This window comes from Lysinibacillus sp. FW301-JW8 (genome assembly GCF_058788755.1).
In genome coordinates, this window is record NZ_JBYTBB010000004.1 from 1 (window position 1) to 57,671 (window position 57,671).

64 protein-coding genes (1 of these 64 running past the window's edge) are annotated in these 57,671 nt (G+C 37.9%); 57 read left to right on the forward strand and 7 right to left on the reverse strand.

Features of this window, described 5'->3' with window-relative positions:
- Positions 1-114 precede the first annotated feature (114 nt).
- From AC3WOM_RS02530 to floT, 9 genes are all read left to right on the forward strand, one after another.
- Positions 115-1,431 carry a ParB N-terminal domain-containing protein gene (locus tag AC3WOM_RS02530; RefSeq protein WP_492444781.1) on the forward strand — a complete coding sequence of 439 codons (1,317 nt, stop codon included), beginning with the start codon at positions 115-117 and terminating at the stop codon, positions 1,429-1,431.
- 10 nt (positions 1,432-1,441) lie between these two features.
- The gene (locus tag AC3WOM_RS02535) at positions 1,442-2,431 is read left to right on the forward strand and encodes a phage lytic cycle repressor MrpR family protein (protein WP_492444782.1); all 990 of its coding nucleotides are present in this window, start codon (positions 1,442-1,444) and stop codon (positions 2,429-2,431) included.
- Positions 2,432-2,595: 164 nt separating this feature from the next.
- Positions 2,596-3,057: a hypothetical protein gene (locus AC3WOM_RS02540; protein ID WP_427546034.1), complete on the forward strand. Its 462-nt coding sequence runs from the start codon at positions 2,596-2,598 to the stop codon at positions 3,055-3,057.
- A gap of 38 nt (positions 3,058-3,095) precedes the next feature.
- Positions 3,096-3,272, forward strand: coding sequence for a hypothetical protein (locus tag AC3WOM_RS02545; protein WP_427546032.1), 177 nt, complete (start codon positions 3,096-3,098; stop codon positions 3,270-3,272).
- 60 nt (positions 3,273-3,332) lie between these two features.
- The gene (locus AC3WOM_RS02550; protein ID WP_427546030.1) at positions 3,333-3,626 is read left to right on the forward strand and encodes a hypothetical protein; all 294 of its coding nucleotides are present in this window, start codon (positions 3,333-3,335) and stop codon (positions 3,624-3,626) included.
- A gap of 42 nt (positions 3,627-3,668) precedes the next feature.
- Positions 3,669-3,851, forward strand: a complete 183-nt coding sequence (locus AC3WOM_RS02555; RefSeq protein WP_427546028.1) for a hypothetical protein — start codon at positions 3,669-3,671, stop codon at positions 3,849-3,851.
- 75 nt (positions 3,852-3,926) lie between these two features.
- Positions 3,927-4,520, forward strand: coding sequence for a 3D domain-containing protein (locus tag AC3WOM_RS02560; protein WP_492444785.1), 594 nt, complete (start codon positions 3,927-3,929; stop codon positions 4,518-4,520).
- Positions 4,521-4,661: 141 nt separating this feature from the next.
- The gene (locus tag AC3WOM_RS02565; protein WP_492444786.1) at positions 4,662-5,192 is read left to right on the forward strand and encodes an NfeD family membrane protein; all 531 of its coding nucleotides are present in this window, start codon (positions 4,662-4,664) and stop codon (positions 5,190-5,192) included.
- 15 nt (positions 5,193-5,207) lie between these two features.
- On the forward strand, positions 5,208-6,764 hold the full coding sequence (gene floT, locus AC3WOM_RS02570) for a flotillin lipid rafts scaffold protein FloT (RefSeq protein WP_427546022.1): 1,557 nt from the start codon (positions 5,208-5,210) through the stop codon (positions 6,762-6,764).
- A gap of 91 nt (positions 6,765-6,855) precedes the next feature.
- Here the strand turns inward: floT and AC3WOM_RS02575 are convergent, their stop codons facing one another.
- Together AC3WOM_RS02575 and AC3WOM_RS02580 are read right to left on the reverse strand one after the other, a co-directional pair.
- Positions 6,856-7,404, reverse strand: coding sequence for a GNAT family N-acetyltransferase (locus tag AC3WOM_RS02575; protein ID WP_492444916.1), 549 nt, complete (start codon positions 7,402-7,404; stop codon positions 6,856-6,858).
- Between the two features lie 14 nt (positions 7,405-7,418).
- Positions 7,419-8,243 carry a methyl-accepting chemotaxis protein gene (locus AC3WOM_RS02580; protein ID WP_427544504.1) on the reverse strand — a complete coding sequence of 275 codons (825 nt, stop codon included), beginning with the start codon at positions 8,241-8,243 and terminating at the stop codon, positions 7,419-7,421.
- Positions 8,244-8,553: 310 nt separating this feature from the next.
- Between AC3WOM_RS02580 and AC3WOM_RS02585 the strand changes: the two genes are divergently transcribed.
- Positions 8,554-9,759: an MFS transporter gene (locus tag AC3WOM_RS02585; RefSeq protein WP_492444788.1), complete on the forward strand. Its 1,206-nt coding sequence runs from the start codon at positions 8,554-8,556 to the stop codon at positions 9,757-9,759.
- Positions 9,760-9,967: 208 nt separating this feature from the next.
- A complete protein-coding gene (locus AC3WOM_RS02590; RefSeq protein ID WP_492444789.1) occupies positions 9,968-10,642 on the forward strand; it encodes a peptidylprolyl isomerase in 675 nt (224 codons plus the stop codon).
- 155 nt (positions 10,643-10,797) lie between these two features.
- Here AC3WOM_RS02590 and AC3WOM_RS02595 read toward each other — a convergent pair whose 3' ends face one another.
- The 3 genes from AC3WOM_RS02595 to AC3WOM_RS02605 form a co-directional block, all read right to left on the reverse strand.
- The gene (locus AC3WOM_RS02595) at positions 10,798-11,115 is read right to left on the reverse strand and encodes a BRCT domain-containing protein (RefSeq protein ID WP_492444791.1); all 318 of its coding nucleotides are present in this window, start codon (positions 11,113-11,115) and stop codon (positions 10,798-10,800) included.
- A gap of 130 nt (positions 11,116-11,245) precedes the next feature.
- Positions 11,246-12,028 (reverse strand): enoyl-ACP reductase FabI, encoded by a 783-nt coding sequence (gene fabI, locus AC3WOM_RS02600; RefSeq protein ID WP_427544495.1) that lies wholly within the window; start codon positions 12,026-12,028, stop codon positions 11,246-11,248.
- A gap of 257 nt (positions 12,029-12,285) precedes the next feature.
- A complete protein-coding gene (locus AC3WOM_RS02605) occupies positions 12,286-12,534 on the reverse strand; it encodes a ferredoxin (RefSeq protein WP_427544493.1) in 249 nt (82 codons plus the stop codon).
- 107 nt (positions 12,535-12,641) lie between these two features.
- Between AC3WOM_RS02605 and AC3WOM_RS02610 the strand changes: the two genes are divergently transcribed.
- The 8 genes from AC3WOM_RS02610 (at position 12,642) to AC3WOM_RS02645 (ending at position 20,509) form a co-directional block, all read left to right on the forward strand.
- Entirely contained in the window at positions 12,642-13,667 is a 1,026-nt protein-coding gene (locus AC3WOM_RS02610; RefSeq protein ID WP_492444793.1) for a YpbB family protein, read from the forward strand.
- Positions 13,668-15,110 carry a RecQ family ATP-dependent DNA helicase gene (locus AC3WOM_RS02615; RefSeq protein ID WP_492444795.1) on the forward strand — a complete coding sequence of 481 codons (1,443 nt, stop codon included), beginning with the start codon at positions 13,668-13,670 and terminating at the stop codon, positions 15,108-15,110.
- Between the two features lie 85 nt (positions 15,111-15,195).
- Complete coding sequence (locus AC3WOM_RS02620) at positions 15,196-15,966, forward strand: LysM peptidoglycan-binding domain-containing protein (protein ID WP_492444797.1); 771 nt, start codon at positions 15,196-15,198, stop codon at positions 15,964-15,966.
- Between the two features lie 163 nt (positions 15,967-16,129).
- Entirely contained in the window at positions 16,130-16,885 is a 756-nt protein-coding gene (locus tag AC3WOM_RS02625; RefSeq protein ID WP_427544482.1) for a metallophosphoesterase, read from the forward strand.
- A gap of 28 nt (positions 16,886-16,913) precedes the next feature.
- Positions 16,914-17,111 carry a hypothetical protein gene (locus AC3WOM_RS02630; protein WP_427544479.1) on the forward strand — a complete coding sequence of 66 codons (198 nt, stop codon included), beginning with the start codon at positions 16,914-16,916 and terminating at the stop codon, positions 17,109-17,111.
- A 236-nt stretch (positions 17,112-17,347) separates the two neighbouring features.
- The gene (locus AC3WOM_RS02635) at positions 17,348-18,313 is read left to right on the forward strand and encodes a YpdA family putative bacillithiol disulfide reductase (RefSeq protein ID WP_492444800.1); all 966 of its coding nucleotides are present in this window, start codon (positions 17,348-17,350) and stop codon (positions 18,311-18,313) included.
- Positions 18,314-18,402: 89 nt separating this feature from the next.
- Positions 18,403-18,963, forward strand: coding sequence for a glycerol-3-phosphate acyltransferase (locus AC3WOM_RS02640; protein ID WP_492444801.1), 561 nt, complete (start codon positions 18,403-18,405; stop codon positions 18,961-18,963).
- 4 nt (positions 18,964-18,967) lie between these two features.
- Positions 18,968-20,509, forward strand: coding sequence for an aminotransferase class V-fold PLP-dependent enzyme (locus AC3WOM_RS02645; RefSeq protein ID WP_492444803.1), 1,542 nt, complete (start codon positions 18,968-18,970; stop codon positions 20,507-20,509).
- Positions 20,510-20,536: 27 nt separating this feature from the next.
- Here the strand turns inward: AC3WOM_RS02645 and AC3WOM_RS02650 are convergent, their stop codons facing one another.
- Complete coding sequence (locus AC3WOM_RS02650) at positions 20,537-21,505, reverse strand: asparaginase (RefSeq protein WP_492444805.1); 969 nt, start codon at positions 21,503-21,505, stop codon at positions 20,537-20,539.
- Positions 21,506-21,842: 337 nt separating this feature from the next.
- Here AC3WOM_RS02650 and prsW point away from each other — a divergent pair, with 337 nt between their 5' ends.
- The 37 genes from prsW (at position 21,843) to AC3WOM_RS02835 (ending at position 56,479) form a co-directional block, all read left to right on the forward strand.
- Positions 21,843-22,517 carry a glutamic-type intramembrane protease PrsW gene (gene prsW, locus AC3WOM_RS02655; protein ID WP_427544465.1) on the forward strand — a complete coding sequence of 225 codons (675 nt, stop codon included), beginning with the start codon at positions 21,843-21,845 and terminating at the stop codon, positions 22,515-22,517.
- Positions 22,518-22,735: 218 nt separating this feature from the next.
- Positions 22,736-23,560 carry a spore cortex-lytic enzyme gene (sleB, locus tag AC3WOM_RS02660; protein WP_427544462.1) on the forward strand — a complete coding sequence of 275 codons (825 nt, stop codon included), beginning with the start codon at positions 22,736-22,738 and terminating at the stop codon, positions 23,558-23,560.
- Positions 23,561-23,575: 15 nt separating this feature from the next.
- The gene (locus AC3WOM_RS02665; protein WP_427544460.1) at positions 23,576-24,859 is read left to right on the forward strand and encodes a PepSY1/2 domain-containing protein; all 1,284 of its coding nucleotides are present in this window, start codon (positions 23,576-23,578) and stop codon (positions 24,857-24,859) included.
- A gap of 84 nt (positions 24,860-24,943) precedes the next feature.
- Entirely contained in the window at positions 24,944-25,603 is a 660-nt protein-coding gene (locus AC3WOM_RS02670; protein ID WP_492444807.1) for a flagellar brake protein, read from the forward strand.
- A gap of 142 nt (positions 25,604-25,745) precedes the next feature.
- On the forward strand, positions 25,746-26,420 hold the full coding sequence (gene cmk / locus AC3WOM_RS02675) for a (d)CMP kinase (RefSeq protein ID WP_492444809.1): 675 nt from the start codon (positions 25,746-25,748) through the stop codon (positions 26,418-26,420).
- A gap of 102 nt (positions 26,421-26,522) precedes the next feature.
- Positions 26,523-27,659, forward strand: a complete 1,137-nt coding sequence (rpsA, locus tag AC3WOM_RS02680) for a 30S ribosomal protein S1 (protein WP_427544452.1) — start codon at positions 26,523-26,525, stop codon at positions 27,657-27,659.
- Between the two features lie 386 nt (positions 27,660-28,045).
- A complete protein-coding gene (gene der / locus AC3WOM_RS02685; protein WP_427544449.1) occupies positions 28,046-29,356 on the forward strand; it encodes a ribosome biogenesis GTPase Der in 1,311 nt (436 codons plus the stop codon).
- Positions 29,357-29,475: 119 nt separating this feature from the next.
- On the forward strand, positions 29,476-30,489 hold the full coding sequence (locus AC3WOM_RS02690; RefSeq protein WP_492444811.1) for an NAD(P)H-dependent glycerol-3-phosphate dehydrogenase: 1,014 nt from the start codon (positions 29,476-29,478) through the stop codon (positions 30,487-30,489).
- A gap of 201 nt (positions 30,490-30,690) precedes the next feature.
- Positions 30,691-30,903, forward strand: a complete 213-nt coding sequence (locus tag AC3WOM_RS02695) for a DUF2768 domain-containing protein (RefSeq protein ID WP_427544444.1) — start codon at positions 30,691-30,693, stop codon at positions 30,901-30,903.
- Positions 30,904-30,925: 22 nt separating this feature from the next.
- Positions 30,926-31,714, forward strand: coding sequence for a YphF family lipoprotein (locus tag AC3WOM_RS02700; RefSeq protein WP_492444813.1), 789 nt, complete (start codon positions 30,926-30,928; stop codon positions 31,712-31,714).
- A gap of 95 nt (positions 31,715-31,809) precedes the next feature.
- The gene (gene spoIVA, locus AC3WOM_RS02705) at positions 31,810-33,288 is read left to right on the forward strand and encodes a stage IV sporulation protein A (RefSeq protein ID WP_427544438.1); all 1,479 of its coding nucleotides are present in this window, start codon (positions 31,810-31,812) and stop codon (positions 33,286-33,288) included.
- Positions 33,289-33,487: 199 nt separating this feature from the next.
- A complete protein-coding gene (locus AC3WOM_RS02710) occupies positions 33,488-33,760 on the forward strand; it encodes an HU family DNA-binding protein (RefSeq protein WP_054770292.1) in 273 nt (90 codons plus the stop codon).
- 329 nt (positions 33,761-34,089) lie between these two features.
- Positions 34,090-34,659, forward strand: coding sequence for a GTP cyclohydrolase I FolE (gene folE, locus AC3WOM_RS02715; protein ID WP_492444815.1), 570 nt, complete (start codon positions 34,090-34,092; stop codon positions 34,657-34,659).
- 63 nt (positions 34,660-34,722) lie between these two features.
- Positions 34,723-34,941, forward strand: a complete 219-nt coding sequence (gene mtrB, locus AC3WOM_RS02720) for a trp RNA-binding attenuation protein MtrB (protein ID WP_008180408.1) — start codon at positions 34,723-34,725, stop codon at positions 34,939-34,941.
- 244 nt (positions 34,942-35,185) lie between these two features.
- Positions 35,186-35,953, forward strand: a complete 768-nt coding sequence (locus tag AC3WOM_RS02725) for a heptaprenyl diphosphate synthase component 1 (RefSeq protein ID WP_492444816.1) — start codon at positions 35,186-35,188, stop codon at positions 35,951-35,953.
- A 15-nt stretch (positions 35,954-35,968) separates the two neighbouring features.
- Complete coding sequence (locus tag AC3WOM_RS02730; protein ID WP_427544431.1) at positions 35,969-36,673, forward strand: demethylmenaquinone methyltransferase; 705 nt, start codon at positions 35,969-35,971, stop codon at positions 36,671-36,673.
- Between the two features lie 19 nt (positions 36,674-36,692).
- A complete protein-coding gene (gene hepT / locus AC3WOM_RS02735) occupies positions 36,693-37,667 on the forward strand; it encodes a heptaprenyl diphosphate synthase component II (protein WP_427544428.1) in 975 nt (324 codons plus the stop codon).
- A gap of 86 nt (positions 37,668-37,753) precedes the next feature.
- The gene (ndk, locus tag AC3WOM_RS02740) at positions 37,754-38,170 is read left to right on the forward strand and encodes a nucleoside-diphosphate kinase (RefSeq protein WP_427544425.1); all 417 of its coding nucleotides are present in this window, start codon (positions 37,754-37,756) and stop codon (positions 38,168-38,170) included.
- Between the two features lie 360 nt (positions 38,171-38,530).
- A complete protein-coding gene (locus AC3WOM_RS02745) occupies positions 38,531-39,679 on the forward strand; it encodes a thiolase family protein (RefSeq protein WP_492444918.1) in 1,149 nt (382 codons plus the stop codon).
- Between the two features lie 15 nt (positions 39,680-39,694).
- Positions 39,695-40,462 (forward strand): 3-hydroxyacyl-CoA dehydrogenase, encoded by a 768-nt coding sequence (locus tag AC3WOM_RS02750; RefSeq protein WP_492444818.1) that lies wholly within the window; start codon positions 39,695-39,697, stop codon positions 40,460-40,462.
- Positions 40,463-40,583: 121 nt separating this feature from the next.
- The gene (locus tag AC3WOM_RS02755) at positions 40,584-42,212 is read left to right on the forward strand and encodes a long-chain fatty acid--CoA ligase (protein ID WP_427544419.1); all 1,629 of its coding nucleotides are present in this window, start codon (positions 40,584-40,586) and stop codon (positions 42,210-42,212) included.
- Between the two features lie 158 nt (positions 42,213-42,370).
- Complete coding sequence (locus AC3WOM_RS02760; protein WP_283871531.1) at positions 42,371-42,601, forward strand: hypothetical protein; 231 nt, start codon at positions 42,371-42,373, stop codon at positions 42,599-42,601.
- Positions 42,602-42,685: 84 nt separating this feature from the next.
- Positions 42,686-43,456, forward strand: coding sequence for a CheR family methyltransferase (locus tag AC3WOM_RS02765; RefSeq protein ID WP_427544416.1), 771 nt, complete (start codon positions 42,686-42,688; stop codon positions 43,454-43,456).
- Between the two features lie 436 nt (positions 43,457-43,892).
- Positions 43,893-45,074, forward strand: coding sequence for a chorismate synthase (aroC, locus tag AC3WOM_RS02770; RefSeq protein WP_427544413.1), 1,182 nt, complete (start codon positions 43,893-43,895; stop codon positions 45,072-45,074).
- Positions 45,075-45,077: 3 nt separating this feature from the next.
- Positions 45,078-46,169 (forward strand): 3-dehydroquinate synthase, encoded by a 1,092-nt coding sequence (gene aroB, locus AC3WOM_RS02775; RefSeq protein WP_427544410.1) that lies wholly within the window; start codon positions 45,078-45,080, stop codon positions 46,167-46,169.
- Positions 46,166-46,534 carry a chorismate mutase gene (gene aroH, locus AC3WOM_RS02780; RefSeq protein ID WP_427544407.1) on the forward strand — a complete coding sequence of 123 codons (369 nt, stop codon included), beginning with the start codon at positions 46,166-46,168 and terminating at the stop codon, positions 46,532-46,534. The genes aroB and aroH overlap by 4 nt, the downstream gene beginning before the upstream one ends.
- A gap of 18 nt (positions 46,535-46,552) precedes the next feature.
- Complete coding sequence (gene hisC / locus AC3WOM_RS02785) at positions 46,553-47,653, forward strand: histidinol-phosphate transaminase (RefSeq protein ID WP_492444821.1); 1,101 nt, start codon at positions 46,553-46,555, stop codon at positions 47,651-47,653.
- Positions 47,650-48,747, forward strand: a complete 1,098-nt coding sequence (locus AC3WOM_RS02790) for a prephenate dehydrogenase (protein WP_427544401.1) — start codon at positions 47,650-47,652, stop codon at positions 48,745-48,747. Before hisC ends, AC3WOM_RS02790 begins: the two co-directional genes overlap by 4 nt.
- A gap of 83 nt (positions 48,748-48,830) precedes the next feature.
- Complete coding sequence (gene aroA / locus AC3WOM_RS02795) at positions 48,831-50,117, forward strand: 3-phosphoshikimate 1-carboxyvinyltransferase (RefSeq protein ID WP_492444823.1); 1,287 nt, start codon at positions 48,831-48,833, stop codon at positions 50,115-50,117.
- 114 nt (positions 50,118-50,231) lie between these two features.
- A complete protein-coding gene (locus AC3WOM_RS02800) occupies positions 50,232-51,482 on the forward strand; it encodes a tetratricopeptide repeat protein (protein ID WP_492444920.1) in 1,251 nt (416 codons plus the stop codon).
- A gap of 14 nt (positions 51,483-51,496) precedes the next feature.
- Positions 51,497-52,054 (forward strand): ReoY family proteolytic degradation factor, encoded by a 558-nt coding sequence (locus AC3WOM_RS02805; protein ID WP_427544396.1) that lies wholly within the window; start codon positions 51,497-51,499, stop codon positions 52,052-52,054.
- Positions 52,055-52,198: 144 nt separating this feature from the next.
- Entirely contained in the window at positions 52,199-52,648 is a 450-nt protein-coding gene (locus AC3WOM_RS02810) for a DUF2487 family protein (RefSeq protein WP_492444825.1), read from the forward strand.
- Positions 52,649-52,802: 154 nt separating this feature from the next.
- The gene (locus tag AC3WOM_RS02815) at positions 52,803-53,309 is read left to right on the forward strand and encodes a Rieske (2Fe-2S) protein (RefSeq protein ID WP_492444827.1); all 507 of its coding nucleotides are present in this window, start codon (positions 52,803-52,805) and stop codon (positions 53,307-53,309) included.
- Between the two features lie 14 nt (positions 53,310-53,323).
- Positions 53,324-53,998 (forward strand): menaquinol-cytochrome c reductase cytochrome b subunit, encoded by a 675-nt coding sequence (qcrB, locus tag AC3WOM_RS02820; protein ID WP_054770303.1) that lies wholly within the window; start codon positions 53,324-53,326, stop codon positions 53,996-53,998.
- A gap of 41 nt (positions 53,999-54,039) precedes the next feature.
- Complete coding sequence (locus AC3WOM_RS02825; RefSeq protein WP_492444829.1) at positions 54,040-54,834, forward strand: c-type cytochrome; 795 nt, start codon at positions 54,040-54,042, stop codon at positions 54,832-54,834.
- A gap of 313 nt (positions 54,835-55,147) precedes the next feature.
- Positions 55,148-55,744: a lipoprotein heptaprenylglyceryl N-acetyltransferase LhaT gene (gene lhaT, locus AC3WOM_RS02830; RefSeq protein ID WP_427544384.1), complete on the forward strand. Its 597-nt coding sequence runs from the start codon at positions 55,148-55,150 to the stop codon at positions 55,742-55,744.
- A gap of 60 nt (positions 55,745-55,804) precedes the next feature.
- Positions 55,805-56,479 carry a zinc metallopeptidase gene (locus AC3WOM_RS02835; RefSeq protein WP_427544507.1) on the forward strand — a complete coding sequence of 225 codons (675 nt, stop codon included), beginning with the start codon at positions 55,805-55,807 and terminating at the stop codon, positions 56,477-56,479.
- 178 nt (positions 56,480-56,657) lie between these two features.
- On the opposite strand, the gene AC3WOM_RS02840 is transcribed toward AC3WOM_RS02835, so the two are convergent.
- On the reverse strand, positions 56,658-57,527 hold the full coding sequence (locus AC3WOM_RS02840; RefSeq protein ID WP_492444831.1) for a YitT family protein: 870 nt from the start codon (positions 57,525-57,527) through the stop codon (positions 56,658-56,660).
- Between the two features lie 114 nt (positions 57,528-57,641).
- Here AC3WOM_RS02840 and AC3WOM_RS02845 point away from each other — a divergent pair, with 114 nt between their 5' ends.
- Positions 57,642-57,671, forward strand: partial view of a nucleotide pyrophosphohydrolase gene (locus AC3WOM_RS02845; RefSeq protein WP_492444832.1) — the 5' portion only. 306 nt of this gene lie beyond the right edge of the window; 30 of the gene's 336 nt are visible here — the first part of the coding sequence; it begins with the start codon at positions 57,642-57,644; the stop codon falls past the right edge of the window.

Here is a 57,671-nt window from a genome sequence, read left to right on the forward strand (position 1 = left end):
CCCTCGTTTTGAAAAAGGGCTATACTTTTTAATTTGTCACCTTGATTTCATTGACATAATAGTATTTCAACAACATGTATTGACTATAGTCAATAGATAAGGGAGTGTGTAGAGGTGAAAGTTGGCAAAACGAAAGAATTATTAATTGAACAAATAAAAGCTAAAATTCCTCTGTTAGTTCAACATAATGGGATTTTAGATGAGATTGCCATACAGCTTAACAAATATAACATAAGCATTGGCAATATTATTGAACTGATAAATGATAGAGATAAACTAATAGAGGCACAGCTGGAGGAATTATTATTACTTGGTGAGCAACTTCATTTAAAGTTTTCAGATAGTGACCAAGACTGGTTCAATGAATGGCTCAATCCTTCAGAAATTAAAGAGCTGAGAATGTACATAAAAGAATCACCTTATGAAGAAATTATCACTTTACCATATACTTTCGAGAACGTTTTAAAAACAGGGCACAATGAGTATGTAGCGATTATCCCCAATTCAATTATTGGTAAACTGTGGATGAGTGGGATCACCATGTATAATCCCAATATTCAGCGACAGGCAAAAAAGAAGAGAGTCAAAAACGAAATAATCGAGGTTATGAATTTAAATCCTAAATCTTTGCGTGAGATTGAAAAACAAACGTTAGAGGGAGATTTAATAACCTCTACTCTACGCTATAATGCTAAAGTTGGCACCGGGGAAGATGGTATTGAATTAATTTATGATGAAAGAGAAAAATCGCTTACATTGCTAGAGGGCACACAAATAGATGTTTTAGATGGTGCGCATCGAACATTCTCTATCTATAATGCCTATATGAAAAAGGTTGGTTTGGAAGGGAATATGATTGTGATTTTTTCAAATATGACGGAGGCACAATGTAAAAGAGTTCAAGTCGATATGGCAAAGGCCAATCCAATTCCTAAACCTAGATTACAGGAACTAGCAAAGGATAAATTAGCTGATGAAGTTGTTATTGAATTAAAGGCAGGTGGGGAATTAAAAGGAAGAATTACCTCCAATTCAAATGTGAAATATTCATATGGAGAAGTTGTTACTTTCTCAGAATTGTCGGATGCCATCGATCATAGCTTCCATCTAGAGAATCGTCTAGAAGTCATAGAGGCTGCGAAGGTGATAAATGACTATATGATATATCTTTTCGCCTATTATAAATCAAATTTATCGGATAAAAGCTCTTTAATGTTTAAGAGTAGAATGTTCATAGGTCATATTGAATTAGCAGCTAGAATGTTTGAGTATAATATTTCATTTGATAATTTACGTCTTTACCTCAATAAAATGGATTTTTCAAAGGATAATCCATTATTGGAGGAAATTGGAATTCTTAAATATGGAAGTATGAGCACGCGTAGCAGAACTAAAATTCAAAAAGTATTTCAACATTTACTAAAAGAATGAGGTGTAAAAAATGATACTTAAAGATAATGTTTTTAATAAAGATATTAAAGAGTGGTATTTAACTTCATTAGATATCCAAGAAAATAGTTTAACTACTTATTTATCATTATTTAATAAAGCAACGATACTCGAAAATCAAAAAAATAAAGATATATTTAATATGAATAAGGTAGAGCTTGAAGAGTTATTTTACAGTTTAAAATCACCTAGTCCACAATCGTTAAGTGCGTCAATTGGTTTCATCATCAGATATATTGAATGGGCAATTGCTAATGGCTATACGAATAATCGTTCACAGCGACTTCCAGGTAGCATTACTATGGAATATTGCAGTACATTTGTCTATAAAGCTTCCATTATCCGTTATACGAGAGAGCAATTATTTAATTATATGAACCTATTTGATGATCAAAGACATGCTGTATTTCTTCTCTGTTTATTTGAGGGAATTAAGGGGGAAGGCTATAGTGAAATCTTAAATCTAAAAATGGCTGATTTAGAAAATAGCAATGGGGTATACTTGGCAAAACTGACGAATAATAAGGGATATAGCAGGATTATTGAAATTTCAGATGAGCTTTATTGGAGGCTAGAAAAATTAGATAAGGTTTCCTCTACCAGTATGCAGCCAAAACAGGGACAAAAATATTTTTCCGATAGTACTTATATTTTTAAGAAGGCAAATGCAAAGAGTGAGGATATCCAATTAAGGGCATCCTTTGGCAATAGAGCATTGGATTTAGCGAAAGAAATTTTTGATAATAATAATTTAATTGCAAGTACAATACAGGCATCAGGAATGATGTGGTATATTTGGGAATTGGTTTGCCAGAATGAGGTAAAAGTCGTCAATAAAGAAATATTCGAGAAGGTTGCAAGTAAATATGATACTGGGTATGTGGATAAAAATAACCAGTATGTTAGTTATTCTATACTTCGGCACAAAATAGACTTAGATTTTATAAATGCAAATTATGGACAGATAATAGTAGACATTTAGAACTGGTTGAATACCAGTTTTTTTATTTACATAAAATACTACATTCTAAATAATTGTAAATATTCTCTAAAAATAAACTTGAAAACGAACAAGTGTTCGTGATAGAATGAAAACAAGCTAATTTTGTATGGAATCGGCCCGTACAATTTTAAAGGGGGATGTAAATGAATGTAAGGGAAACGACGGCAGTATTAGAATTGGTACTTTACAATGATCGTGATATTTCCGAGGAGCTTATGAGAGATTTCTACGGGGGTATAACGAATGTGATTTTAAATGATGAAGGAGGACATGCTCTCGAATGCCAATGTATGGATAGTTCATTAACTAGTTTAATACTTATGGATAAACAGACAGAGGAAGAGGATCAATTAATTAAGAAGGTAGGTGATAGAAAATTTATTTATAAAAGGACATCAAATTGGGAAATCCGTTTTGACAGCTTAATCCAATTAGATGGTGATCAAGAAAATATTTATTGTGTTGTCGAATTCCAACATATTATTTATTTATACAATGGATTTCAACGAAAGTCTATTATTGATAAAACAATCACATCTTTGACAGATCTCAAAGAATACTTAGATATTTACTATCCATCCTATAAAATTCTCGAAAGGATATAGAGAGATTTGGAGGAATCTAAAAAAACGAGGTGTTATGCTTGGACAAGCATTTAATGAAAGAATTAGCATCTGAGATTGTCGAACAATCGAGAGGAAGAATTAGCATGTTAGAGGCTGAAGCACTTGCAATTGTTTCCATCGCTAAGATGAAGAATTTTACATCGACAAACTATAAGGAAAAAGTCATTCAAAAAATAATTAATAACTATGCATAAAGCCTTCTACTAAAAGCTATTTAGATAAATTAATTGGAAAAATGCAAAGGAGAGATAAATGTGGAAAAAATAATTTTAACTGAGATGAAACAGGTCATGAAAGATTTTGGGGAAGTATTTAGTATGATCAACCAAGGAAAAGTATTCGAAAACGAAACGAACGTAAAGGAATGTATAAATAAATGTAAAAAACTGCAATTGGAATTAATAGATTCTATCAGACTAATTGAATTAACATTTATGGAATTACAATCGAAGCGAGATCAAGCATTATTAGCTACTGAGTCAGATAGTGAAACAAAGCTTAGACAGTTAGATGCCCTTTTGTTAGAAATCAATAAAAAAACAACATAGTTGCATCATACTATGAATCATTTAATGAAGGGAATGAGTTAAATGAGTACTGTAAAGAATGAAATTACAAAGGGTTTCAAGGTGGATTGTCTTGCGATGGCATTAGCTTATAAGGAAATGGGGGATTTGAATTTAACGATTGCTAAGGAAATGGATTACCTGGAGTGGGAAGCGATAAAAATCATTGAGTCTTTTTTAGAAAAAATGAATGCACTAGAGATTTGAAAAATTATACATACATACTAAAGATGAAAAATACATATTCAATACTTAAAAATATAATTGGAGTTTAACTAGCTTATGAATGAATATAAAGTTGTGTTAATAGTATTCTTTAGCTTACTCCTTTCATTTTATATGATAGAACAAACAGGAGAAGATATCGTTGATAAGAAAATAGAATTGGAAGCGATTCTTCAAAATACACCAAAAAACATTCATGAGCATGCATTTAAAATGATTCAAAGAGAGGCTGAAAGAATCAGACAGGAAAATCATCAAAGGCAGCTAGAGCAAATTCGAATAAAGCGGGAACAGGAAATTCGAAAAGAGCAATTAAAGCTAAGAAATAGTAGCTTACAAGATCATAAATGGCTAAATTTTCACGCTACTTACTACGGTAAAGATTGCATAGGATGTAGCGGCATTACTGCTACAGGCATTAACGTACAGAAGACCATCTATTTTAAGGATTTACGCATTGTCGCTGTGGACCCTGCCATTATCCCATTAGGAACTATTGTTGAAATTAAAACGCCTAATGAAAAATTTAAGGCCATTGCTGCTGATAAAGGTGGTGCCATCAGAGGATATCGACTTGATATACTAGTGGAATCTGAAGAGATTTCTGTCCAATATGGCAGGCATGACGTGGAATTACGCATAGTGAACTAATACATCATACATTTAATACATATCATGGGGAGCATAATGTTTTATGCTCCTCTTCTTTTGTTAGAAAAATGAGAAAAATTATGAAACTTTTGAATGTGTACATCCGTATAGTAGGTAATACAATGAAAAGGGGTGAACAACTTGACGCTATTTGGCTATTCACTTGAGCAAATCTTTTTAGTGGTATTAATCTTCGCTGGCCTTGCAACGCTATTATTTATGTTTTTTGGTGATGCTGTCGAAGGCATCGGTGAGGGTCTACCGATTTTTAATCCAAGTGTCATTCTATCTTTCATTACGTTGATATCAGCAGCTGGATTTATTTTAGAAAAATTAGCCTTTTTCCCTAGCGTTTGGAATATCTTTGCGGCTGCTATCATCGGAGCAATTTTAAGTGCATTATTTTATTTATTCGTTCTTGTTCCGCTTAGATCAGCGGATGTTTCGTTAGCCTATACGGAAGAATCGCTTGGTGGTCAGCTTGGAAAGGTTATTGTCCCAATTCCAAGCGACGGCTTTGGAGAGGTTGTGATTGAAACAGCAAGTGGCATGATTTCTAAGCGAGCAACTGGCTATGACAATGAGGCAATTGACTATGATACGACAGTACTTGTTGTGGAAGTAAAAGAAGGCACACTTTTTGTGAGATCCTATGAGAAGAAATTTGTCTAAAGGAGAGATATTTATATGTCCATGGAAATTTTAATTGTAATAGGTATAGTAGTTTTTATTTTAATCGCACTTGTGGCACTATATGTGACAAAGTATCGAACAGCGGGTCCTGATGAAGCACTGATTGTAACAGGCAGCTATCTTGGCTCAAAAAATGTACATAAAGATGAGTCAGGAAATCGTATTAAAATAATTCGTGGTGGCGGTACATTTGTATTTCCTATTTTCCAGCAAGCACAGCCATTAAGCTTATTATCTAGTAAGCTGGATGTAACAACACCTGAAGTATATACAGAGCAAGGAGTACCAGTGATGGCTGACGGGACTGCTATCATTAAAATCGGCGGGTCAATTTCTGAAATTGCAACCGCAGCAGAGCAGTTTTTAGGGAAGCAAAAAGATGAGCGTGAAAATGAAGCACGTGAAGTATTAGAAGGGCATTTACGTTCTATTTTAGGCTCAATGACAGTGGAGGAGATTTATAAAAATCGTGATAAATTTTCTCAGGAAGTACAACGTGTTGCATCCCAAGACTTAGCAAAAATGGGTCTGACAATCGTATCCTTTACGATTAAGGATGTACGTGATAAAAATGGCTATTTAGAATCTCTTGGTAAGCCTCGAATTGCCCAGGTTAAGCGTGATGCAGATATCGCAACTGCGGATGCAGATAAAGAGACGCGTATTAAACGTGCTGAGGCATCGAAAGAAGCACAAAAGGCTGAGCTTGAGCGTGCAACTGAAATTGCTGAAGCGGAAAAAGAAAATCAATTAAAAGTAGCTGAATTCCGCCGTGAACAGGATATCGCAAAAGCCCGTGCAGACCAAGCGTATGAGCTGGAAACTGCACGTGCAAAGCAGGAAGTTACCGAGCAGGAAATGCAAATTCGCATTATTGAACGTCAAAAGCAAATTGAATTAGAAGAAAAAGAAATTTTACGTCGTGAGAAGCAATACGATTCAGAAGTGAAGAAAAAGGCAGATGCGGATCGTTACGCTGTTGAGCAAAATGCAGCTGCCGAAAAAATGCGTGAGCTCGCACAGGCTGATGCAGAGAAATACCGTATTGAATCATTAGCACAGGCCGAGGCAGAGAAAATTCGTCTGGACGGTCTTGCAAAAGCGGATGCAGAGCGTGCGAAAGGGGAAACGGATGCAGAAATTATTCGTCTGCGTGGTCTTGCAGAAGCGGAGGCGAAACGTAAAATCGCTGAAGCCTTTGAATACTACGGTCAGGCGGCAGTCTTAGATATGATTGTACGCATGATGCCAGAATATGCGAAGGAGCTTGCAAGTCCTCTTGGTAATATTGATAAGATTACAGTTGTCGATACTGGTGGTGGAGAAGGTGGTGGTGCTAACAAGGTAACTGCCTATGCAACAAACCTTATGTCCACTTTACAAGAATCCTTAAAGGAAACTTCAGGGATTGATGTCAAGGAGCTTATTGAAAGCTATGCAGGTAAGCATACATTACGTCCTGAGCTAGAGCAAATTGCAGCAGGCCTAGAAAAAAAGCAGGCACCAGTTATAGCTGAGCAAGAAGAAGTGAAGGAAACTGTCGAGCAATAATGAGAAAAGAGACCTGATGATTATTGTCATCAGGTCTCTTTTTATGATGTAAGGCTTTGTTATCCTGCTAGAATAAGCTTCTGTCCATGGGTTACATTATGTCCTGCCATTCACTTGCAAGCATTCCATAAACAACATGGTTTACATAATGATCGTAAAGCCATTCTGCAGCACGAATCGTACCTTCCGTTGTGAAACCCAGTCGTTCAGGAATGGTACGACTTTTCGCATTACCCTCAGCAGCACGAATTTCAACTTTATTGAGCTGTAAAACAACAAATGCATATTGTAGTAAAGCCTTAACGGTTTTCGTCATAATCCCATGTCCTTGTGCCCCTTCACTGAGCCAATAGCCGATTGCCGCAATTTTATTACTAGGATTGATGGTATTAAAGCCTGCAATGCCAACAATTTCATCGTGAAAAACGATAACAAACGAATGGCTGGTCTGTGCTTCCAGCCCCTTTATACACCCTTCAATATAGGCTGATGTATCGGCTTCTTCTTTGGTGAAATCCAACCACGGCAGCCATTCACGTAAATAGAGACGGGACTTGTCTGTTAATGCGAAAACATTATTTGTATCTTCTAAGGTAATGGTGCGTAAGTATAAATCTGGATTGATTTTTATAATCAATATCTTTCACCTCGTTGTTATTTTAAGGCATCGTGCATAAAGCTCTTCATTTCACGACTAAGAACAGATAACTCTTCAATAATTTCACTGAAATCCTGAACAAGCTGTGCCTGTTCGTTCGTTGCGTCATTGATTTGTCCCATATTTTGTTTCAAATTTTCAAGATTTCGATTGATATTTCGTAAAGATGCTTCTATGTTTTCAGTGGCGCTGGATGTTTCGAAGGAAAGCTTTCTGACTTCCTGTGCGACAATGTTAAAGCCAGCTCCATGCTGACCAGCACGAGCCGCCTCAATGGATGCATTTAAACCAAGTAAATTCGTTTGGCGGGAGATACTCTTTATTAAATCGGTTACTTCATTTGTTTTCTCAGAATCCTCAAGGGCATGCTGTGCTTGTTTGTTAATTTCTTCGCTTGTGGCAGCCAGCTCCTCAGAATGTGAGGCAATTGTATGTACTTTGTCCTGTAAACTGTTCACGATAGTATCCATTGTGCTCATATAATCTTCGAGTTTAATTTCATTGTCAATTGGCAGTCCAAATGCAAGAGCACCTACGACTTTACCATTTTCACGAATTGGGAATGAAAAAGCATTGATGGCCACACCGTACACATCCTTCGGTATCACGACATCCGCATTTTGACCATTAAAAGCAATGAAAACATTTTGATCGTTTGGATTTACTTTTTGACCATTTTTATAGCCTGAATCTACTCGCTTGCCTGCTAAATATTTCACAACTATTTGACTTTCTTTCTCAACAACAGCTACAATTGCTTCCTCTTTTAATGCAAGGTGGATATACGGTACTGAAAGGGATAAGGCTTCAATAATTTTCATAAAAATTCCTCCAAGTCTGTGCAACGAAAATAGTCTAGTCATCGAAGCTCATTTTGACAATGATTACTAGATGATTACTTTCACTGTAGCACAATAATTGCCAACTCAAAATAGTAAATCTTAATTTTTTATGTAAAAGTCTGCGAAGAAAAATAAAGAAATAGTTTATATAGGAATTGTCAAATAAAATATAACGTAAATAATAAAACTAGAATTGAATTTGTCGATTTTTTGACGGTCTATCGTGTGTTTTAAAGAAAATTGTATTAGAATAATAGTATTATTGGTCGTACGTTAAGGAGCGAAACAAATGGACTTTATTCAAAAGGGGACAAAGGAGTTTCATAAAGCAAATTGGGCTTTATTTTTAGCAGGCTTTATTACCTTCGCTAACCTCTATATTACGCAGCCTTTACTGCCAACGTTTGCAGAGGAGTTTGATGTGTCACCAGCCGTTGCGAGCTTATCGCTATCAGCGACAACCTTTGCACTATCTATTAGTATGATTATTGTTGGCTCATTGTCGGAAGCTTGGGGAAGAAAATCATTAATGACCATTTCGATTTTTGCTGCATCGATCCTTACCTTGGCTCTTGCCTTTTCACCCAATTTTGCAATAATTTTAGTACTACGTGTACTACAGGGAGTCGTTTTTGCGGGTTTGCCAGCCATTGCAATGGCCTATTTAGGAGAGGAGATCAATCCATCTAGTTTGGGTGTGGCCATGGGTTTATACATAAGTGGAAATTCAGTAGGGGGACTTAGTGGACGAATTATTATAGGAACATTAACGGATCTTTATAATTGGCAGGTGGGCATGATTGTCCTGGGGATTATTAGTCTTCTCATCAGCTTGTTATTTGTCTGGATGCTGCCGAATTCCAAGCATTTTACAGCACGCCCTTTGCAAATAAAAGCATTAACGACCTCACTTATTCAGCATTTAAAGGACCCATCTATGCTCTGTTTATTCGGCATTAGCTTTGTTTTAATGGGAAGCTTTGTTACGCTGTATAACTATATAGGCTTTAAACTAATGGCACCTCCCTATAATTTAAGTGCTGCAATTGTTGGGTGGATATTTATTATCTACTTGGTCGGTACATTCAGTTCTGCTTGGTTTGGCGGTTTAGCCGATCGATATGGACGTCAAAAAATGCTGCTATTGTCAATTGCTATTATGCTGATAGGTGCCATTCTTACACTGCATGGCCTCCTGAGTTTGAAGATTATTGGCATTACCATCTTTACATTTGGCTTCTTTGCGGCACACTCAATTGCTAGCGGATGGGTGAGTAAGCGTGCCACTCATGATAAGGCACAAGCATCCTCACTTTATTTATTTTTCTATTATTTCGGCTCTAGTGTTGGAGGAACAGTGGGAGGCGTATTTTGGATGCATTTCGGCTGGATTGGTGTTATTACGATGATTACTGTATTTTTAGCCGTTGCATGCTTACTATCTTTTTTATTAAAGAGAATTATTAAAAAACAACATATAGCAGTGGGTCACTAGAAATTATTGTTATTGTGAGGTGCTATTGTGTTAGAACTTATTATCTTTTTTTTAATAATGCTATTTGCTGCAGGTGTTATTCTATTAATTCAAACGATATTTGCTATGTTTTTGGGTTAAAGCTATGTAAAACAATAATCTATGATTTGTCATAAGCAAACTAATCGGTATAATAAATAGACGAGCTAAAAAGAGGAGTGGAAATTATATGTTTGCACGTTTTAAAGGAATTTATATTGTCTTTGCTTTGCTTACAGTGGCTTTTATTGTGACAGGTTGCGGAACAGCAAAAGAAAAAGAGCAGCCTGTGGAAAATAAGGCACAGGAGCCAGAAGAGAAAGTAGATTATTCTTCCGAAGTGAAGGAAAATCCAATTGTGACAATTACGATGGAAAATGGCGAGAAAATAGTCATTGAATTAGAGCCTTCTATAGCACCCAATACGGTAGCTAATTTTGTTACTTTAGTGAAAAAAGGTTTTTATGATGGTCTTATTTTCCATCGAGTTATTCCTGGTTTTATGATTCAAGGTGGAGATCCTTCGGGTAATGGTACGGGTGGACCAGACTATTCGATAGAAGGTGAGTTTTCTTCTAATGGTTTTACTAACGATTTGAAGCATGAACGAGGTGTTATTTCAATGGCACGTTCGAATGATCCAAATTCTGCGGGATCTCAATTCTTCATTATGGTAGATACAGCATCAAATCTTGATGGTCAATATGCTGCTTTTGGTAAAGTGATTGAAGGGATGGAAACAGTTGATGCGATCGTTGCTGCTGAGCGAGATGGTGCTGACAAGCCATTGGAAGATCAGCGAATGAAAAAGGTGGAAGTGGATACAAAGGGCTTTGATTACCCAGCTCCGAAGGTAGTAAAATAATAGAAGTGACAATCTGTTGCTGGTCAATTGGCAACGAGATAAATTTTTTTTCTCTTAATGATTGTGAACTGAATCAGTAAAAGTGTTTTTATAATGTAAAAGGTGTGTGAAGAAAGTACTTTGCATACCTTTTTTCATTTAAATCAAGGTTCTAATTACATCGAAATAAGCCAAATAAAATCTTCCTCAACAATCATTTGAATGTCTAGGCCGAGTCTGATCAATTGCTCAGCTTTTAATTGTTTTGTACTGAACCCACGACGATTCTTTCCAAGAATAACGAAATCTGTCTCCTTGGTAACAGCACCTTGGACAATCCCTCCATAAGCCCGCACTTTTTTCGAAGCTTCTGCACGTATCATAGTGGAAAGAGCTCCTGTAAAGACGATGTGTTTATTATAAAATGGGTGCATGAAGCATTCAGATGCGTCAGAAAGATAAATGATTTCAGTGTTGTCCTTATTTTTGTCCATGTTGATTCTCCTTAGTGAATGCTAAAGGATTTCACTCCCAATCATCTCATTTTATCCAGCATCTACATTTCGTGCAAATTAAGAAAGGAAGCATGAAAAATCAATTACGATTTTCCATGCTTCTTTGTATTTATCCCATAATATTATAGCCAGCGTCAATGTAAATTGTTTCGCCTGTAACACCACGTGATAGGTGTGAAAGCATCACAATTGTCATATCTGCTACTTCGTCTTGCTGAACATTACGCTTTAATGGAGCGGTTTCTTCGATTTTGTGTAAAATTGTGTTAAAGGATGGAACGCCTTTTGCTGCAAGTGTACGAATTGCTCCAGCTGAAATTGCATTGACACGAATATTATCTTTTCCAATATCTGCTGCAAGATAGCGCATAGAAGCCTCTAGTGCTGCTTTCGCTACGCCCATTACATTGTAGCCATCAAGCACACGCTCTGCTCCTAAATAGCTCATAGTTACAATTGAACCGCCTTCAGTCATATAAGGATGTGCCGCTTTTGCTGCTGAGATAAGGGAATACGCACTAGTATCTTGTGCAAATGCATAGCCATCACGAGTTGTTTCTAAGAAACGGTTGTGTAAATCCTCTGCATTGGCAAATGCTACAGAGTGCACAATACCATGGATAACGCCTACTTTTGAACCAATTTCATCAAAAGCAGCCTTAGTGCTGTCATCGCTGTTCACGTCACATTGCACAATTAGTGAATCAGATTGTCCAATATTTTCTAATTGCTTTTGTAATTTTTTCAATGAACGTTCTTGACGATATGTGAAAATAACATTAGCACCGACATCAAATAAACGTTTGGCAATGCCCCATGCGATACTACGATCGTTCGCTACACCCATTACCACAATATTTTTATCTTTTAATTGTAATAAATTATCCATCATTTATAAGAACTCCTTTATGAAATAATATCTGTTATTAGTACCAACTACTAAAATCTTATCATACATAAAAAATGGTTGCAATAACAAGATGACAGAGGAACGCAATTTTACAAGAAGAGGTACAAAAAAATCATCTCTTTTTTATTTAGAGATGAATCCAATAGCTTGCATTATGATTTTTATATTAATCTAAGGTGTTTTAAAAGTAAGAAGGCACCCAGTTTTGGATGCCTTCAAATTTGCTAATAGCGTTTCATCTATTCGAATTTTAATGCGTCGCCATCAAATGTTTCATCTGCAACTTTAATGGAGTCAGTTGGGCAGCCCTCAAAAGCGTCTTGCATGTCTTCTAATAGATCTTCTGGAACTTCAGCTGTTCCCATGTTATCATCTAAAATAACGAAGGCAATACCTTCATCATCATAATCATAAATGTCTGGTGCTGCGGCTCCGCATGCGCCACAAGCGATGCATGTATCTTTATCAACTATTGTGAATTTAGCCATTATTATTCTCTCCTTTTACAATGTTCCTACAAAGCTTCATACTCATTCTAAAGATGTTTATCTGACATTTCAACATAAATACTATGAAATTGGAGGAATTTGCGTCTATGTTTCATCAAATTCTATTGCAAATCTTTCAAAAGCTCAATAACGAAAGAACAATTTCTGCTGCCTATCATATATTAAGAGGAAAGCGTTCAGGTCAGACTATACAAGACATTGGACTATTTCATCTGCATCCCTACTTTGGATTATTGGCAAAGCTGCCGAGAACAACATTTGATGATGCTGTAAAATTATTTTCGCAATATAGTTGGTTAAATATGCAGGAATCTGGTCACTATTCCCTGAAAAAGCTAGGTTTACAGCGAGCAGAGCAAACGACTGCTTTTTTATTTGATGGATGGCACTATCGAGGAAATGAGCATATTTTTTTTGCAAGATTGTCTTTAATTGTACAAAGTCTCTCCTATCAAAGTGCTGGGGTTCGTTCTTTTTCCCCGATTAGTAGAGATGTAACGATTCAATCATGGGTTCGATCATTTTTACTTAAGCAAAATTATCAGAATGGGCATTTACAGGAGCAATTATTAGCAGAATGCGAAAGAGTGCTTGCAGGATTGTCCTTAGCAGATGCTAATAAACAGCTTGTCCTATATCGACTAAGCGGTCATAATTTACCAGGATGGACGTGGCAGCAACTTGCTAGTGAGCGTAAAGAAACCGTTTTAGATAGTCAATTAGCATTTATTGAGCTTCTACATACATTTTTAAATGAAGTACACCAAAAAAATTATCCTTTGCTTGGTGATATTGCAGAGGGACTAAGAGTGAAGGCGTTAATCACCGATTCTGCACAGCAAACAGCACATTTATATGAGCAGGGCTATTCAATTGAGCAGATTGTGCAAATAAGAAAACTTAAACAAAGTACAATTGAGGATCATCTAGTAGAATTAGCCATGTATGAACCAAACTTTTCGATTGGTTCTTTCGTCTCTTATGAGGAAGCAGAAAAGGTTTGGCAAGCCTCGAAACAATATCAAACAAAGAAATTAAAAACATTACATGAAATAGTTGAAGGTATGAGTTATTTCCAATTAAAACTTATCCTTGCGAAAGGAGAAGTGTAAATGGAGCTTGAACAAGCATTGGCGAAATATTTTGGGTATACAACATTTCGTCCTGGTCAAAAGGAGGTAATTGAAGCGATTCTTCAAAAAAAAGATGTGATCGCTTTATTACCAACTGGAATGGGAAAGTCACTTTGCTATCAATTGTCGGGCTACATTTTACAAAAACCAGTACTTGTTATTTCTCCTTTACTTTCGTTAATGCAGGATCAGGTTGAGGAGCTAAAACGTTTTGGTGAAAAGAGAGTCGTCGCCCTAAACTCTTTTTTAACCTTCACTGAAAAACGATACGCCCTGCATTTTTTAGAGCAATATCGATTTATTTTTACTTCACCAGAAATGCTGCTCCAGACGCAGGTTCAGGAAAAGCTTTCACAAATGAAGCTGGGTCTAATTGTAGTAGACGAAGCACATTGTATTTCGCAATGGGGCTTTGATTTTCGACCAGATTATTTACGGATTAGTCAATGGTTTTCTCAGGTGAATCGCCCCCCAGTTTTAGCCCTGTCAGCAACTGCAACTGATAAGGTTGTAAAGGATATATGTAAAACATTGTCCTTAAATGACCCGTTTGAATTTATGTATGATGTAGATCGCCCTAATATACATTTAGGACGTGTTACCTTTGAGGATAAAGGTGATAAAGCGCAGTGGATATTGCAGCATATCAAAAAGACGGCGGGACCAGGTATAGTATATATATCCTCAAGGAAGCGTGCAGAACAATACTGTGAGGTGCTGATTCAAGCAGGTATACGTACGGCAGCTTATCATGCTGGCTACGGTGCAGAGGATCGTCAGTTTATCCAGCAACAATTTATTGATGGCGAGCTTGATTGGATTGTGGCAACAAATGCTTTTGGTATGGGGATTAATAAACCAGATATTCGGCAGATCATCCATGAAACGATGCCTGCGAATGTAGAAAATTATATGCAGGAAATAGGTCGAGCGGGTCGTGATGGTCAGCCAGCTCTAGCCATTTTACTGTATTGTGAAGGTGACGAGGAGCTTGCGAAATTTGTTGTAACAGGAGATTTACCGTCTTCTGGTCATGTCGAACGCTATCAGGAATTACTAAATCAACGTATTCAGCCATCCCAAATGCTGAAAAATGGTGAGCTAAGTGAAACAGCCTTCCGTGTGCTGGATTATTGGTTACAGCAAGAAAGTATGGAACAAGTAAAGGCACGATTAAATCAATTGGCATTAGAAAAATATAGAGCTGTTGATGAAATGAAAAAAATTTCTCAGACAAAAGACTGCATTCGCGCACAACTAGTCGGGTATTTTGGGCAAAAATTGCAGAAAAAACCGGAAAACTGTTGTGAAAATTGTGGAATCCATTATGATGAAATCAATAAAGTACGCTTGAAGGAAGAAAGGAAAATAGAAATGATGCCATGGGAAGGCCGTTTAAAGCATCTCCTAATGGGATTTTAGGCTACAACTGACGGTCATTTACTTTTTTCGCAAAATTCGTCATAATAGAATGATAGAAAGCGTAGTAAGGTTGGGGGAAGGTCGAATGAGTAAAGAAGATTACCGCGATAAAATTGAAGAGCATCGACAATCATTTGAAGATGAACAAAAGGATCAGCAAACTTTGTCAAGGGTTTCCAGAATGAATAAAAATGGAACTCCTGATAAAAAGCCAAAAAAGACAAAACGCAAAATGCCATTAATGACGATTCTCTTTGTAATCTTTATCCTAATTCCATTTTCAATTTTAATCTATTTTTTAAAATTCTACGAACCAGGCAAAACGATTGAAGAGGCTGAAAAAAATACTCCTGGACAAGTTTTAGAGATTGATAAATCAGGAAATAAAACGGATGCCTCTAGGTCAACTGGCAATAATAAAGAAGATGATAAAGCGAATAAGGAAGCAGAGGATCAATCTAAAAAGGACGCTGAAAAATTAGCAGCTGAGCAAAAAGCTGCTCAGGAAGCAAAGAAGGCTGAGGAGGCTAAAAAAGCTGAAGATGCTAGAAAGGCTGAGGAAGCTAAAAAGGCCGAGGAAGCTAAAAAGGCTGAGCAGGCTAAACTAGCACAACAGCAAGCAGAGGCAGCAAGAAAAGCGGAAGAGGCTAAAAAGGCTGAACAAGCACGTAAGGCAGAAGAAGCAAAGAATGCTGCAAAAGCAAGTACACATACAGTGAAGGAAAACGAAAATTTATATCGTATTGCCTTGAATCACTACGGTGATGGAAGTGAAGCAACGCTAGCGAAAATTCGTGCAGCAAATGGCATGTCTTCAGATACAGTAATGGTTGGGCAAGTCATTAAATTACCGTAAGAAAAACGGGTGTCATTCTTTGGCAATGAAGTTTTTCTAGTATAAAATAATGGACAAACGCCGTTAACAACAAAAAGGTTGAGGCGTACGTCTAATTTAGTAAAAAGGCGATTCTTCATAAAAAACGAATCGTCTTTTTGCTTTCGTAAGGAGATGTGAGAGAATGATTTATATTGGACTATTGGTTTTAGTAGTCATCGTGTTCCTGCTCTATATGTGGAAGGTGGCACATGAAAACAATGTCTTACATCATCAATTGCTATTAAAGGGTAAACAGGAAAAGATTCAACTATTTTTTATTTCGGATACACATTTACGCAAAATTAATCGACAAATGATTGAACAATTAGATAATCAGTTTGATGCGGTTATAATTGGTGGAGATTTTGCTGATGGACGTACACCGATTAAACGTATTCATGACAATCTAAAATTGCTAACCTCTTTAGGTCCGACTTTTTTTGTCTGGGGAAATAATGACAGAGAGGTTGGTGAGGAGCGGCTACGTAGCATATTAAATGAGCACGCTGTCCAAATTATTGCGAATGATGCTGTTCTCTTGCCAAAGAAAAATCGTTTTTGGTTAAGTGCGATTGAAGACACATCAACAAAAAAATATAGCTTTGATAAAGCATTTGAAAAAGTTGATGAAAATGATTTAGTTGTATTTATTTCTCATAATCCTGGTGTTTTTGCGAGGGTACGTGCAAAATTTAGAGCTGATTTAATGATTGGCGGACATTTACATGGCGGGCAAATTAGAATTGGTCCTTATGGTGCCCATCCGAATGGCTCTTATCGGAAGCGTGAAGGTGTCATGACATTAGTAAGTAACGGCTATGGTACAACATTATTACCTTTTAGACTTGGTGCAAAACCACAGTGTCATATTATTGACATTGAAATTTCGGGTAAATAAACAACCAAATTCTGATAGAAGGCGTATAATGAAAATGAATCATCTAATTTTTATCTTCATTCAGCAGAAGACTCTCACCTCTACAGGTGGTGAGATGAATGCGGTTTTTCGTTTCTTTTCAGTGGGTGTTCAGACACCTACTGAAATAGCGGAACTCAATCTAAGAACGCCACGTCCTGTGGCAATTTATCTGTGCGAAAGAGAAGCGACAGCAACACACGACTGAGTGACCAACATCATGTCGGCCCAAAGCTTCCGGCGGATGTCACGGATTTTCAAAGGAATGAAAAAAGGATGTTAGCCTAACATCTTCGCATCCTGCGAAAACGGCTAACTGACCTGCATCGTGCAGGCCTGAGCACAATTCAAAATCCGGACGCAATTACGCCAAGGCGAAATTGACTGTGTAAAAGCAAAAGATTAGCACCCTTCGCTAATCGAATTTGATAGGAGTGTCAAGAAATGCAGCAAGCAGATGCCATAATTGTTGGAGGCGGTCCATGTGGATTAGCAGCAGCAATCGCTTTGCAAAATATTGGATTACAGCCAATAGTGATTGAAAAAGGAAACATTGTTAACGCGATTTACAATTATCCTACACATCAAACTTTTTTTAGTACAAGTGAACGTCTAGCTATCGGAGATGTACCTTTTATTATTGAAGGACGTAAACCAAAACGAAATCAAGCACTTGTGTATTATCGAGAAGTTGTGCGTTTGAAAAATATTCAGGTTCATCGCTTTGAAAAAGTAAATAGCGTGAAGAAAAATGACGCTTTGTTTACAGTAACAACAGATAAAGAAATATATGAAACGCCCTATGTTGTGATAGCAACTGGTTACTATGACAATCCCAATTATTTAAATATAAAGGGAGAGCAATTGCCAAAAGTCTTCCATTATTTTAAAGAAGGACATGAATTTTTTGATACGGATGTGTTAGTGATAGGAGGGAAAAATTCAGCTGTAGATGCAGCGCTTGAGCTAAATAAAGCTGGCGCACGTGTAACGGTTGTTTATCGTGGTAATGAGTACTCATCTAGCATCAAGCCATGGGTATTGCCAGAATTTGATGGGGTAGTACGCAATGGAGAAGTGAAAATGCTTTTCAATACAAATGTGCTAGAAATTCGTGAGCATGAGGTCGTTTTAGAGACAGATGGCCAAGAAGAAATTTTTAAAAATGATTTTGTATTTGCCATGACTGGCTATCATCCAGATCATTCGTTTATTCGAGCTATGGACGTATCTATTGATGATGAAACAGGTCGTCCATTTGTTACGCCAGAGACAATGGAAACGAATATAGAAGGATTATTTATTGCTGGTGTGATTGCAGCAGGAAATAATGCTAATGAGATTTTTATCGAAAATGGTCGCTTCCATGGCGATTGTATTGCACAAACCATTGCTAAAAGAACAAAATAAATTTATGGCTGTATAGGCATGTGGTCTATACAGCTTTTTTAAGTAAATGGAGGGAATTTTGCTACATAACGATGATTGGAGGTGTCCATTTGAGTGGGTTGTACTGGCTTTTAAGTTATTTAATAGGAAACTTTATGACAGCTTTTTTCGTTGGAAAAGCATATGGGATTAACCTTCAAGAAGAAAGAAGTAAAAACTTAGGGGCCCGTAATGCAGGGAGTGTAATTGGCAAAACGGCATTCGTATGGACATTTTTCGGCGACTCACTGAAGGGTGTGGCAGTCGTTCTCCTAGGACGATTATGGCACCTTGAAGAGTGGATAATAATTGTGGGAGTGACCTGTGTCATCATCGGCCATTTATTCCCTATTTGGTTGAAATTTAACGGTGGAAAAGGAGTAGCTACTTTTATTGGGGTCGGTCTTGCTCTTTCGCCAGATCTATTTTTTTGGATGATTTTAGGAACTGCTCTTGTGCTTGCCCTTACTAGAAGTCTTACCCTTGGTATGGTTGGGGGCTTTGTTTTATATAGTGCGGCTATTGTCCTAACGGGAAATTTTCAACTATACATACCGATACTCATAGCGATGCTTTGTATGCTGATTAAGCATATGCCGAATATTAAGGAATCTTTAGAAAAAGGGAAGTGACAAGATGTACTGGTGCAAAATAGCCCATACTGATAAAGAATTTGAAGCGATTGCTCGTTTAAATTATGAAACCTTTGTGGAGGAAATTCCGCAACATGAACCTAATTCTGCAAAAAAGAAGGTCGATCGCTTTCATCAGGAAAATACATATCTCGTTGTCTATAAAGGAATTGAATTAATCGGGATGGTAGCCTTTCGAGATCAACGACCATTTTCCATTGATGAAAAAATTGGAAAGGTGGAACAATATTTATCACCAGCACAATGTGCCAAGCTTTGCGAAATTCGTTTACTTGCTGTAAAGAAGGCTTATCGAACAGGACGAGTACTATTAAAATTATCGCAGGCCCTGAATGCTTTTGCCTATGAAAAGGGGTATACTGCAGCTGTCATTTCTGGCACAACTCGTGAAGAGAAGCTATATAAACAAGTAGGATTCAAACAATTTGCACCTGCTGTCGGTACAAAGGATGCTATGTTTTTACCAATGTTATTAACTAGACAGCAATTTGAACAGTCCTTCCAGCATAGACTTGTAACTGGAGGTCATACATTTTATCCAGGTCCAGTAAAGCAGGAGGGCTCGATAGAATATTCAGATCTATCTCATCGCACTGCCGCATTTCAATCCCTTTATGGACGTGTGATATCTAAGCTCCTGCTACTATCTGAGGCTCACCATGTGGCTATTGTTGTTGGGACTGGTACGTTAGCGAATGAGGTAATGCTTGGACAACTAAAAGCACAGCAATTAGGACGAGGGATTATTTTAACAAATGGAGAATTTGGAGAACGTTTACGCAAGCAGGCGGAGCGTTGGACATTAAATTTTGATGTAGTAGAGCAGGAATGGAGTCAAGCTTTTGAAGTTGCGAATATTGAGGCATTGCTACAAAAGGGATGTTATCAGTGGTTGCTTACTGTACATGGTGAAACTTCAACAGGTACTTGTAATAACTTAGAGCAGCTTGTGCAGCTAACAAAACGTTACGATATCAAGCTCTGCGTTGATTGTATTAGCACTTTTGGGGCGTTACCATTCTCTTTAAAGGATTGTTATCTAGCGACAGCTGTGAGTGGCAAGGCAATAGGTGCATTAAGCGGCCTAGCATTTGTTTTTTCACAGAAACTTATGAAGCCATCAACCTCGTTACCAGCCTATTTGGATTTAGCGAACTATCAGCAGGGAGCCATTCCATTCACATTACCTGCAACCTTGGTTAGAAATGTAGAAGCGGCACTTCAGGCATATCCAGCACGCTATGAACTGCTACAGCAGCGCTTTGAGACTCTACTGCAGCTACCGTTCATGCATTATAAATTATCAACAACTTATTATCCAATGCTCATCACGTTAAAATGTCCGAAGGCTCTATCACATTTACATACGGATTTAAGGTTAAATCAACTATTTGTTCATGGAGATAGCCGTTATTTACGTGAACATGATTTCATTCAGCTATCGATAATTCAACCAGATTTTGAACAGGCCATTGCTCGTCTCCAAGAGATTTTGTGCTATTATCAACAGATTGTTGAAGCATAAGATACAAGGAGAATGGAATACATTGATTTACATGAAAAAATCCTTTAGGTTAAGTGGAGTACCTGATTTATTTAACCCTATTAATAATTTTAATCGTGCCTTTTGTCCATTAATGCCAGTGGCAAATATTCCGCCTAGGTCTTCCAGCATTTTGCCACCGCCTACATAGCCGTAGACACCTTCTGCAATACCATTAAAACAACGGGAAACGAGTATAACAGGAATACCACGTTCTAATAAGCTTTCAATTCCCTTCACAACGGTTGGAGGTACATTGCCCTGTCCAAGTCCTTCTAATACTACGCCATCATATTTACATGCGAGGACAACATCGAGTAAATCAACTTCCATGCCTGCATAGACTTTTAGCATGGCCACTCGTTTTGATAACTCTTGTATATCAACATATTGGCGGCGGATAGGGGCATGGTGAAATAGTATTCTTGATTTTGTAATAAGGCCGATGGGTCCATATTGAGGTGATTGGAAGGTGTTTACAGAACTAGTGCTTGTCTTTGTCGTATTGACAGCAAGATGGACCTCATCATTCATGACAACTAGCACCCCTTTTTCACGAGCTTCTTCATCTACAGCTACACGAACTGCTTCCATTAAATTATAAATCCCATCTGCACCAAGTTCATTGGAGGAGCGCATTGCACCCGTTAAGACAATCGGAATCGATAAATCAGTTGTCAGCTCTAAAAAATAAGCTGTTTCTTCTAATGTATCTGTTCCGTGTGTGATCACAACGCCATCAATTGTTTCCTCTGATACTTTATCAATTATTAGATTGCGTAAGAGTAGCATTTCTTTTGGTGTGATATGTGGTGATGGAAGGTTAAAGGCTTCCGTTTCAATAATCGTTGCTAATGAGTTGAGCTTGCTGCTTTCTTGCATAAGAGGATTTTCCTTATTTGGCATGACAGCACCCTCTTCACTCATCGCCATAGATATTGTGCCACCTGTATGAATTAATAAAATTGTTTTTTTCATAAAAATAATAGCTCCTTTTAAAAAAATTTTGTCATTACATGGTATAATAATAGCAGTTTAACTTCAGCTAATAGATATTTTTTTGTCGAAAATGGGAGTTTAATGTCGTAGGTATTTTCCATCTGAGATTTACAAATGTATTTTTCAATAGATGGTATTTATGACTTATAAAATTAACTCAGGTATAGAATTTAACATCCTGTGAGGGCGCTAATGTGATCAATTTTTGCTGTCCCAAAGCCTCAAGAGGATGTCGATTTTTAAATTATGCTAACATAATTTAAAAACTGAACATAATTATGTCAATGCGAAATTGATGTTGAAAGGAGCCGGCAACATGATCATTTTATTATCAGCTGCCATTGCTCCCGGTCTAGCGCTTTTTAGTTATTTCTATTTGCGCAATCAGATGGCAACGGAGCCAAGAAAAACCTTACTTCAAACGTTTTTGTATGGTGCATTTTTAACATTTCCTATTTTGTTTTTACAATATGTCCTAACAGAGGAAGGGGTTTTTCAATATCTTTATCTACAAGATGTTGTTTTTTCTAGTGTAGTTGAAGAATTTTTTAAATGGTTTGTGCTTTTAATTGCCATCTACAATCATGTTGAATTTGATGATCCCTATGATGGCATACTGTATGGTGCAAGTGTATCACTTGGTTTTGCAACGGTTGAAAATATATTATATTTATTTTCATTCGGTTTAGATACGGCATTTATGCGAGCTTTATTACCTGTATCAAGTCATGCCTTGTTCGGTGTTGTAATGGGCTATTATTATGGACGTGCCAAGTTCTCGAAGCTTGCAAAGACGAATGAAATGATTGCTATGGCGCTTTGTGCACCGGTAGTATTACACATTTTATATAATACAATTTTATCATTTAAAGGTTATTGGGTATATTTAATGATACCGTTTATGCTATTTTTATGGTGGTTTGGCCTAAGAAAAGTGAAACTTGCTCACTATCACCTTGTGCAGCATTTGCATATGCATAAAAAAATATAAAGAGGCTGGGACAAAAAGAAAAAATGTTAGACCAAGATACAATCGGTCTAACATTTTTTTGATTTAGGAAGACATATTTAACTTCGTGAAGTGAAAAAGCTAATATCCATTTTTGTTGTTTTTCAATATAATCGAGTTTTGTCCCAGCCTCTTTTCTATTTTTTTTATGTATAAAATGAGTCGTTTGTTTCAAGCTATGAAAAAAAGGAGTGATAATCATGCGTTTATTAAGCATAGTTTTTGCTTTGATACTAGCAATAAGTATATTTACGATTCCGCAAAATGACGCTATCGCATTTACTGAGCAGCAGATTACTCGTGGTGCTTATGGAGATGATGTCATTGAGTTACAAGCAAGGCTACAATACTTAGGATTTTATAAAAGTAAAATTGATGGCAAATTTGGTTATAACACATATTGGGCTTTGCGAAATTTTCAAGAAAAATATGGCTTACCGGTGGATGGAATAGCTGGATCTAAAACGAAGAAAACATTGTCTGGATATTCTGATTATGATGAAGGATGGGTAAAAGCCCAATTAAATGCAGGAAATCAATTTACCTATTATGGCGGCGTACCGCTGGAACAGCAGGTTAAGAATACTACCAGCAGCAGTGGAGGCGGTGGCGGTAAAAGCAGTGGTAGCAGTAATAATAATGGCACTCAAACACAAGTTCCTCCTAAGTATACAGAAAGAGATTTACAGCTAATAGCGAATGCGGTTTATGGTGAAGCAAGAGGTGAGCCTTATGAGGGGCAGGTAGCGGTAGCAGCCGTTATTTTAAATCGCTTGGAAAGTCCTGATTTCCCAAATACAATTTCTGGTATAATATTCCAACCTTTAGCGTTTACTGCAGTGGCAGATGGGCAAATTTGGCTTGAACCAAACCAACGAGCAAAAGAGGCAGTCATTGATGCTATGAATGGCTGGGACCCTTCAGAAAATGCACTTTATTATTTTAATCCGAAAACAGCTACAAGTAAGTGGATTTGGTCACGACCTCAAATTAAACAAATTGGAGAACATATTTTCTGTTCATAGAAAGGAGGAAAATAAATGAAAACCATGCTTGCTATACTTACAGCAGCCGTTATTGGCTTAGGTGCATACAGCATTAATTTACACGGAGAAAAGGAAAGTTTACAACGTACTGTGCTTGCCCAATATACTGATAAATTAACGGATGCCTCAGAGAAGTTATCTCATCTACAACGCTCTGTTTCACAATCTCTGTTATTTCAAAATGATCAAGCCATTCACAATGAGTTAGATTCTGTGTGGCGATTAAGCTCCGATGTTCGTTCATCTATATCTAATATTCCTATTGGTCAGGAACTTTCTAACCAATGGCTAAGTTACTTAGGACGTCTGGGAGATGAAGCAAAGAAAACAGCTAAAACAGGGGATTACCAAGCGTGGCGTGAAAAAATGCCACAGATTTCTACAAATTTGCAATCACTTTCGGATGAATGGACAGCGGCAACCGTCGATTTTTATAAGAATAACGGTAATATGGATGTCTGGTTGAGACAAGTAGATCAAAAAAATCCAAATACAACATTTGATAATGTTCAAAAGACGCTAAAGGATTACAGTGAAAAAGATTTCCCACTGACATTAAGTGAATCTGATTGGCAGAAAAAAATAGAGCTAAAAGCATTACAGGATTCCGTTATTACGGAAAAAGAAGCATTAGAAAAAGTGAAAAATATGTTCCCTATCATTAAAGATGCCACATTTACAGTGACGAAAAGCAGTGATACAGCACCATATCCGTTTTATCATATTCAATTCCACCAAGGTATTCGTCTAGGATATGTGGACCTTACTGAAAAGGGTGGACATTTATTATCCTATTTAGTTGAGCGACCTGTAGATGAGGCAAGGCTTTCGCAGGATGAGATTATGAAAAAGGCTGAGGAACATTTAAAGCGACTTGGTATAAATGATGTGGCATTTGTTGAATCTCGTGAAAACCATCAAGCATGGCATGTCACATTTGCACGTGTACATCCTGGAGATAACGCAGTCATTTATGCTGATGGCGTTCAGTTAAAACTAGCGAAGGATACTGGGGAGTTGCTTGGTGTGAATGCAATGGAATATATTCAGGAAGAGACAATTAAACAACAAACCGCAAAACCAATTGACTGGAAAACATTCTTCGACAAGGATGTTAAAGTGGAGGAAGTAAAAAATATTTATACTGATAATGGTCAATTTGAACAGCGTCTTTGTTATGAAGTGATTGCGGTTCGAGATGGTGAATCACCTGAAACCTTCAGGATTGTCATTGATGCTGAAAATCACAACGTTTTAAAGGTGGAATATTTAACTTAATCCAAGAAAAAACTACCAATTCGTATAGCCAAAATGAGCATCTCATGCGATAATGAAATTATATTTTTGTTCGGGGAGATGCTCATGGAAATAAAAATTGGTACACTTTTACAACTTGAACCTACTTATACAGAGCGTGTTGAAAAATTCCGCTGTAAAGTTGTAGAACAAAAAGATAATATTCTTTACATTGATTATCCGATAAATATTGTAACAAAAAAAACAGCATTTTTAATAGATGGCTCTGAATTTAGAGCAACTTTTCGTACCGAAGACAAACAATCCTTTGCTTTTAATACAGAAGTGATTGGGCGTAAAGCTGGCAATGTACCCATGATTATGTTGCATTGTCCAAAGGCAGAAGAATTTATCAAAATTCAACGTCGTGAGTATGTACGTGTGGAAACGCCTGTAGATGTGGCAATACAGTTTAAGGATTATAAATATCAGCTTGTAACAGAAGATATTAGTGCTGGCGGTATAGCAGTTATGTTAAAAGGAGAAGTTGCTTTTAAAGACGGTGATGAGGTTAAGATCACAATCGTATTACCATATGCCAATGGGGATGTAAAATATGTTATTACAGAAGCAACTATCGTGCGGATTTTTGAAAAAGATGACAAAATCATTGCAACCATTCGATTATTTGATACAGATGATGTCGATCAGCAACATATCGTACGTTTCTGTTTTGAACGTCAGCTAGTCAATCGACGTAAAGAATTAAACCCCTTTGACTTTTGAACCTAATTTTTGAGCGAGTGAGAAATGTTGTGAAATATGGTGGCATATTATTGTCATGGATTTAAGAAAAGCCCTCTGTGAGTTAGAGGGTTTTTTTATCTTTATATGTTACAATATGGTGTGATGGAAAGTAGGGGAAATTATGATGAAAAACATTCAAATTGCGATTGATGGTCCTGCTGGTGCCGGGAAAAGTACGATCGCTAAAATAGTTGCAGAAACTCTAGGATTTACTTATATCGATACAGGTGCAATGTATCGTGCAGTTACGTATAAAGCAATACAGCAGAACATACATTTAGATGATGAAACAAAATTAGCAGAAATGCTTGCAGCAAGCACAATCGAATTAAAGCCATCTCCGCTAGGCCAGCTTGTCTTTTTGGATGGCAATAATGTTTCAGCGGAAATCCGATCAAATGAGGTAACTTCCTCTGTTTCACAAGTAGCCGCTCATGCAATGGTTCGAGAACTGTTAGTAGCACAGCAGCAAAAGCTTGCGGCTAATGGTGGCGTTGTGATGGATGGGCGCGATATTGCTACACATGTGTTAAAAAATGCGGAATTAAAAATCTTTATGTCTGCAACAGTAGAGGAACGGGCAAGACGCCGTTTAATCGACAATCAAAAACGAGGGATAGAGTCATCCATTGAAAAGCTTCAGGAAGAAATTGCTCTGCGCGACAAAATGGATAGTGAACGGGAGGCATCACCACTAATTCAAGCAGAGGATGCTATATTTTTAGATACGACATCATTGTCCATTGACGATGCAGCACAAGCTATTTTAAGATTAGCGCAAGATAAAATGGTATAAATCCTAAAATTTCAGACATTTTTTGAATTTAAAGGATTTATTTTTGTCTTTGTCTTCAATATCGAATAAAATAGTAAGGGAAGATGCGAAGGAGGGTTACATATGTCTGAAGAAATGAACTATGCAGAACAAACGTTTAACGAAGGTGATATCGTCAAAGGTATTGCAGAGCAGGTTGATGAAAAAGCGGTAACTGTTTCAATTCCAGGTGCACCGTTTGATGGTATCGTACCAATCAGTGAATTATCAAGCTTACACATTGAAAAAGCTTCTGATGTTATCTCTGTTGGAGATGAATTAGAGTTGATGATCACAAAGGTTGAAGAAGAGAACTATGTCTTATCAAAACGTAAAGTAGATGCTTTAAAAGCATGGGATACACTTGAGCAACAATTTGCCGCTGAAGAAGTATTCGAAGCGGAAGTCAAAGATATTGTTAAAGGTGGTCTTGTCGTAGATTTAGGTGTACGTGGCTTCGTACCAGCATCACTTGTAGAAGACTACTTTGTTGACGATTTTGAAGGCTATAAAGGCAAATCACTAAGCTTTAAAATTGTTGAGCTTGATAAGGAAAAAAATCGTTTAATTTTATCACATCGTGCTGTGGTCGAAGCAGAAAAAGCTTCACAAAAGAAACAAGTCATTAATGAAATTCAAGCAGGCAACGTGTTAAACGGAAAAGTTCAACGAATAGCATCATTTGGGGCATTCATTGATCTTGGAGGTATTGATGGTCTTGTGCATATTTCACAAGTGTCGCATGAGCATGTAAGCGATGTGAGTGAGGTTTTATCAGAGGGACAAGAGGTAACAGTAAAAGTTCTTTCGGTTGATCCAGAAAACGAGCGTATTTCATTGTCTATTAAAGAAACGATTCCTGGGCCTTGGTCGAATATCGAAGAGCGTGCCGCTAAAGGAACTGTATTAGATGGCAAAGTAAAACGTCTAACGTCATTTGGCGCGTTTGTGGAGGTTTTCCCAGGCGTAGAAGGCTTAGTGCATATTTCGCAAATCGCACATAAGCATATTAATACACCACATGAGGCATTAAAAGAAGGACAAGTGGTACAAGTAAAGGTGCTTGACGTCAATGGTGAGGAAGGGCGTCTAGCTCTAAGCATTAAAGATTTACTTGAAAATCCTGAGGCAGAAGAAGTAATTGACTATGAATTACCAGAAGAAAACACAGGCTTCTCTTTCGGTGATGTCATTGGTGATAAATTAAAGAACTTTAAATAAACTAATCGGGCGAGGATACATGTTGTGTCCTCGCTTTTTTGTTGTTGGAGTAGCGGATAGAATCTTTGAACAGGGAGGATAGAACATATAAAGTGCAGGATAGAATCTTCAAAGTGATGGATAGAATGTAAAGTAGCGGATAGAACCTACGAAGTGATGGATAGAATGTAAAGTAGTGGATAGAACCTATGAATTAGCGGATAGAACTCTTAAAGTAACGGATAACACCTTCAAAGTACAGGATAGAATTCCCGAAATTGGGGATATGATCTTCAAATTGACAGAGTCATGATACATAGCGCTCTATTTAATGGATATGATATGATATAATGGCATTTTTCGTGTATAATAGCGAAAGACAAGAAGTTTGGAAGGATGAAGTACAGATGACGAAACCAGTAGTAGCCATCGTAGGTCGTCCGAACGTAGGTAAGTCGACGATTTTTAATCGTATCGTTGGGGAACGTGTATCGATTGTGGAAGATATCCCAGGAGTAACACGTGACCGTATTTATAGTTCGGCAGAGTGGTTAACACATGACTTTAATATTATTGATACAGGTGGTATCGAGATTGGAGACGAGCCGTTTTTAGAGCAAATTCGCCAACAGGCTGAAATTGCGATTGAAGAAGCAGATGTTATTATTTTTATGACAAACGGTCGTGAGGGTGTAACAGCTGCAGACGAGCAAGTGGCTAAAATTTTATACAAAACAAAGAAACCAGTCGTTTTAGCAGTAAATAAAATTGATAATCCAGATATGCGCGAGATGATCTATGATTTCTATGCACTTGGCTTTGGTGAGCCTTGGCCGATTTCAGGCTCTCACGGCTTAGGCTTAGGGGATTTATTAGATGAATGTGCTAAACACTTCCCAAAAGAGGATGAGGAGCAATATGGGGATGATGTTATTAAATTCTCGCTCATTGGTCGTCCTAATGTAGGGAAATCCTCGTTAGTGAATGCATTTTTAGGACAGGAACGCGTTATTGTTAGTAATATTGCTGGTACAACGCGCGATGCGATTGACACACCGTATGAGTACGATGGACATGAATATGTCATTATTGATACAGCGGGTATGCGCAAAAAGGGGAAGGTCTATGAGACGACAGAGAAATATTCTGTATTACGCGCCTTACGTGCCATTGAACGCTCTGATGTTGTGCTAGTTGTGCTAAATGCAGAAGAGGGCATACAAGAGCAGGACAAAAAAATTGCTGGCTATGCGCATGAGGCTGGAAAAGCAGTTATCATTGTTGTGAATAAATGGGATGCAATTGAAAAAGATGAGAAGACAATGAACGTCTTTACACAACAAATTCGAGAGCACTTCTTATTCTTAGACTATGCACCGATTATTTTTGTATCGGCTAATACCAAACAACGGGTACATCAAATTTTACCGATTATCCAGCGTGTAAGTGAAAATCATTCAATGCGAATTCAATCATCCATTTTAAACGAAGTAATTGAAGATTCTGTGGCACGTAATCCAGCACCGACAGATAAAGGTCGCCGTTTACGTATTTACTATGCAACACAGGTTGCAATACAGCCACCAACGTTTGTGATTTTTGTAAATGAACCTGAACTGATGCATTTCTCTTATGAACGTTTTTTAGAAAATCGTATTCGAGAAACATTTGATTTTGAAGGGACGCCAATTCGTTTAATTACTCGTGCTCGTGCCTAGAAAAATGATACACAGACAGTACGCCTATCCGACGTTTTTTGTTGGATGGCGTCTTTTTACAAAAAAGGTCAGCATCATTGAAAATCTATTACAGGCGCTATGAAAAGGGAGGATTTTGAATGGAAAAAGTTTGTGTGTTAGGTGCAGGTTCATGGGGAACTGCACTAGCAATGGTACTTGCAGAAAATGGACATGATACGCTTGTATGGACTCATCGAGCTGATCAAGCTGAAGAAATAAACAGCCTGCATACGAATAAAAAGTATTTACCAGAAACGATATTACCAATAAATTTGCATGCTACAAATGATATTGCTCAGGCAGTTGCTCATTCGGAAATAATTATAGTTGCTGTACCAACTAAGGCCATTCGAGAAGTATGTGAAAAAATGGTAGTATCTCTCGCTAAAAAAATTCTATTTGTTCATGTTTCTAAGGGAATAGAGCCAGATTCACTAAAAAGAATTTCAGAAATTCTAGCAGAGAGTCTCCCAGCTGAATTCATAGAGGAAATTGTTGTACTTTCTGGTCCAAGTCATGCAGAGGAGGTTGTATTACATCATCCAACAACTGTGACAGCAGCCTGTGCTAATATTGGGGCTGCTGAAAAAGTACAGGACCTATTTATGAATCAATTTTTCCGTGTTTACACGAATGAAGATGTCATCGGCGTTGAAATTGGCGGTGCGCTAAAAAATGTTATTGCATTAGCTGCTGGGATTACAGATGGCTTAAATTATGGTGATAATGCTAAAGCAGCACTGATTACTCGAGGATTAGCTGAAATTACACGCCTTGGTGTTAAAATGGGAGGAAATCCCTTTACATTCGCAGGACTAACAGGCATGGGTGATTTGATTGTAACATGTACAAGTGTGCATTCCCGAAATTGGCGCGCAGGTCATTTACTTGGAAAAGGGATGAAGTTGCAAGAGGTCCTTGATCAAATGGGCATGGTGGTAGAAGGTGTGCGTACAACGAAGGCAGCCTATCAATTAGCAGAGAAATATAATGTTGCCATGCCGATATCAACAGAGCTTTATAGTGTGCTCTTTAATGATGTAGAACCGAAAATAGCTGTTGATGCATTAATGATGCGTATGAAAAAGCGAGAAATTGATGAAATTTCATAAATTAAATTATTGAATAGTTTTGTCATAATATGGACATAAATAAGGTGTCCCAGCGGTAATGCTGGGACACTTTTATTGTGTGCTAATCAAAAGGTTGTCGATTTGATGATAGTTAATGGACAACTATTTCTTTTTAGCGAAAGCACATAGTATAATAAACTTTGATTGTTTTGTGACATTAAAGAAAGGTGGTTGTCTTAAATGGGTCCGTTAGCACATATGCCTGCCTTAGACGTAATGTGGGTATCATTTTATTGTATCGGCTTTATGATTATCTCAGTCGGTTTAATTTATTTAGCACGGCATAAGATTTCAAATGTTTTTTTACGTACAATCGTAAATTTATCAGCATACATATTGTTTGGGCTTGGTACTTTCTTAATGGTACTGATTGTTGCCACATGGCCAGCATAAAAAATAATGAGGTGGAAGTGACATGAAGAAATTAAGTGCTATTGTAATGGTGCTTGCAACCGCGATACTTCTAGTAGGGTGTGTAACTCCTGAAGACGAGAAGAGGGCTAAAGTAGTCCCAGATGTAGATCAATTAGCAGCGGTTCAGCGTGCGGTGGATGAATATCGTGAAGCAACTGGTGGGCTAGTTCCTATTAAAAATAGTGAACTAGATACTGATATTTATATAAAATATTTAATTGATTTTGAGAAACTAATGCCGAAATATCTTGCACAAATTCCTGGGAATGCCTATGAAAAAGGTGGAATTTTCCAATATATTATTTGGGATCCTGAGAATAAGGCAACAGTTAAACTAGTCGATTTAAATGCAGCGGAGCGTATCCGTGAGATTAATATTCGTAAAATGTCATCTCAATATTTACCGATAAAAGGAAATACTGAAGATAATGTGTTTCAAATTGATTTTCAACAATTAGGCTATAAAAAAGATGTTACTGTCAAAAGTCCTTATTCTGGTGCCGAATTACCTTTATTTATGACAGGTGATGGTGAAATGCATGTCGACTATTCAATCGATTTAGGTCAACTACTAAAAGGAGACAATCCTGATGTTAAACCTGGTGAAGATATTCGCCAGCTGCTTATTGATAAATATCCAGTGGTACCAGCATATTCAGTACCATATACAGTCGATGAAAATGGCGAACCAATCTATTTTATGGAAGCCTATGATAGTGATGCAAAAAAAGCTAGAGAAAAAGCGATAGAAAAGGCCAAGAAAGAGGCCGAATCTCAAACTAATAAATAATAGTTGATAAGCTCCTTACATTTGTAGGGGGCTTTTTCATATTTGACTAAGGACTTGCATATAGTGAAAAAGCGTAGATAAAGGAGGCAGAAACCTTGAGTGAAGCAGTATTTAAAGAAATTGCAGAGCGCACAAATGGCGATGTTTATATTGGTGTTGTCGGTCCAGTACGTGTAGGTAAATCTACATTTGTAAAAAAGGTTATGGAAGCAGTTGTGTTACCGAATATTGTGGATGAAACGGAAAGAATGCGAGCACAAGATGAATTGCCGCAAAGCTCACCGGGGCCAGTCATTATGACTGCTGAGCCGAAGTTTGTGCCTGCCCAAGCAACACGTATTGCGGTCGGTGAAGATGAAATGACATTCCAAATTCGTTTAGCAGATTGCGTTGGCTATATTATTGATGGGACAAAGGGATATGAGGACGAAAATGGTCCAAAGTATGTGCATACACCTTGGCACACAGATCCAATTCCTTTCCAGGAAGCAGCGAAAATTGGTACAGATAAAGTAATTCGAGACCATGCCAACATTGGAATTGTTGTCACAACGGATGGTACAGTGAATGGTATTAGTCGTCGAGCAGCGGAGAAGGCAGAAGAAGAAATTGTTGCGCAGCTTACTGAAATTGGAAAGCCATTTGTCATTGTGTTAAATTGTCAAATGCCAGCAAGAGAGGAGACCGTTCAGCTTCGGAATGAATTATTTGAACGTTATAATGTCCCTGTAATTGCGATTTCAATTGATCAAATGCGCGAAACAGATGTTCAGTATATTCTGCAAGAAGCGTTATTTGAATTTCCAATTCGTACAATTGAGGTAGAAAAGCCAGATTGGTTAGATGTTTTAGATGCATCACATCCATTGAATGTAGCACTTATTGATTCGATGGAAGAAGTATTATCCTCAGTTATGAGAATTCGAGATGTACAACAGGCATCAGATGCCTTTAAAGCTATCGATTATATCGATCAAAGTGAAGTGGTGCATGTAGACTCTGGGGCTGGAACTGCAGTTATACGGGTATCTTTACAGGGGGAGCTATATAAATCCGTTTGTAATGAATGGCTAGAAGAACCAATTGAAACAAAGAAAGATTGGCTGCTATTTATTAAAGAAGCGGCTGAGGCAAAGGAAGCACAAAAACGTTTTAAATCAGCTATTAACGATGCTGATTCCACTGGCTACGGCGTAACGTTGCCTATGATGCAGGAATTTGAGCCAACAGCACCTGAGCTCATTAAACAAAATAATTTCTTTGGTGTCCGTATGAAAGCAAAAGCACCATCTTATCATATCATTCGAGTAGACATGGAATCTGAATTTGCTCCGTTAATTGGCTCTGAATTCCATAGTCAACAGTTACTTAAGGATTTAAATCATGCTTATTTACATGATCGAGATGCATTATGGAATACACAGCTTTTTGGAACACCATTGCATGAAGTGTTAAAAGAAGGAATTCGCTATAAAATGGATGCTGTTCCATCTACAGCCAAAAAACGTATGCGTCAAACAATCGAACGAATGGTGAACGAGGGTGACAGAGGATTAGTTACGTTTATTTTGTAGAAATAAAAAGAAAAATAAAGCGCAAAAAATTAGTGCAGGGCTTTTCGTTTTTATGCGAAAAGTCCTGTTATTTTTGTTTTTTGGGTGAAAAACTGACTTTTTGGTTATAATCATGAATGAATACAGTTGCGTCGCGGTTTTCTATGTGTTACTCTTTTTACAGAATTGATTCATGACCCTTTGAGAGGAGGTGAATGGTGTGAATAAAACAGAATTAGTAAACTCTGTTGCTGAAGCTGCAGGTCTTTCAAAAAAAGACGCTTCTAAAGCAGTTGAAGCTGTATTTGATACAATTCAAGATGCTCTTGCAAAGGGTGACAAAGTACAATTAATTGGTTTTGGTAACTTTGAAGTACGTGAACGTGCGGCTCGTAAAGGTCGTAACCCACAAACTGGTAAAGAAATCGAAATCGCTGCTAGCAAGGTACCTGCTTTTAAACCAGGTAAACAGCTCAAAGACGCTGTAAAATAATACACGTCTAGTAGTTACATAGAGCAGTCTTCATGTAATCGAACATGGAGGCTGCTCTTTTTAACTTTTACTGAAGGCTTGCAATTATATGCAAGATAATTATTATACATAGTGGATTTGAAAAGGGATGTTTTTTTGTAAATGAAGCATTCTAGATAGAGTATGCATAATTCAAGAATATGCTCTTTTTCAGAAATTCAGAATGGTGTCATTGCTCGTAAAGCATTGAATTTTATTCAATCAGGTAAGTCGTTTTGCGCTAACCTTTTGTATATGCTACGATGCATAGGGAAATGTGTAATGTTTTGATAGCAGGAGGTTTTTTACGAATGTCGAATGTTGATTTATTGAAAATAGAAGAAGCAGTAAAAATGATATTAGAAGCTATAGGAGAAGATGTAAATCGCGAAGGTTTACTCGATACACCAAAACGAGTTGCTAAAATGTATGCTGAAATGTTTAGTGGCTTACATGAAGATGCAAGAGATTATTTTAAAACAGTTTTCCATGAAGATCATGAGGAATTAGTGCTTGTGAAGGATATTCCATTTTATTCAATGTGTGAGCATCACTTGGTTCCTTTTTATGGAAAAGCTCATGTGGCATACATACCTAACGATGGAATAGTTGCAGGCCTAAGTAAATTAGGGCGTGCTGTAGAAACAATTGCTCGCCGTCCGCAATTACAAGAGCGTATAACATCCTCTGTAGCTGATACAATTATGGAAATGCTATCTCCAAAAGGAGTGTATGTGGTGATTGAAGCGGAACATATGTGCATGACGATGCGTGGCTTAAAGAAGCCAGGCTCTAAAACTGTGACATCGGTTGCACGTGGCATTTATGAGGAAGATGAAGTAAAACGAAGAGAAGTATTGTCATTTATTCAAATGTCTTAAATTGCATGTCTAATTATGTTATGATGGACTAAGAATTTGTCGGATTTAAGGAGTGTACAAATAATGTCACAAGATTATATTGTTATTCAAGCAGAGGAAGATGGCGTGCATGTAATCGGTTTAACGCGTGGGACAGATACAAAATTTCACCATTCTGAAAAATTAGATGCAGGCGAAGTGATGATTGCTCAATTCACTGAACATACATCTGCTATGAAAATTCGTGGGAAAGCGCAAATTCATACAGCTCATGGTGTTATTCATAGTGAAGCTAAAAAATAAAAGCTGTATGGTCCATTACATGGCACATATAACTTGCTTAGATGTGTAAACTTAGTATTGTTTTAATCCGATTTTAAAGGCAGTTGGATTTCAACCATTTTGATGGTGAAAAGTCTGCTGCCTAATATGTTGATGGAAACGAAATTTTTTTATGACAAATCGTCGCGTATGCTATAATGACTCAGTAAGCAAACGTTAGGAGATAGAAGCAACTAACGTATTTGAAATGAATGGAGTAAGGACTATGAATGCAACATACATTCAAAATTCAATTGCACAGTTAAAAACAGAGATTTTCATGGATGTTCGTCATAGAACTTTGCAAAAATACACAGGGGCTCCTGTGCTTGATGAAAATCAATTGTTTTACTTGTTAGTTCCTTTTTTGAATGGTGAGGAGTGGCAGCAGGAGCAAAGAGAAGCTGCGATTACAGTGGGAATTGTGTACGCAGCCCTTGCGGCGCACGATCATATAAAAGAATTAGATGCCACATCTAAAGAACAGCAGCTAACCGTTTTAGCTGGAGACTTTTATAGTGGGCGCTATTATGAGATTTTAGCGATGTCTGGAAATGTCGCTTTGATTCGAAATTTGTCACAAGGAATTGTGGCACGCTGTGAACACCAAATAAAGGTGTATGAGGCAACAAAAAGATCGATTGAGCAATGGATTGCCTCAATGAGCACTATAGAATCAGGGTTAATCGCCAAATTTTTTGAACTTTATTCATTCGAAAAGTATATTCCAATAGTGGAAAAAAGCTTAATTATTTTACGTTTAGAGAGAGAATGGGTAGCTTATCATCGTGGACAAGTGTCTTTAATGAGCAAGGCGCTTGAAGAGAGTGCAAAGTATGATGGCACTACCTATTACAGTGTCATCCAGGATAAAATTGTGCAATTAAAAAAAGAGCTATTACAGGAGATTACTGAGGCATCGTTTATACAAGGTGATGTGAAACAAGCTCTACAAGCACGTGTAGAGGCATCTATTGCTTCTACTAATGGATAAGAGAGGTTTTTCAAAATGGCTAAAACGAAAGAAGAACACGTTCACGAAGTATTTGAAAGTATTTCGGATAACTACGACAAAATGAATGGCGTTATTAGTTTCCAGATGCATATTGGCTGGCGTAATGATACGATGAAGCACATGGCTGTAAAACCTGGATCAAAGGCATTGGATGTTTGTTGTGGGACAGCAGATTGGACTATTGCCCTGGCACAGGCAGTGGGTGAAAATGGAGAGGTAAAGGGGCTTGATTTCAGTAAAAATATGCTGAATGTTGGGGAGCAAAAGGTAAAGCCATATCCTCAAATTGAGCTTATACATGGGAATGCCATGGAACTACCTTTTCCAGACAATACATTTGATTATGTGACGATTGGTTTTGGTCTTCGTAATGTTCCGGATTATTTACAAGTGCTAAAAGAAATGAATCGAGTTGTAAAACCTGGAGGAATGGTTGTTTGCTTAGAGACATCACAATCAGAAATTCCAGGCTATCGACAATTATTCCGTTTTTATTTTAAATTTATAATGCCGATATTTGGTAAAATATTTGCGAAAAGCTATAAAGAATATTCTTGGCTACAGGAATCTGCAAATGATTTCCCAGGTATGAAAAAGTTAGCGGCAATGTTTCAGCAGGCAGGTTTAGAAAAAGTAACGTACAAAGCATACAGTGGCGGTGCTGCGGCAATGCATATGGGCTTTAAAAAGATACGTTAATGGGGGAAGGTTTTCACGCGTGGAAAAGATGAAGTTAAAACTACTCTATTCCGATTTGAAATCAGATATCGATATCATTGAACAAGAATTAGAAAAAGCAGTGAACTCTTCTTCCTATTTGATCAATGATGCTTCTCTCCATTTATTACAAGCTGGTGGCAAACGGATACGGCCAATTTTTGTATTGCTTGGTGCAAAATTTGGGGAATATGATATCCAGAAAATGAAGGATGTTGCTGTGCCTTTAGAGCTTATTCATATGGCATCACTTGTGCATGATGATGTTATTGATGATTCCAATATGCGAAGAGGACGCCCGACTGTCAAATCCCAATGGAATAATAGAGTAGCAATGTACACGGGCGATTTTATTTTTGCACGTGCACTAGAATATATAACGAAGCTTGAAGACCCATTAGTTCATCAAATTTTAGCGCGAACAATGGTGGAGATTTGTAACGGTGAGGTCATTCAAATCGAAGATAAGTTTAGATTAGATCAGGGTATAAAGGATTATTTTAGACGTATTAAACGCAAAACAGCATTGCTGATTTCTTCAAGTTGTGAGCTCGGTGCAGTAGCAGCAGGTGTCGATGCTAAGACAGTAAGACATTTGAAACGCTTCGGCTATTTTGTAGGCATGAGCTTCCAAATTATAGACGATGTTTTAGATATTATGGCAACGGATAAAGAATTAGGGAAGCCAGCAGGCAGTGATTTATTACAAGGAAATATTACCTTACCGATTTTATTATTAAAAGATGATCCAGAGATGCAGCCTTACCTCGTAAAGGTATTTGCGGGTACATTAACTGAGATAGAAAGACAAAATATGTTACAGTATGTGCGTAAATCTCGTGCAATTGAGCAAGCTAATCATATGAGTGATAAATATTTGAAAAAAGCTTTGCAAGAAATTGAAGCTTTACCAAAACATCCCGTTAAGAAAAAGCTGCGTGATGTTGCTTTGTTTATGGGCAAGCGTAAATTCTAGCTTTTTGTTGTACAAAGGCTCATTTTTTGTTAATATTTATCGGTAGGTGTAAAACCTGTTAGACGAATTTAAGGAGTGTTTTTAACATGGCAATCGAAAAAACTTTTTTAATGGTTAAGCCTGATGGCGTAGAGCGTCAAGTAGTAGGAGATATCGTAGACCGTTTCGAACGTCGCGGTTTTGTAATGAAAGGTGCTAAATTAATGGTAATTTCTCAAGATTTAGCAGAAAAGCACTATGCGGAGCACGCTGAGCGTCCATTCTTTGGTGAATTAGTTGATTTCATCACTTCTGGTCCTGTATTCGCTATGGTATGGGAAGGCGAAAACGTAATCAAGCTTGCTCGTACAATGATGGGTGCAACAAAACCTGAAGAATCAAATCCAGGTACAATCCGTGGTGACTATGCAACAACTGTTTCTCACAACATCATCCACGGTTCTGACTCTCTTGCTTCTGCAGAGCGCGAAATCGGCTTATTCTTCGGTGAAGATTTAGTTTAATTTGCAAATGGATTAGGCAATCTCAATTTAGTTTGAGATTGCTTTTTTATTGCGCTGATTTAGAGGAGTGACTGATAGAATTCACGAACTGACGGATAGAATCATCAAAGTGCTGGATAGGACCTCAAACTGATGGATAAAACAATCAAAGTAATGGATAGAGTCCTAGATCTCAATTAAATGTCTCTAGATACATGTAGAATTGTTAAAAACTTCTTACTCATGTACAATAAATGCTATAATATTCTGATAATTAAAGTTTTTCAATAGTTTAATAATCAAGAATATATTTCATAACTTCCCAATACACTTTAAAGTGATAGGAAATAGTAGAATTACGTTGCAAAGGGGTTTTTCATGATGAGAGAAGTGGTGATTGTAGCGGCTGTTCGTACAGCAGTTGGTAGAAGAAAAGGGGCATTATGCAATGTACGAGCGGATGATTTAGCCGCAGATGTTCTACAAGAGGTGGTACAACGCGCAGGAATCCAGAAGAATCAGGTTGAGGATGTTATTTTAGGCTGTGTGACACAAACGGCTGAACAAGGTGCTAACATTGCTCGAACAGCCTTATTAATGGCAGGCTTTCCTGAGACTGTTCCTGGTGTAACTATTGATCGACAATGTGGTTCAAGTCAGCAGGCCGTTCATTTTGCGGCACAGGCCATTTTAGCGAGGGATATGGATATCGTTATAGCTGGCGGGGTTGAGAGTATGACGAGGGTGTCAATGGGTACGAATATGCAGAGTGCTCATGAGGGTAAACGCTTACAGGATAACTATGCCATTATTCACCAAGGTTTATCAGCAGAGAAAATGGCTGAAAAATGGAGCTTCTCAAAGGAGCAGTTAAATAACTATGCTTGCAATAGTCATAGGCGAGCATTAGCAGCGATAGGAGCTGGCTATTTTACAGATGAAATACTGCCAATTCAAGTAACACAAGAGGATGGCTCTGTTTCCACATTTTCTGTTGATGAGGGACCACGAGCTGAAACGACAATTGATCGATTAAATGGATTGAAAACAGTTTTTCAGGAGGATGGTGTAATTACAGCTGGTAATGCAAGTCAAATGAGTGATGGTGCATCGGCAATCGTCATTATGTCCATAGAGAAGGCACAGGAACTTGGTATAAAGCCGCTTGCTAAAATCATCACAAGAGTTGTCGTCGGCTCAGATCCAACTCTGATGTTAACTGGTCCAATAGAGGCAACTAGAAGAGCACTAGAACGGTCAGGTCTAAAGATTGAAGACATTGATACGTACGAAGTGAACGAAGCTTTTGCGCCTGTGCCACTTGCTTGGTTGCATGAAATTGGAGCAGATCCAGAAAAGCTCAATCCAGATGGGGGAGCAATTGCTTTAGGTCACCCATTAGGGGCAACGGGTACAAAGCTACTAACTACGATGCTCTACCGAATGGAACGGGAAAGTTTGCGTTATGGATTACTTGCTATCTGTGAAGGTATGGGCATGGCAAATGCCACTATTATTGAAAAAATATAAAAGGGGTTGTAGTGGATGAAATGTCATGAAGTAATAGCCATTGTTACAGGAGGCGCATCTGGATTAGGGGAAGCCACTGTACGAAAAATCGTTGCTGAGGGTGGTAGAGCCGTTATTTTTGATGTCAATGACGAGCGAGGACATGCTCTATCAGAGGAATTAGGAAATAGTGTTGGATATGCACACGTTGATGTAACAAAAGAAGCGGATGTAACGGCAGGGCTAGAACTAGCGTTAACTATGTTCGGTTCCATTAACGTTGCAGTTAACTGTGCAGGTATTGCGGATGCAAGTAAAGTAATTTCAAAGCGTGGTGTCCATGCGCTTGCTTTATTTGAAAAGGTCATTGCTGTCAATTTAATCGGTACCTTCAATGTTATTCGTCTTGCAGCTGAGAAAATGCAGCATAATGTGCCGAATGAGGATGGTCAACGTGGCGTTATTATCAATACTGCATCGGTAGCTGCGTTTGATGGGCAAATAGGACAAACAGCCTATAGCGCATCAAAGGGCGGTGTAGCAGCGATGACATTGCCAATTGCTCGGGAATTAGCAGAGATAGGTGTGCGTGTGATGACCATTGCACCAGGGTTGATTGAGACACCAATGTTTGCATCATTGCCAGAGCCAACACGAGAGGCACTTGCAAAAATGACGCCATTTCCTAAACGTCTTGGGAAACCATCTGAATATGCACAATTGGTCGAAAGTATTATTCAAAATGGTTTATTAAATGGTGAGGTAATACGCTTAGACGGCGCTATTCGTATGCAGTCGAAGTAGCGGATATCATGAAAAGCTAGAGCTACATTTCTATCAAAACATTAGTAACATAAATATTATGCTTGCAGCAGTCAGCCTTGGATGTTTCAAAAATTTTGTGAACAAAGGGGAGAGCATTGTTATGAATATGATGGATACACCTTTAGTATTAACAAGTTTTTTGAATCGAGCAGAACGATTTTTCCATGCAAAGAAAATATATTCACGGACAAGCCCTGCAACTATTCATGAGTTTACTTACAAAGACTATGTAAAACGGACTCGTCAATTAGCTGACGCCCTTTCAAAATTAGGGATGGAACGTGGAACGAAGGTGGGGACCTTTGCTTGGAACCATCACCGACATTTAGAAGCCTATTTTGCTGTCCCATGTGCAGGAGCTGTTTTGCATATGATTAATATTCGTTTAGCACCTGAACATATGGTCTATGTTATTAATCATGCGGAGGACGAAATATTACTCATTGACGATAACTTGGTGCCACTTATTGCACCAATTGTCTCTCAGTTGAAAACCGTGAAGCATTTTATCGTAATGGGAGATGCAGTCATACCGGAAACCATCCCCTTACCAAATGCGCTTTCCTATGAAGAATTGCTTAAAAAAGCAAATGATTGTTTTACATTCCCTGAGGACTTAGATGAAAATACACCAGCTGGCATGTGCTACACAAGCGCAACTACAGGGATGCCAAAGGGTGTCGTTTATACGCATCGCAGTATCGTTCTTCACAGTATCGCTGCAGGACTCTCTGATAGTATTGCAATTAGTGAAGCAGATGTTGTATTACCTGTTGTCCCAATGTTCCATGCAAATGCTTGGGGATTTCCATTCGCTAGCGTTTTATTTGGTGCAACACAGGTGTTACCTGGACCTATGTTTACACCGCAGCTGCTATTAGATTTATTTGAAACATATAAGGTTACACTAACTGCTGGTGTGCCAACAATTTGGCTTGGCGTATTACAGGAGCAACGAAAAAATTCACGTGATTTATCCTCATTGCGTTTAATTGTTTGTGGAGGGTCTGCATCACCGCAGGGACTCGTTCGTGGTTTTGAACAGGAGCTTAAAATTCCTTACATTACAGGCTATGGCATGACAGAAACGTCTCCACTAGTTAGCTTGTCCACATATTTAACACATATGCAAGATTATACGTCGGATGAAAAAATGGATGTACGAATCACACAGGGCATAACAGTGCCGCTTATTGAAACACGTGTTGTTAATGAAAATGGTGAAGTTCCTTGGGACAGCAAAACAATGGGGGAACTGACAATTAGAGGTCCATGGGTTGCTGGAGAGTACTATAATGATGAACGTACATCCGAAGCCTTTAAAGATGGCTGGCTCTACACAGGGGATATTGCAGTCATGACAGCTGATGGTTATATAAAAATTACAGACCGTACAAAGGATTTAATTAAAAGTGGAGGGGAATGGATTTCGTCAGTGGAGCTTGAGAATGCCTTAATGTCACATCCTAAAGTATTTGAGGCGGCAGTAATCGCAATTCCTCATGAAAAGTGGATTGAACGACCTTTAGCATGTGTTGTGCCAAAGCCTGAATATAAAGACAACATCACAAAGGAAGAGCTACTAACTGATTTGGAGAATCAATTCCATAAAACATGGATTCCAGATGACATCGTATTTTTAGATGAGGTACCGAAGACCTCTGTCGGTAAATTCTTAAAGGCAAAATTACGAGAAGACTTGAAGGACTATCGAGTAGAGGTACAATAAACTAAGACTTTGAAGGTGGTGATGAACTACCTTCATTTTTTATGGGAATATTTCGATTGGGAAAATATTCATAAATTGATGTAAGAATGAACAGAAAAAATGAAACTATTTTTTCCATTTTGCCGTATAATCATTATTAACGAAAGGATGTGGACGTATTGTCAATTGCAATTGTTGCGATTATTGGAGGAGTCATAATTTCTTTAGCCGGCATTTTTACGGACGCCCGCACAAGGCAGCAAAAAATTAAACTAAAATCTATCGATAAAGAGCTGGAATTAGAAAAGCTCAGATTAGAAACATATACGATGGAGACAGAAAAAATGCGTCTAGAACTAGAGCAATCGAAAGTGTTATTACTAGAGGAAAAACAAAATTCAAATAAGTAACTTGGATAACAGTTGAAAGACTATTTCAGGATTGGCACTTTTCCGCTATAATGGAAATACGACGCTAGAGGGGAAGATAACCGTATGTCTGATTATGAACAATTTATAGAAGGTATCAAGCGCAAAACAGGAATAGATTTAGCGTTATATAAAGAAGCGCAAATGAAAAGACGATTGACTTCTCTATATGAGAAAAAAGGATATCGTAATTTTGTAGACTTTCTAAGGGCACTTGAACAAGATCGTGATTTAATGAATGAGTTTTTAGATCGCATGACGATCAATGTTTCTGAATTTTATCGAAATGGTAAACGCTGGGAAGTGTTACAAAAGAAAATATTCCCAAAATTATTGCAATCAAATAAGCGTTTGAAAATTTGGAGTGCTGCTTGTTCAACAGGTGAAGAACCGTATTCACTAGTGATGGTATTATCTCAATTAGTACCCTTATCTCAAATTCAAATTATTGCCACAGATTTGGATGAAAATGTCATTCAAAAGGCAAAGTTAGGTGTGTATCCAGAGCGTTCTTTAGCAGAGGTGCCAAACGATATTAAAGCCAAGTATTTTGAACAAGAAGGCGCCTTCTTTAGAGTCAAAGATGAAATTAAACGTTGTGTGACTTTTAAAAAGCATAACCTTCTGAATGATTCCTACGATTCGAATTATGATTTAATAGTGTGTCGTAATGTGATGATTTACTTTACAGAAGATGCAAAGGATCAGATTTATGGGAATTTTAGTAAAGCATTGCGGAAGGATGGAGTATTGTTTGTTGGTTCAACAGAGCAAATCTTTAATCCATCACGCTATGAGTTTGACGTGGAAGATACGTTCTTTTATAGACGAAAATAATTAATAATATGAGAAAAGCACTGGTACAATAGACCGTATGAATGTCATGTACATATTTGAAGGCATCAGACATAAATAAATCGTACGCTTTTCGCTTGTCATAAGCAAAAGGCGTATTTTTTATTTTATAGTTGAGCGAATGAAAAATCACAATTTACGTTTGAATCGATAGCTGTATCTCATTATGTTGAGAATCACTACTAGATAGATGACGTTTTAAATGTGATGTATGTAAATCGTTCAGAATATTCGCATTTAAAATAGTGTTTTCAGTCTAGGATAGAATTGCTTTAAATTCATAAGTTGCTAGAACATTTCAAAATTTGTAAACAATGAACGAGAGGCTGAAAGACATTTGCAAAAGGACTGTTTTTTTAGAGAATATATGTTATAGTGAAAAATACATACTTTAGCGAGTTGAAGGGAGAAAGCGTTTATGCGTTACTTAACAGCGGGAGAGTCACACGGTCCCCAATTAACAACAATTATTGAGGGATTACCATCACTCTTGCCAATTACAACAGAAAAAATTAACCACGATTTAAAGCGTCGTCAAGGAGGACATGGTCGCGGTCGACGTATGCAAATCGAAACAGATACAGTGGAAATAGTTGCTGGTGTTCGTCATGGTCAAACACTTGGTTCTCCCGTAGCACTCGTAGTCACAAATGATGATTGGAAGCATTGGACTAAAATTATGGGAGCAGAGCCTTTATCAGAAGATGTGAATCCAGAAGACATCAAACGTCAAATTTCACGACCACGACCAGGGCATGCTGACTTAGTAGGAGGCATGAAATACGGACATCGTGATTTAAGGAATGTGCTAGAACGTTCCTCTGCACGTGAGACAACTGTTCGTGTAGCTGTAGGTTCAGTGGCTAAAGCTTTATTAAATGAATTAGGCATCTCTATTGTGTCTCATGTAACAGAAATTATTGGTATTAAGGCAGATACTTCTTTAGTGGAGGGAAAATCTGCTGATGAAATTCGTGCAATTATTGAAGCAGACCCATGCTACTGTGTAGATCCAGAGGCTTCTGCCAAAATGGTAGAGGCGATTGACGAAGCGAAAAAAGCTGGTGATTCAATTGGTGGTGTTGTAGAGGTTATCGTTGAAGGAATGCCAGCTGGTGTTGGATCATATGTTCATTATGATCGTAAGCTTGATGCCAAATTAGCAGCCGCTATGCTGTCTATTAATGCATTTAAAGGTGTTGAATTTGGAATTGGCTTTGAAATGGCACGTCGCAAAGGTTCTGAAGTACATGATGAAATTACTTGGACTGAAGAACAAGGCTATACACGTGCAACAAATCGCCTAGGTGGCTTAGAAGGCGGAATGTCTACAGGAATGCCAATTGTAGTACGCGGTGTTATGAAGCCAATTCCTACATTATATAAACCTTTGCAAAGCATTGATATCGAAACAAAAGAACCATTTAAAGCAAGCGTAGAGCGCTCTGATAGCTGTGCAGTACCTGCAGCATCAGTTGTAGCTGAGCACGTTATTGCCTGGGAAATTGCGAATGCTATTTTAGAGCAATTCCATAGTGATCAATTACCACAACTAAAAGCTCAAATCGAAGAACAACGTCGTTATACAAAGGGGTTCTAATTTATGCGAGTTCCAGTTGCAACAAAATCACATCAATATGAGGTTGTTCTTGGTCATAATTTTTTAACGAAAGCAGTAAAATCATTTGAGGATAAACTTCAAAAAGCTGATAAACTCATTGTTTTTACAGATGTCAATGTATGGGCAGCTCAAGGAGATTATTTCAAGGCAAATTTTCCATATGAGTTTGAGGTATTTGTCTTACCAAGTGGTGAGGCATGCAAAACCTTCGAACAATACAATGCAGCACAGACATTTTTATTACGGCAAAAATGCTCTCGCAAGTCCTTTGTTTTTGCATTTGGCGGAGGTGCTGTGGGAGATTTAACTGGCTTTGTTGCTGCTACATTTATGCGTGGAGTACCATTTATTCAAATTCCAACAACCATTTTGGCACACGACTCAGCAGTTGGTGGTAAAACAGCTATTAATCATCCACTAGGAAAGAATATGATTGGCGCGTTTTATCAACCTGAGGGGGTTATTTACGATACTGTATTTATTGAGAGTTTACCTGAACGTGAGGTACGTTCGGGTACTGCAGAAGTGATAAAGCATGCCATGATATCTAATGCCGCATGGTTAGAGGAATTAATGGCAGCCGAAACGGTCATTCATTTCAGTACAGAAGAATTAGCAATACAGCTTCGAAAGGGTATTGAAGTGAAGGCTCAAATTGTTGCTGAAGATGAAACAGAGCAATCTGTACGGAAGTTTTTGAACTTAGGTCATACGTATGGACATGCTATTGAAGCTGCAGCGGGTTATGGGAAAGTAGCGCATGGTGAAGCAGTTATGATTGGGCTTGTCTATTGCTTATTATTAAGTGAACGATATGGTGAGCTAGATCGCCACTTTACTAAATCATTTTTACATTTTGCAGTGAAGAATGGTTATCCATTTGAGGCTGTAAATGATTATACTTTTGACCAATTAACAGAGTATTTACTGAAAGATAAAAAAGCAGAGTATGGGATTTTGCAATTTGTTTTACTGAAAAAAGTAGGTAATCCTTTTGTGCAGCCAATTGATCTAGTAGAGTGCAAAGAGGTAGATGCAGAATTTCGACAGCTATTAGCGGAGGTGCTTGTATGATTCGTGGACTTAGAGGAGCAATTACAATTGAATCTGACAAGCCGGAGCTTGTATGGGATGAGACAGCAAGATTAGTGCGAGAAGTAGTAGAAGCAAATCAAGTAGAGGTGGATGATATTGCTTCAATTCTTATTTCCACAACACCTGATATTACGTCTGCATTTCCAGCACGTGCCGTACGATTAATGGACGGGTGGCAATATGTCCCTGTTATGTGCACACATGAAATGGATGTACCAAATGCATTACCATTATGTATTCGTGTATTAATTCATGCTGATGTAGAAGTAGCACAAAAAGATGTAAAGCACTTGTATCTCAATGATGCAGTGAAATTAAGACCAGATTTAGCCCAAGCTAAATAAGTAGAGGAGATGTTTGAGATGAAATGGAAACAACAATTGGACGGTATGCAAGCTTATAAGCCAGGTAAACCAATTGAAGAAGTACAACGTGAATATGGCTTAAAGGAAGTCATTAAATTAGCATCGAATGAAAACCCGTTTGGATGCTCACCTAAGGTAACGGCTTATTTACAAAATAATGCAGTGAATCATGCCCTTTATCCAGATGGCTATGCACAAAATCTTCGTACGGCTGTTGCAAATTTTCTAGGTGTGAAAGAAACACAGCTTCTTTTTGGTAACGGCTCTGACGATATCATTGCTATTATTACACGTGCTTTGTTGTATCCAGGGGTAAATACAGTTATGGCTGACCCATCCTTCTCCCAATACTGGCATAATGCTGAAATAGAAGGTGCAGAAGTACGTAAAATTCCATGTATTGAAGGTGCACATGATTTAGATGCAATGGCAGCGGCAATTGATGAGCGAACATCTATTGTTTGGGTGTGTAGTCCAAATAATCCAACAGGTGTTGTTATTCCGGATACTGACTTACGGGCCTTCCTTGCAAAGGTACCAAATGATGTCCTTGTTGTATTAGATGAAGCCTATATCGAATATGTGACACATCCTGAACATAAAGATACGCTCCCATTAATCGAGGAGTATCCAAATATACTATTATTGCGCACATTTTCAAAAGCATATGGTCTTGCTTCATTCCGCGTTGGCTATGCAATTGGACAACCAGATGTCATTGCTAAGCTAGACCCAGTAAGAGCGCCATTTAACAATACTATATTAAGCCAAGCAGTTGCGGCAATCGCTTTAAGTGATCAAGATTATATACAAGCATGTCGTGATGCGAATGAAAACGGTAAAAAGCAATATATTGAATTTTGTGAAAAATATAATTTGAAATACTTCCCTACTGATACAAACTTTATTTTCTTTAATATTAATGCTGATAGCGATGTTGTATTCCACGAGCTGATGAAACGAGGCTTTATAGTCCGAAGTGGAAAGGCTTTAGGATTACCTGGATTTATCCGCGTAACAATTGGTACTGAGGCTCAAAATGAAGCGTTACTCGGTCAACTTGAGAATGTCCTTAAAGAGCAAGGGGTTTTTGCATGACACGCAAAGTACTCGTAATTGGGCTTGGCCTAATTGGAGGCTCAATTGCCTTGGCATTACAGAAGGCACCAGAAACGAAAATTATTGGCTATGATATGGATGCTAAAACACGTGAACATGCCCAAACGCTAAATATCGTTCATGACATTGTGGTAGATCCCAAATCAGTTGCTGGAGACGTAGATGTCATAATTTTTGGGACGCCCGTTAACGCAACACTAGAGTGGATGGAACAATTGAAAACATGGCCATTAAAGAAAAAAGTTATTGTAACAGATACAGGAAGTACAAAAAAAATGATTATGCAAAAGGCCGGGGAATTACGAGAGCTAGGCATTACCTTTATTGGGGGTCATCCAATGGCGGGCTCTCATAAAAGCGGTGTACTAGCTGCGAAAGCCCATCTTTTTGAAAATGCATATTATATGCTGACACCACTGGCTGGTGAAGAAATTATCAACATGGCACAGCTTGAAAGTTTATTAAAATTCACACATGCAAAAGTAGTCAGTGTTTCAGCTCGCGAGCATGATCATATGACAGCTGTTGTTAGTCACTTTCCACATGTAGTAGCTGCCTCTCTTGTGCATCAATTGGGCGGTGAAAATGGGGAATATCCGATGACACGCTCACTTGCGGCGGGAGGCTTCCGTGATGTAACACGTATTGCCTCATCCAATCCGATTTTATGGCGAGATATTACATTACAAAACCGTGATGAACTCATTGCCCAACTAGAGGGCTGGGAAAAGGAAATGGGGCGTGTGAAGGAGCTCCTACTACATGGGAGTTCGAATGATATTGAAGGCTATTTTGCGGTAGCGAAAGAGCTTAGAGATGAATTACCGATAAGTGCAGGAGCAATGTTTACATCATTTGACTTATATGTAGATGTTCCCGACTATCCAGGGGTCATTTCTGAAGTAACAGGCCTGCTTGCAGATGAAGCGATCAGTATTACGAATTTACGTATCGTAGAGTCCAGAGAGGATGTTTTTGGGATTCTTGTAATTAGTCTGCAAAATGAAAGTGACCGTGAACGTGCAGCAGCATGCATCCAAAAGCGTGCAAAATTTGAAACATATATTTCATAGGTGCTCCATAGTTAGAGAAATGCCTATTTACAAAGAAAGCGTCGAATTACGGCGCTTTTTATCTTCATATTGGAGGGAAAAAAATGAGTAAAAAAATATTACAATATAATAAACCTTCCTTACAAGGAACTTTAACGATCCCAGGTGACAAATCTGTTTCTCACCGTTCTGTTATGTTTGGAGCTATTGCAACAGGTAAAACGACAGTAGATGGCTTTTTATTAGGAGAGGATTGTTTAAGTACAATTGATTGCTTCCGTAAACTCGGTGTAAAAATAGATGTGGAAGGCACCAATGTCTCCCTAGACAGTCCAGGAATAGACGGATGGCAAGAACCTACAGAGGTATTATATACTGGCAACTCAGGGACAACGACACGCCTAATGTTAGGGATTCTAGCAGGTTCCAACGTCCATTCAGTAATGACAGGGGATGCGTCGATTGGCAAGCGACCAATGCGTCGTGTCATAGATCCTTTACGTCAAATGGGCGCACACATTACAGGGAGAGTCAATGGTCAATACACCCCGTTAGCTATCCAGGGGACACCGTTACAGGCGATTGATTATCATATGCCTGTTGCAAGTGCACAAGTGAAATCGGCTGTTCTACTGGCAGGCTTACGTGCGGAAGGTACCACTATCGTACGAGAAACAGAAATATCTAGAGATCATACTGAACGCATGCTCCGTCAATTTGGTGCAGAGATTGATGTGCGGGATGGTGTAATCTCATTTGAAGGCGGTCAAACTCTGACAGGGACACATGTGTCTGTACCTGGTGATATTTCGTCAGCTGCCTTTTTCTTAGTGGCAGGAGCTATCTGTCATAATAGTAAAATCACACTAGAAAATGTCGGAATTAATCCAACTCGCGACGGTATCATTGAAATTCTTCAAAATATGGGTGCATCAATGACAGTGATTCCAAATGAAGATAGTCAGGCAGAGCCGATTGCAACAATTACAATTGAAACCTCATCATTAAAAGCCACTACAATTGAGGGGGAGATTATTCCTCGACTTATCGATGAAATTCCAATTCTTGCTTTATTAGCCACACAGGCGGACGGCAAAACCATCATTAAGGATGCAGAGGAGCTAAAAGTGAAGGAAACAGACCGAATAACGGCTGTGGTAGATGAATTAAGAAAGCTTGGTGCAAAAATTGAAGCTACCGAAGATGGAATGGTGATTGAAGGACCAACGCCATTACTAGGTGCCAGCCTCAAAACATATGGTGATCATCGTATTGGTATGATGGGCGCTGTAGCAGCACTTATAACAGACGGAGCGGTTACATTAGACGACGCTGACTGTATAGCAGTGTCTTATCCAACATTTTTTGAGCATATCGAGTCTGTAAAGTAAAAAACGATGAATGACTTCCCAAGTAATTGGGGAGTTTTTTCTTGTTTCGAAAGAAAATGTTTTGTAGCATAAAGATATCAATGAAAGAATAGGTGAATAACTGTGAACAATGCGATGACTGAAATGATGCAAGCACTTGAACAAGGGGACTTAGCTTTAATTGATCAGCTGCTGGAATCTTTTTTAATAAAGGAGCTACCCGAGGAAATTTATGCACTAGCTGAGGTTTTTATGCAGTATGGGTATATGAAAGAAGCTGACCGTGTACTGGAGCATTTGCAATTTTTATTTCCAGATGAGGCACAGTTAAAAATCGATCGTGCAAATGTATTAATGGAGCTTGGTAATGAGGATGAGGCATTAGATTTATTACTGGAAATTGAGGAGACCTCACCGGAATATCCACAAGCTTTATTAGTATTAGCGGATTATTATCAAATGCAAGGTTTGTTTGAGGTAGCGGAAAAACGTATCAATGAGGCGTTAGCTATTTTACCTGATGAACCATTATTACATTTTGCCAAAGCAGAGCTATTATTTGAAACAGGTCGTTTTTTAGAGGCTGCGAGACTATATGAAGAGTTAAATGCACAACAGGGTGAGTTTGCAGGTGTCAGTCTTCTAGAACGTCTTGCTGAGGTATATAGAGCCGGTGCTGCCTATGAAACAGCTTTAGAGTATTATTTAGCAGCTCTTGAGGATGAAGTGAAGCCAGATATTTTATTTGGCGCAGCTTATTCTGCATTTCAATCACAAAAATATGAAATGGCGATAAAACAATTAGAAGAATTAAAAGAATTAGATCCTGATTATTTTTCTGCCTATTTATTACTTGCTGAAAGCTATGCCATGACAGATGATAATAAAAAAGCCTATAGCGCTATTCTGGAAGGTTTAAAGCGTGATGAATACGATAAATCCTTGTATTTATTTGCTGGCAAAATGGCACTGAAAAATGGACTACAGGCTGAGGCAGAACAGTATTTACGTGAAGCGATTGCGTTAGATCCTGAATACATGGAGGCAGTATTAGTCTTAATTTCTCTTTTAGCACAGCAGGAACGTTTTGAAGATGTCATCGAATTATTTGAGACATTGCAGCAAAATGATTTTGAATGGAGCGCTCTATATCCGTTTGCTGCAGAGGCATATGAAAATTTAGAATTGTACGACCGTGCATACGAATTTTACAGTTTGGCATATAATGATTTTAAGGAAGACGCAACATTTTTAGAAAAATATGTTTACTTCTTGTTAGAGGAAGGAAAGCGTTCAGAAGCGAAGGAAGTACTCGGCCAATTAATAGCTATTCAACCAGGTGAACCAGAGTGGCAAGAGAAGTTAGAATCCTTAGAATTTGAGTAAAGGAGGGAGTGGGTATGACTGCTTCTGTATCAGTTGTCGATAAAAAAGCATTTGTTCGATGGTTTTTAAAAAATTATCAATTGAAACGTCGTGAGTGTGTATGGATTTTAAATTACCTTTTAAGTAATGACGAGCTATTAAAGCGAATCCGATTTGTTGAAGAAGCACACTATTGCCCAAGAGCAATGGTGATGTCAACTGTTGACTCAACAGGTGTGCCATTTCGTTTTTATAAAGGCAATGTAATGACAGCAGATGCTGAGAAATCCTTTCATGATTTACGCTTACATGAACAAGAAGATATGTATATACAATTGAATTTTCCGAATATACCACCAAGTGCACAATACTTAGCAGTTCTTGAAGAAAACCCTTATATGCCAGAAACACTGATTGTTAGTGAAAAAGACCGTTTACTGGCAGAAGAGCTGCTTTCCAACAGCTTACTCGTATTCCAAGAAGAAAAATTACTCGCACAAATTGATGAAGCACTTGATCAGGGAGATGAAGAGCGCTTTTATGAATTGTCAAATTTGTTACAAGCTTTAAAGGAAACGGCTAATTTACATTAGTGATAGGTAAAAATTGAATGTCCTTTATCCACCTCAATATGGTAACATAACTAGTGAATGATTGTTTTCACTTTTTATTGGATATCCTAATTGAAGAGTGGAGAAGGGCATTTTTATGTTGGTAAGATTAAGGAGGTTTGTTGAATGTATTTTAACGCAAACGATGTGACATCGTTTATGGCGCAGAAGGAATTTATCGATACAGCAATTGTTCCACTCGTATCTATCGATCTAACTTCTGAAAAAATGAAACAGAGCGGAGCAGAAGCTGATTTTTTGTTATCACTGACATCATTTATTGAGCAGCAATTTAAAGGTCGTTTATTACTGCTGCCGCCATTTTCGTATAGTGCAGCTTTGAAAAACGAAGAGTTACCTCAACAACTAGAATCACAATTACATAATGCTGGTTTTAAGCATGTGTTCTTCATTACTTGTGACCATTTTTGGACAAATATTGGAGATGTAGTAAATGTTATTTGGCTGCCAGCGATTCCATTAGAAAGCATGGAAAAAGGTGTGAAAAATACTATTCTTGAGGATCAACTACGACAAGTGATTCCAACTTTTTCGACCAAATGGGCACAGATTTAACAATTTGTTTCAATAAATGTTCACATTCTCCAGCTTTCCACAGAATGCTATATTGACCAAGCTATGGACTTGATATATCATAGATATGTCCTAGTATTACTATTTGTAAAAGTATGTCCGTTGGACTGACCTTTAAGTTAGAGGGGGGAAAAAAATGAGTAATAATCGAGTTTCACGTCGTCAATTCCTAAGCTATACACTAACTGGTGTAGGTGGCTTTATGGCGGCAGGTATGCTGATGCCAATGGTTCGCTTTGCGATTGACCCAGTATTACAAAATCATGGTGGTGGGGATTTTATAAACACAGAGCATAAAATCGCTGATATTACTGACACACCTATTAAAGTTGACTTAAAATTTGAACAAGTTGATGCATGGTACAAATCAGAAGTAACAAACGTAGCATGGGTTTACAAAGAAGGCGATCAAATAATTGCATTATCACCTGTTTGTAAGCATTTAGGATGTATGGTTGGCTGGGAGCAAGATTCAGCACATCCAAATCAATTCTTCTGTCCTTGTCACGCTGGACGTTACGAGAAAAACGGTAAAAACATTGCAGGAACACCACCTATAGGTCCGTTGGATGAATATGAAGTACAAGAAAAAGATGGTTACTTATGGCTTGGTCCAACTAAAGCAAATACTCTAGTTAAGTAAGGGGGTACAAAACAGTGCTAAATAAAATTTATGATTGGGTCGATGAACGCTTAGATATTACTCCGATTTGGCGTGATATTGCCGACCACGAAGTGCCTGAGCACGTGAACCCTGCACATCATTTTTCAGCATTCGTTTATTGTTTTGGAGGTTTAACTTTCTTCATTACAGTAATTCAAATTCTATCTGGTATGTTCCTAACAATGTACTATGTACCAGATGTAGTGAATGCATGGAAGTCAGTTTATTATTTACAAAACGAAGTAGCGTTTGGTGAAATCGTACGCGGTATGCACCACTGGGGAGCTTCATTAGTAATCGTAATGATGTTCTTACATACTCTTCGTGTATTCTTTACAGGTTCTTATAAGAAACCTCGTGAATTAAACTGGATGGTTGGTGTAGGTATTTTTGGGGTAATGATGGGTCTAGGCTTTACAGGATACTTATTACCTTGGGATATGAAAGCATTATTCGCTACAAAAGTAGGTATCGAAATTGCTGCATCTGTACCGTTTATCGGTGGGATGATTAAAGTCTTATTAGCGGGTGACTCAACGATTCTTGGAGCTCAAACGTTAACACGATTCTTTGCGATTCATGTATTCTTCTTACCTGCAGTATTGTTTGGGTTACTTGCAGCGCACTTTATCATGATTCGTCGTCAAGGAATTTCAGGACCGTTGTAATGTTCTTGACGGTTCGATGATTTTTTAAAGGAGGGGAAACAATGCATCGCGGAAAAGGAATGAAATTTGTTGGTGATTCTCGTATTAAAGCGAATCACAGAATGCCGAACGTTCCAAAGGATTATTCTGAGTATCCAGGTAAGACGGAAGCTTTCTGGCCAAACTTCTTACTTAAAGAGTGGATGGTAGGTGCTGTATTCTTAATTGCTTATTTATTATTAACAGTTGCCCATCCATCACCACTTGAAGGACCGGCTGATCCAACAAGAGCTTATATACCATTACCAGACTGGTACTTCTTATTCATGTATCAATTATTAAAATACTCATTTGCTTCTGGTCCATATAATGTTATTGGAGCTATTGTAATACCAGGTCTTGCATTTGGAGCTCTATTATTAATGCCATTTTTAGATAAAGGTCCAGAACGTCGTCCATCTAAACGTCCATTACCGACTGCGTTTATGTTATTAACTTTGGCTGCTATGTTCTACTTAACTTGGGAGTCAGTTGTGAACCATGACTGGGAAGCTCAAAAGGCTATGGGTGCCATTGTAAAAGAGGTTGAAGTTGATATTGATGAATCTCTACCAGGATTTGCAATTTGGAATGGTGACACTGGTGAACAAGCTAAATCTTGTATCGGTTGTCATGCTGCTGACTTAAAAGGTGGTCCATCTGCTCCACAATTACTTGGTAATGAACTAACAGCTGAAGAAATTGAAGATATTATTCATAATGGTCGTGGCAAAATGCCAGCAGGATTATTTAATGGTACAGATGAAGAAGCGAAGCAATTAGCTGAATTTATTGCAAGCTTAAAAGCTAAAGAATAGGCTTAGTTTAAAAGAGTCAGGAAACTGGCTCTTTTTTTCTCGCTTTATATAAGACTGTATCAGCTTCAATAAAGTTCCTATGAAATATATTTTATTACAATAATATTTTATATGCGCAAACCTCTTCCAAAATCAGACTTCTGTATCAATAAATTTAAAAGCTTGACAGTTTGCGAGCTGAATAGTTTGTGCCATTTTGTTAGAATAGATATTGTCTTCCCATCACAAAATGGGGGAGATTAAAACGATATGATACATAATTACAGTTAAAAAAGGCATCTTAGTAAAGACGTAAGACAAAGGAGTGTTAAACATGCAAATTACACGTGCAAATATCTGGTATCTCCTTACACATAAATCATTTTTAGTTGTATTACTTATTATTAATCTACTTGGAACTATTTACGGCTATTATTGGTATGGTTGGCAGCTAGCAATAACAAAGCCCATTTTTTATATTTTTGTGCCAGATAGCCCAACTGCCAGTTTATTCTTTTGTTTTGTTTTGTTAGTCTGGATTTTGGGAAAGAGTTGGCCATTGATGGAAGTCCTTGCCCTTGTCACGTTGGTGAAATATGGGATTTGGGCAGATGTTATGAATATCTGGACACTGATTGAAACAGGCTCGATTGGCTGGCAAGGATGGATGCTCGTAGGCTCCCATTTTGCAATGGCTGTTCAAGCAATCCTTTATATTGGGAAATACGTTTTTACATATTGGCATATTGCTGTGGCAGCGGTTTGGACATTGCATAATGATGTTATTGATTATGTGTTTGGACAAATGCCTATGTACCGTGATTTAGCTGATTATACTAACTATATTGGCTATTTTACGTTTTGGTTATCAATTGCATGTATATTTTTAGCTATTTTCTCAATTAGGTGGCGCAAATATTTGCCGAATTAGGGTATTGATTATAGAATTATAGTATCGAGGTAGAAAGGGGTTAGAAAATTGTCAATAGCCATGTATATTGTTTATTTTGCGATTATATTGCTACTGCCGCTATATGCTCAAATGAAGGTCAAAGGCACGTACAATAAGTTTGCGAAAGAACGTACAATGAAGGGACAAACAGGTGCAGAGGTAGCGCGTGCGATTTTAGATGCGAACGGTTTATATGATGTACGAGTTGTTCCAACGCAAGGAGTTTTGTCGGACCATTATAATCCGGCAACAAAAACGGTAGCTTTATCAGAAAGTAACTTTTATGAAGCGAGTGTTGCAGGTGCTGCTGTTGCTGCCCATGAGGTGGGCCACGCCATCCAACATAAAGAAGCTTATTCCATGCTAACATTACGTAGTAAGCTAGTTCCAGTAGCAAATATTTCATCCAATGCATCTTGGATATTTGTAATGATTGGTATTTTTGCTAGTAGTTCGAATTTCTTGTTGTTAGGTATCATATTATTAGCGGCAGGAGTAGTTTTCCAATTAGTAACATTACCAGTTGAATTTGATGCATCCAAGCGTGCATTAGTGCAGATGAATTCACTAGGTATTATTACAAATGAGGAAGAGCGACCAGCACGAAAAGTGTTAAGTGCAGCGGCATTAACATATGTTGCAGCCGCAGCGGTAGCTGTCTTAGAATTATTACGTTTAGTGTTAATCTTTACAAATATGCGTAGTGATGATTAATGTAAAAGCTTGTTGTAGTGGTGAATTCGCCACTATGGCAAGTTTTTTATCTATAAACAATAATCAGTCAGAGAAAAAAACTGCTCGCCTGAAATGATAGCTAGCAGTTTGAATTCTTTTGGAATTAAAATGTAGATGCAGTGGGAACTCGCTTTGCCTTTTAATGAAATGCTCTTGCCTAATGTATTGGCTGCTTTTGATTGTCAAGGGTAAAGCCCTCCCCTGCAACATCACGAACTTCTATAATTGATACAAAGGCGTGGGGATCTACATCATGAATGATCGATTTCAATCGAACAACCTCATTTCGACCAATAACACAATATATTACTTCCTTTTGTTGCTTTGTAAAATGACCATGTCCCTCTAAAATTGTGATACCACGTTCCATTCGCAGTGCAATCATTTCGGCAATCGTACTTGATTTTTCAGAGATAATAAGTGCTCCACGTGCAGCATAAGCCCCTTCTTGAACAAAATCAATGACACGCGCTCCAACAAATACCGCAACAAGCGTATACATCATAGAACGTGCATCTAAAAATGTTAGCCATGATAGAATAATAACGATGGCATCAAAGATGAACATTGTTTTACCCATGCTCCAGCCAAAGTATTTATGTCCAAGTCGTGCCAAAATATCCACACCACCAGTCGTACCACCAAAGCGAAAGACGATGCCAAGCCCTAGTCCAACAAATACACCTGCAAAAAGAGCAACGAGTAACATATCGTCCTCTAAATGAATCGTAAATTGATATTTTTGGAAAACTTTAAGAAATACAGATACCGATAAAGTTCCCACAAGTGTATAAACAAATGACTTTTTTCCAAGTAAACGATAGCCTATGATAAACATAGGAATATTTAATAGTAAATTCATTAAGGCAGGGTCCCAACCTAGTGTAAAATAAAGTATAAGCGTAATTCCACTTAAGCCACCTTCACCAAGCTGATTTTGCATGTTAAAGTGGACGAAGCCAAAGCTAAAAATGGCAGCTCCGAGCATAATTGCTATGATATTGCGAATTTTAATCTGTTTTAGCATGTATCCTCCTGTAGTTCCAACAAATGAAGTAGTGCTATCTATTATCTGATATTTTATTGTTTTTGACAACAATGGTGTAAATTTTATACGATGGTATGTAGGAGTGTGATTTTAATGACTGAACAAGTGACAATGCAAGCTTTA

Excerpts from the sequence above, each read along its gene's own strand:
- AC3WOM_RS02535 (WP_492444782.1), top strand. The coding sequence starts at position 1,442 with ATGATACTTAAAGATAATGTTTTTAATAAAGATATTAAAGAGTGGTAT.
- AC3WOM_RS02540 (WP_427546034.1), top strand. The coding sequence starts at position 2,596 with ATGAATGTAAGGGAAACGACGGCAGTATTAGAATTGGTACTTTACAAT.
- AC3WOM_RS02555 (WP_427546028.1), top strand. The coding sequence starts at position 3,669 with ATGAGTACTGTAAAGAATGAAATTACAAAGGGTTTCAAGGTGGATTGT.
- AC3WOM_RS02560 (WP_492444785.1), top strand. The coding sequence starts at position 3,927 with ATGAATGAATATAAAGTTGTGTTAATAGTATTCTTTAGCTTACTCCTT.
- floT (WP_427546022.1), top strand. The coding sequence starts at position 5,208 with ATGTCCATGGAAATTTTAATTGTAATAGGTATAGTAGTTTTTATTTTA.
- AC3WOM_RS02580 (WP_427544504.1), bottom strand. The coding sequence starts at position 8,243 with ATGAAAATTATTGAAGCCTTATCCCTTTCAGTACCGTATATCCACCTT.
- AC3WOM_RS02585 (WP_492444788.1), top strand. The coding sequence starts at position 8,554 with ATGGACTTTATTCAAAAGGGGACAAAGGAGTTTCATAAAGCAAATTGG.
- AC3WOM_RS02590 (WP_492444789.1), top strand. The coding sequence starts at position 9,968 with ATGTTTGCACGTTTTAAAGGAATTTATATTGTCTTTGCTTTGCTTACA.
- AC3WOM_RS02595 (WP_492444791.1), bottom strand. The coding sequence starts at position 11,115 with ATGGACAAAAATAAGGACAACACTGAAATCATTTATCTTTCTGACGCA.
- fabI (WP_427544495.1), bottom strand. The coding sequence starts at position 12,028 with ATGATGGATAATTTATTACAATTAAAAGATAAAAATATTGTGGTAATG.
- AC3WOM_RS02605 (WP_427544493.1), bottom strand. The coding sequence starts at position 12,534 with ATGGCTAAATTCACAATAGTTGATAAAGATACATGCATCGCTTGTGGC.
- AC3WOM_RS02610 (WP_492444793.1), top strand. The coding sequence starts at position 12,642 with ATGTTTCATCAAATTCTATTGCAAATCTTTCAAAAGCTCAATAACGAA.
- AC3WOM_RS02615 (WP_492444795.1), top strand. The coding sequence starts at position 13,668 with ATGGAGCTTGAACAAGCATTGGCGAAATATTTTGGGTATACAACATTT.
- AC3WOM_RS02620 (WP_492444797.1), top strand. The coding sequence starts at position 15,196 with ATGAGTAAAGAAGATTACCGCGATAAAATTGAAGAGCATCGACAATCA.
- AC3WOM_RS02625 (WP_427544482.1), top strand. The coding sequence starts at position 16,130 with ATGATTTATATTGGACTATTGGTTTTAGTAGTCATCGTGTTCCTGCTC.
- AC3WOM_RS02630 (WP_427544479.1), top strand. The coding sequence starts at position 16,914 with ATGAAAATGAATCATCTAATTTTTATCTTCATTCAGCAGAAGACTCTC.
- AC3WOM_RS02635 (WP_492444800.1), top strand. The coding sequence starts at position 17,348 with ATGCAGCAAGCAGATGCCATAATTGTTGGAGGCGGTCCATGTGGATTA.
- AC3WOM_RS02645 (WP_492444803.1), top strand. The coding sequence starts at position 18,968 with ATGTACTGGTGCAAAATAGCCCATACTGATAAAGAATTTGAAGCGATT.
- AC3WOM_RS02650 (WP_492444805.1), bottom strand. The coding sequence starts at position 21,505 with ATGAAAAAAACAATTTTATTAATTCATACAGGTGGCACAATATCTATG.
- prsW (WP_427544465.1), top strand. The coding sequence starts at position 21,843 with ATGATCATTTTATTATCAGCTGCCATTGCTCCCGGTCTAGCGCTTTTT.
- sleB (WP_427544462.1), top strand. The coding sequence starts at position 22,736 with ATGCGTTTATTAAGCATAGTTTTTGCTTTGATACTAGCAATAAGTATA.
- AC3WOM_RS02665 (WP_427544460.1), top strand. The coding sequence starts at position 23,576 with ATGAAAACCATGCTTGCTATACTTACAGCAGCCGTTATTGGCTTAGGT.
- AC3WOM_RS02670 (WP_492444807.1), top strand. The coding sequence starts at position 24,944 with ATGGAAATAAAAATTGGTACACTTTTACAACTTGAACCTACTTATACA.
- cmk (WP_492444809.1), top strand. The coding sequence starts at position 25,746 with ATGATGAAAAACATTCAAATTGCGATTGATGGTCCTGCTGGTGCCGGG.
- rpsA (WP_427544452.1), top strand. The coding sequence starts at position 26,523 with ATGTCTGAAGAAATGAACTATGCAGAACAAACGTTTAACGAAGGTGAT.
- der (WP_427544449.1), top strand. The coding sequence starts at position 28,046 with ATGACGAAACCAGTAGTAGCCATCGTAGGTCGTCCGAACGTAGGTAAG.
- AC3WOM_RS02690 (WP_492444811.1), top strand. The coding sequence starts at position 29,476 with ATGGAAAAAGTTTGTGTGTTAGGTGCAGGTTCATGGGGAACTGCACTA.
- AC3WOM_RS02695 (WP_427544444.1), top strand. The coding sequence starts at position 30,691 with ATGGGTCCGTTAGCACATATGCCTGCCTTAGACGTAATGTGGGTATCA.
- AC3WOM_RS02700 (WP_492444813.1), top strand. The coding sequence starts at position 30,926 with ATGAAGAAATTAAGTGCTATTGTAATGGTGCTTGCAACCGCGATACTT.
- folE (WP_492444815.1), top strand. The coding sequence starts at position 34,090 with ATGTCGAATGTTGATTTATTGAAAATAGAAGAAGCAGTAAAAATGATA.
- mtrB (WP_008180408.1), top strand. The coding sequence starts at position 34,723 with ATGTCACAAGATTATATTGTTATTCAAGCAGAGGAAGATGGCGTGCAT.
- AC3WOM_RS02725 (WP_492444816.1), top strand. The coding sequence starts at position 35,186 with ATGAATGCAACATACATTCAAAATTCAATTGCACAGTTAAAAACAGAG.
- AC3WOM_RS02730 (WP_427544431.1), top strand. The coding sequence starts at position 35,969 with ATGGCTAAAACGAAAGAAGAACACGTTCACGAAGTATTTGAAAGTATT.
- ndk (WP_427544425.1), top strand. The coding sequence starts at position 37,754 with ATGGCAATCGAAAAAACTTTTTTAATGGTTAAGCCTGATGGCGTAGAG.
- AC3WOM_RS02745 (WP_492444918.1), top strand. The coding sequence starts at position 38,531 with ATGAGAGAAGTGGTGATTGTAGCGGCTGTTCGTACAGCAGTTGGTAGA.
- AC3WOM_RS02750 (WP_492444818.1), top strand. The coding sequence starts at position 39,695 with ATGAAATGTCATGAAGTAATAGCCATTGTTACAGGAGGCGCATCTGGA.
- AC3WOM_RS02755 (WP_427544419.1), top strand. The coding sequence starts at position 40,584 with ATGAATATGATGGATACACCTTTAGTATTAACAAGTTTTTTGAATCGA.
- AC3WOM_RS02765 (WP_427544416.1), top strand. The coding sequence starts at position 42,686 with ATGTCTGATTATGAACAATTTATAGAAGGTATCAAGCGCAAAACAGGA.
- aroC (WP_427544413.1), top strand. The coding sequence starts at position 43,893 with ATGCGTTACTTAACAGCGGGAGAGTCACACGGTCCCCAATTAACAACA.
- aroB (WP_427544410.1), top strand. The coding sequence starts at position 45,078 with ATGCGAGTTCCAGTTGCAACAAAATCACATCAATATGAGGTTGTTCTT.
- aroH (WP_427544407.1), top strand. The coding sequence starts at position 46,166 with ATGATTCGTGGACTTAGAGGAGCAATTACAATTGAATCTGACAAGCCG.
- hisC (WP_492444821.1), top strand. The coding sequence starts at position 46,553 with ATGAAATGGAAACAACAATTGGACGGTATGCAAGCTTATAAGCCAGGT.
- AC3WOM_RS02790 (WP_427544401.1), top strand. The coding sequence starts at position 47,650 with ATGACACGCAAAGTACTCGTAATTGGGCTTGGCCTAATTGGAGGCTCA.
- aroA (WP_492444823.1), top strand. The coding sequence starts at position 48,831 with ATGAGTAAAAAAATATTACAATATAATAAACCTTCCTTACAAGGAACT.
- AC3WOM_RS02800 (WP_492444920.1), top strand. The coding sequence starts at position 50,232 with ATGACTGAAATGATGCAAGCACTTGAACAAGGGGACTTAGCTTTAATT.
- AC3WOM_RS02805 (WP_427544396.1), top strand. The coding sequence starts at position 51,497 with ATGACTGCTTCTGTATCAGTTGTCGATAAAAAAGCATTTGTTCGATGG.
- AC3WOM_RS02810 (WP_492444825.1), top strand. The coding sequence starts at position 52,199 with ATGTATTTTAACGCAAACGATGTGACATCGTTTATGGCGCAGAAGGAA.
- AC3WOM_RS02815 (WP_492444827.1), top strand. The coding sequence starts at position 52,803 with ATGAGTAATAATCGAGTTTCACGTCGTCAATTCCTAAGCTATACACTA.
- AC3WOM_RS02825 (WP_492444829.1), top strand. The coding sequence starts at position 54,040 with ATGCATCGCGGAAAAGGAATGAAATTTGTTGGTGATTCTCGTATTAAA.
- lhaT (WP_427544384.1), top strand. The coding sequence starts at position 55,148 with ATGCAAATTACACGTGCAAATATCTGGTATCTCCTTACACATAAATCA.
- AC3WOM_RS02835 (WP_427544507.1), top strand. The coding sequence starts at position 55,805 with ATGTATATTGTTTATTTTGCGATTATATTGCTACTGCCGCTATATGCT.
- AC3WOM_RS02840 (WP_492444831.1), bottom strand. The coding sequence starts at position 57,527 with ATGCTAAAACAGATTAAAATTCGCAATATCATAGCAATTATGCTCGGA.